This window comes from Micromonospora halotolerans (genome assembly GCF_032108445.1).
GTDB classification, from domain to species: domain Bacteria; phylum Actinomycetota; class Actinomycetes; order Mycobacteriales; family Micromonosporaceae; genus Micromonospora; species Micromonospora halotolerans.
Genome location: NZ_CP134876.1, coordinates 6,733,995 through 6,790,498 on the forward strand (window position 1 = coordinate 6,733,995; position 56,504 = coordinate 6,790,498).

A 56,504-nucleotide genomic window follows, 5' to 3' on the forward strand; every position below is an offset into this window, starting at 1 on the left:
CCGCGAGGGTGGTGGCGTTGCGCTGGGCGTAGTCGCGGTAGCAGTTGTTCATGAGCACGTGGGTGCGCTCGGCCTCGCCGGCCAGCTCGCGCAGCTTCGGCGCCCAGTCGCGCAGCTCCCGGTCGGAGTAGTCGTAGCCGAACTTCTCGTGGATGTCCTTGCTGGTCCACTTGTCGCTGTGCCCGTGGAAGCGCACCACCGCGAGCTCCGCGGTGGCCGCCAGCACCGGCGGTACGGACGACCTGTGCCCCTGCGGCATGTCCACGGAGACGAACGGCAGCCGGTGCTCGCGCAGGAAGCCGAGCGTCTCCTCGGCGTTGTCGCCGTCGAACCAGGAGGCGTGCCGGAACTCGAAGACCGGGCGCAGCGGCGCGCACCGCCGGGTCACCTCGAGCAGGTACTGCTTGTTGTCCCGCTTGATGGTGAACCAGGGCGGGAACTGGAACAGGATGGCGCCCAGCTTGCCGGCCTCGACCAGCGGGTCCAGGGCGGACAGGAACCGGGTCCACACCTCCTCGTACGCCTGCGGCGGCAGGTCGTCCGGGTAGAGGTTCTTCTTCTCCGTCTCCGGGCGCAGGTCCTTGTAGAGCGCGGAGACCCGGGTCGGGTGCCCGGTCAGCAGGCTGAACGCCTTGATGTTGAAGGTGAAGCCGGGCGGGGTGCGGTCCACCCACAGCTGCGCGGTCCGCTCGGCGGGCGGCGAGTAGTAGGTGGCGTCCACCTCGACCAGCGGGAACTGCCGCGCGTAGTAGGACAGCCGCTTCTCCGGCGTGTCGGCGTTCGCCGGGTACCAGCCGGAGTCGAGCAGGGTCCGGTCGGTCCAGGAGGCGGTGCCCACCTTGATGTCACCCATCTGGTGAGTCCACCGCTACCGGGACCGACCGGCAACTCCGGGCGACGTTCAGGCCGCCCGCCGCTCCCGGGTCTGCTTGCAGGACACGCAGGAGGTGGCGGACGGGAAGATCTCCAGCCGCTCCACCGGGATCGGCGCCGAGCAGCCTTCGCAGAAGCCGTACGTGCCCTCGTCGAGGCGGGTGAGCGCGTGCTCGAACTGGGCGCGCCGGTCGAGGATGGTGCGCAGCAGGGACTGGGCGGTGTCCCGCTCGGCGGTCTTGGTCCCGCTGTCGGCCTGGTCGTCGCCGGCGGTGTCGCCGACCTCGACCAGCCGGAGCACCTGGCTCTGCAGCACGGCCTGCTCGTACTCCGCGGTCAGCTCGTCGTACCGCGACGTCAGGGACTGCCGGATCTGGTCGACCTCCGCCTGGGAGCGGCCCGTGGCTGTCGTGTCGTGGACGAGCATCGCTGCCTGCCTTTCCTGGGGCCTCATAACGCCTCCGGGGCGCAAGCGCCCCGGAACGTGGTCCGATGGATGCACGGGCGAGATCACCCGTGCTCTGTGAGCCGGGCGATTACCCGCCCGCTCCGCCGGTCAAACCGGGGATTTCCGCGTTCTTCGTGGCCGTTCGTACCCGGCTGCGCCGCCCGGACCGTCCCCCTTCCCGCCGCCCCGGCCCCGGTCGTCCCGAAGCGGGCCGATCGCCCGGGTCAGCCGGCCTCGACGAGGGCGGGGTGCCGCGGGTCGTCGGCGCGGACCACCACGTCGGCGAAGGACGCCGGGGCGACCTCGTCGGCGTACCGGGCGAACGCCGGGAGGGTCCAGCGCAGCTCGGGGTCGGTCCGCCGGTCCAGCGCCGCCGGGGAGAGCACCAGGTGGACGGCGACGTCGAACGGCAGGCCGCCGCCGAGCAGCAGCGCGCCGCTCACCAGGACCACCCCGCCGGGCGGCAGGTCGACGTACGGGGCGCGGCTGGCCCGGTCGGCGGCGGCGTCCCAGAGCGACGGGAGCAGCCGGCCCGACCCGTCCGGCCCGGCCGGGTCGAGGACCTCCCGACGCAGGCCGGCCTCGTCGACCCACCCCTCGTAGTAGGCGTCCGGGTTGGTCCGGCCGTGTTCCAGGCGGACCGAGGCGGGCCGGAGGAAGTCGGCGGCCCGCACGTGCAGGACCGGGCGGCCGGCGGCGCGCAGCGGGTCCACCAGGGCCGCGGCCAGGGCGTCCGGCTCGGCGGCCGGCGGCCCGTCCACGGCCACCCGCAGCCGGCCGGGCACGGCGGCGCCGGCGAGCCGGTCGGCCAGCTCGGCGACGAGCAGCTCGGGCGTGATGGGGCGGACGCGCATCCGACCATCCTGCCCGGCGGGACGGGTCACCGTGCGATCGGCCGGGCGGTCGGGGCTCCGTCCCTGCGGAGCGGGAACGGTGCGATCGGCCGGGCGGTCGGGGCTCCGTCCGGAGGCGATCGGCACGTGACGGCCGGACCGGGGCGGTGTCAGCCGGTGCGGTCGATGGTGACCCGGGCGTCGTCGGCGAGCCGGTAGCCGACGCCGTAGACGGTGGTGACCAGCGGGACGTCCACCCCGACCTTGCCGCGCAGGCGGCGCACGTGCACGTCGACGGTGCGGACGCCGGCGTGCTCGTAGCCCCAGACGGCGTTGAGAAGTTGCAGGCGGGTGAACACCCGGCGGGGGTGGGCGACGAGGTGCAGCAGCAGGTCGAACTCCAGCCGGGTCAGCGGCAGCGGCTCGCCGTCGCGGAGCACGGACCGGGAGGCGGCCAGGATGTGCAGGGTCGGGATGGTCGGCGCGAGCGGGCGCCCCGGGGCGCGGTTGCCCGGCACCGGGTCCGGGCGGCGTTCCGCCGGGGCGGTGCCGGTGCTGATCACCGCGTCGCCGCGTTCAAGCAGCTCACGGGCCGCGTCGAGCAGCCGGCGGGCGGCCGGGGTGAGCGACTCCTCGCAGGCCAGCGGAATGTTCAAGGTGACCGTGAGCATGGGCGCCGAGGTGTTGGCGGGCCGGCGCTGGCCGCCGGGGGGACGACCCGGGACCGCGGGTTGGGACGTATGCCATCCGGCGCGCGACGAGGCGGGGCTGACCGACATGGTCCTCCTTGGCTGGTCCGGGTATCTCCCCACGGCCCGGGACGCCGCTTCATCGATGCTTCCCGGCGCCTGCGCGAGGGTCAAGGGGCGGCTGCGTTGCATGAATGTGACAATTGACGAACACATCGGAGCCGGATGCTCGCTCTGCGTACGAGGCCCGTTGATTACAGCAGAGCGACGAGGTGACCCGGTACGGGGGGTCCCTGCCCGGTTCACAATGGCCGGTGCCGGGCCGGCCGGCGCGGAAACGTGAACGCGGCGTACCCGGATCCCGGGTACGCCGCTCAGCGGCCGGCGGTGCCTCAGCGCTCGCGGTCCACCACGATCCGGGCCTCGTCGGCCAGCCGGTAGCCGATGCCGTACACGGTGGTCACCAGCGGTGTGTCGACGCCGAGCTTGGCGCGCAGCCGGCGCACGTGGACGTCGGCGGTGCGGGCCACCGCGTGTTCGTAGCCCCAGACGTTGGCGAGAAGTTGCCGCCGGGTGAACACCCGCCGGGGATGTTCGGCGAGGAAGAGCAGCAGGTCGTACTCGATCCGGGTGAGGGTGACCTCCACGCCGTCGTGGCGGATCCGGCGGGTGCCGGTGAGGATGCGTACCGTGCCGGGTTCCTCGGCACCGGCGGGCAGCGCGGGCGGCTCCGGCGGCGCGGTGGCGCGGCGCAGGTCGAGCACCGCGCGGGCGGCCTGGTGCTCCTCGGGCCGGAGCAGTCCCTCGCCGGAGGCGGCGAGCTCGTCCAGCACGTCGACCAGCCGCGCCAGGCCGGGCGTCAGCGCGCCGGCGCCCAGGTCGAGGGTGATGGTCAGGGTCGGGGTGGTACGCGGCCGGTGCGGCGCGACGCGGTCGGGGCGGCCCGGTCGGGCCGGACGGGAGGAGATGGCGACGACGGACATGGGAGCCTCCTGTGCGGGCGGTCGCCCCGCCCCACCGGGGGTGCGGCGGGGCGGTCAGCGGGGCGCCCGGCCGGCGGTCACCGGGGGCGCGGCGGGCGAGGGTCGGAGCGGCGGGGTGGGGCCGAGGGTGGGCAGGCCGGCGATGCGCCAGGCGGCGAAGCCGCCCGCCACGTCGGTGGCCTGGTGCAGGCCGAGGTCCTGGAGGGCGGCGGCGGCCAGCGAGGAGGTGCAGCCCTCCTGGCAGAGGACGATCACCGGCACGTCGTAGCCGACGGCCTGCGGCAGGCGGGCCGCGCAGCGCGGGTCGAAGCGCCATTCCAGGACGTTGCGCTCGACGGCGAGGGCGCCCGGCACGGTGCCGTGCGCGGCACGCTGGCCGGCGGGCCGGATGTCCACGAGCAGGGCCCCGCCGCGGACCGCCAGGTGGGCCTGCTCGGGGTCGAGCCGGCGCAGCCGCGCGCGGGCGGCGGCGAGGATCTCGTCGATGCTCCGGGAGCCGGGCGGTGGGACCGGACAGCTCCCGGTGCGGGTGGGGGTGTGCGCCATCGTGGCGTCCTTTCCAGCGGCGACGGTCGGGGCTCGGAGTGCGGGGCGGCTCACCAGGCGACCCCGGCCTCGGCCACCTCGGCGACCCGGAGCCGCCCGGCGTCGAGGTGGTAGCGGGTCATCCGGCGCAGCGCGGGCCGGTAGACGTGCACGCTGACCGCCGGCTGGTCGCTCCGGTTGCCGACCACGTGGACGTGCCGGGGGCCGAAGCGGCGGCCGGCGCCGGCGGCGAGCTGGCGCGGGCGCAGCCGGCCCCCGCCGACGGTCTCCTCGGTGAGGGTGCCGGCGACGACCAGGAAGGCGCCCGAGGAACCGCCGTGGTCGTGCAGGTCGGTGCCCTGCCCGGGCAGCCAGCTCAACGCCCACACCTCGTGCTCGGCGCCGGCGGCCAGTCGCGCGTACCACCGCTCGGCGCGGTCGAAGCGCAGCGCCACCGGCCAGCCGGTCGGGTCGGCCCAGCGGGCGGTGACGGCGAGCAGGTCGGACGGGTCGGGGCTGGTCATCGGCGGTGCGTCCTCACGGTACGGGGGCGGCGTGCCTCCTCAGCATAGTCTTTAAACCCTATGGGTTTAGTAGGTAATACCGAATCCTGGGACGGTGCGGTTCGCGGCTCGGGAGGTCAGCGAAGGACGGGCGGGCCGACCCGGTAGCCGGCGACCGACGGCCAACGCACGGTGAGCACCACCGACTCACGCTCGGCGTACCAGGAGTGGTCCACGCCCCGGCCCCAGACCACGTAGTCGCCGGGCGCGCGCAGCACGACGGTGCGATCCGGCAGCTCGATCCGGAACGCCCCGCTGATCAGCACCAGCAGGGCCGTGCGCCGCTCGCCGGTGGCCCACCGCGAGCGGGTCTCCCCCGCCGGGTGCACACCCCACTTCACCTCGACCTCGGTGCTGTGCCGGACGTCGCCGGGCGGCTTGAAGTGACCCAGCAGCCAGCCCGCGTCGGCCGCCCCGTCCACCGCCGCGTTGCCGACGTACACCCGCTCGTCCATCCGCGCCTCCCGTGCCGGCTCGGCAAGCTACCAGGCGCGCCCGGCGGGCTCGCACTAGCCTGGACCGATGCCCCAGGACCTCGACGCCGAGACGCTCGCCTTCGCCCACCGGATGTTCGACCTGGCCCGCGCCGGGGCGACCGACGAGCTGGCGGCGAACGTGGACGCCGGGCTGCCGGTCAACCTGACCAACGACAAGGGCGACACGCTGCTCATCCTGGCCGCGTACCACGCCCGTCCGGAGACCGTGGGCGCGCTGCTCGCCCGCGGCGCCGACCCCGCCCGGACCAACGACCGGGGGCAGACCGCGCTCGCCGCAGCGGTGTTCCGTCGCAACGCCGAGGCGGTCCGGGCGCTGCTCGACGCCGGCGCCGACCCCGAGCACGGCGACCCGTCGGCGGTCGAGACGGCCCGCTTCTTCGACCTTCCCGAGATGCTCACCCTCCTCGGCCGGGACTGACCGGCCCGGCCGAGCCGCCGGCGCGCCGGACGCGACCGGCGGCGGGGCGGTATACAGGTGCGGTGGAGGATCCCGTACCCGAGCAGATGCGCGCGGCGGCCGGCGCGCTGCTGGCGGCGCTCGACGAGCCGGCCCGGCAGCGGGCCCGGCACGACTTCGACGACGAGCCGGCCCGCCGGTGGCTGGAGTACCGGCCCCGGCCCCGCCCCGGCACCAGCCTCGCCGACCTGGACGTGACGGCCCGCAAGGCCGCCCACCGGCTGCTCGCCACCGCGCTCAGCCCCGCCGCGTACGCCCAGGCCATGGCCGTGGTGGCGCTCGAGGAGGTGCTCGACCGGGCGGAAGGCTGGCGGCGCGGCCGGCACAGCGGCGACTACTGGGTGGCCGTCTTCGGCGATCCCGGGCGCGACGACCGGTGGGCCTGGCGGTTCGAGGGGCACCACCTGTCGGTCAGCATGACCGTGGTCAACGACCAGGTCTCCCCCGCCCCGATCTTCCTGGGCGCCAACCCGGCCACCGTCCGGCATGCCGGCCGGCCGGTCTCCCGGCCGCTCGGGCCGGAGGAGGACCTGGCCCGGGAGCTGCTCGACGCGCTCGGGCCGACCGGCCGGGCCGCCGCGGTCGTCACCGACGAGGCGCCGGCCGACATCATCAGCGCCACCCGGGCCACGGCGCCCGGGCGGCTCGACCCGCTCGGCGTGCCCCGCGGCCGGCTCGCCCCGTCCGGCCGGGCGCTGCTCGACCGGCTCGTCGCGCTCTACCTCGACCGGCTCCCGCCGGAGCTGGCCACCCGCGAGGTGCGCCGGCTCGCCGGCGGCGAGCTGCACTTCGCCTGGGCCGGCCCGGTCGGCCCGGGTCAGCGGCACTACTACCGGATCCAGGGCGACGACCTGCTGATCGAGTACGACAACACCACCGAGGACGGCAACCACGCGCACACCGTGCTGCGCCGCCCGGCCAGCGACTTCGGCGCCGACGTGCTGGCCGACCACCACTCCGCCGCGCACTGACGGCGGCCGACTCAGGGCGGCCGCCGGCTCAGGGTCGGCGGGCCTCGATGAGGAAGCGCCGGGCATGCGCCACGAACGGGCCCTCGGCCCGGATGCGCTCGTGCAGGCGGCGCAGCTCGGCGCGGTACCGGTCGACGGTGAAGCCGGGCACCGTCCAGACCACCTTGCGCAGGAACCAGACCACCGCGCCGATGTCGTGGAAGACGGTCCGCAGGGTCGCCGTGCGCAGGTCCACCACGGTCAGTCCGGCGGCCTCCGCCGCGGCGACCGCCTGCTCGGGGTGGCGGTGCTCCGGCGGCGGCAGCGGCCCGAGGATCGCCTCGCTCAGCTCACGGACCGTGCCGGCGCCGATCTGCTGGGACAGGTAGCTGCCGCCGGGGCGCAGCACCCGGGCGACCTCGTCCCACCAGGTGTCGACCGGGTGCCGGCTCACGACGAGGTCGAACGTGGCGTCGCGGAACGGCAGTGGCGGCCGGTCGGCGACCTGGACCACGGTCGCCCCGACCCGGCGCAGGATGTGCCGGGCGACCGGCACGTTCGGCGGCCACGCCTCGGTGGCGACCAGCAGCGGCGGCGGCGCGGGGACCTCGGCCAGCACCTCTCCCCCGCCGGTGTCGATGTCCAGGGCGGCACGCGCGGTGGCCATCCGGGCCCCGACCAGGCGGGCGTACCCCCAGGGCGGGCGTTCCTCGGTGGCCCGCCCGGCCAGCCAGGAGAAGTCCCAGCCCTCGACCGGCGCGGCGGCTCCCTCGGCGATCAGGTCGTCGGCGTCCCGTTCGGTGTCCACCCGGCGAGCCTGGCGGCCGGGGGCGGCCGGCGGCAAGGCGTTTTCAGGCCTTCGGGCGGATGATCTCCACGGTGGCGCCGGGGATGTCCCGCAGCGCCTCGAAGCCGGCCGGCTCCGCGGCCCGGCGCCGGTCGAACTGGCGCATCAGCCGGGAGCCCAGCCACACCCCCACCGAGCCCACGGCCAGCGCGAGCAGCTCGACGGCCACCTCGACGCCGTTCGCGCCGCGCTGCGGCGCCTGGGCCCGGATCAGGCAGGTCAGCAGGAACAGCGCCGCCATCGCGGCGTTGACCAGGTTGAACGTGATGGCGGTCCGCCGGGTCCGGTCGGCCCGCACGTCCCACAGGTCGACCATCCCGGCGACCGTCGTGAGCGCGGCGGCCACCAGGGCGGCGACGGCCGTCCAGTAGCCCACCTCGCCGAGGAAGGCCGGGCCGCCGGCGACGTCGGCGAGGTCGAAGACCGCGGCGCTGACGAAGAGCCCGAAGGGGAACGTCACCAGCATCGGTTGGATCGGGTTGCCCTGCACCCGCAGCCGGCTCTCCATCGGTTCCTCCCCAGGTCCGAGCAGCTCACCAGTCCAGGGTGCTACCCGGGGCCCGTCGGGGCGAAACGAATGTCGCTCAGTTGTCCTGGGGTCGGGAGACGGTGAGCAGGAGCCGCTCGGCCACCTCACGCAGCGGTATGTCCAACGAGGACGCGGCGCTGCGGAGGACGTCCAGCGCCTCCGGTGCGGCGCAGCCGCGCTGCGTCATGATCACGCCGACGGCCTGCCCGACGACCCCGTCCGCCAGGGCCGCGGCGTCGAGCTGGTCGGCCCGGGCGGCCAGCCGCTCCCGGTCCCGGGTGGCGGCCAGCAGCAGCCCGGCGTGCTCGGCGAGGAGCATGGCGGTGAGCTGGTGCCGGGGGGTGAGCGCGCCGGCCGACTCGGCGTAGAGGTTGATCGCGCCGATCACCTGCTCGTCCACGTCCACCGGCGCGGCGATGACCCCGTGCACGCCCAGCCCGCGGGCCCGCTCCGCCCAGGCCGGCCAGCGCGACTCGCCGGCCAGGTCGGCCGCGGTGATCATCTCGCGCCGCCGGATGGCGGTCAGGGCCGGCGTGTCCGGGCCGTGCCGCAGGTCGTCCAGCTCGGCCCGCTCCGGGTCGGAGGCGGCCACCCCGGCGGGCTCACCGGCGCGCAGCGCGGTGAATCCGCAGCAGTCCACCCCGGGTACGGCGTCCCGGGCGATCCGGACCAGCCGGTCGAGCGCCTCGTCGAAGTCGGTGACCGCGATGAGGCCGGCGGTCAGCTCCCGCAGCAGCGCGGCGGTCTCCAGCACCCCGAGCGTGTCGGTCATGGGGTCCCGCGTGTCGAGGTTCACCGGGCCACGGCCTCCGCCACCTCCGCGCCCGTCCACGCGGTGTGCCCGTCCGGCGCCGTTGCCTGTCCCATGATTGCTCTCCCTGACTCGAAGCCCCGGCCTACTACCCTCCCAAACCAGGATCGAAACCGCGCAAAGGGGTCCCTTCCGGCGCGGTACCAGGCCGGAAGGGACCCCTCGCGGAGGGTCAGCGGGAGCCGGAGATGAGCCGCCGCCCCACCGAGGCGATCAGCCGGTCCAGCTCCGAGCCGAACGGGTTGTCGTGCACCAGGTACGTCCACGTGGCGGTCGGCCGCACCAGCTTGGCGGCGTCCGGCTCCCACCCGTCGGAGAACTCGGTCTCCTCGAAGGTGGCGATGGTCCGCGTCTCGATCTCGGGGATCAGCGCGTTGAACGCCGGCACCGCGCTGCGGTGGAACTCGTCCAGCGGGTCGAGCCGGCCCAGGGCCCGCAGGTGCACGCCCTCGCGGACCTCGGACAGCTCGGCCAGGTGCTCGGCCCAGAGCCGGTCCAGGTGGTAGAGGGCGATCTTGCGGGCCACCTCGGCGAGCAGGTCCTCGTCCATCTCGCCGGCCTTCTCCGGCACCCGCTCCAGCAGCATGAGCGCGGCGATGTCACTGGTCAGCAGCCGCTCCCGGCGCTCGGCCAGCGCCTTGCGCTGCTGCTCGATCACCTGGCTGTACCGCCAGGTGTTGCGGTGGATCTCGTGGTTGACGCCCTCGGCGACCCGCTGGGCGTGCTCCACGGCGTAGTCGACCTGCGGGTCGGTGACCAGGCCGTCGGCGTTCATCCGGGGCGACGCCGGGACGGTGTCGCCGGCGTGCCGCACGACCAGGTCGTCCTCCAGGCTGACGAAGAAGACCGAGCCACCCGGGTCGCCCTGCCGGCCGGCCCGGCCCCGGAGCTGGTCGTCGACGCGGCGGCTGTCGTGCCGGCCGCTGCCGATCACGTAGAGGCCGCCCAGCTCGGCGACCCGCTCCCGGTCGGCCTGGTCGCTGCCGCCGAGCCGGATGTCCACGCCCCGGCCGGCCATCTGCGTGGAGACGGTCACCGCGCCGTACGCGCCGGCCTCGGCGATGATCCCCGCCTCCTCGTCGTCGTTCTTGGCGTTGAGCACGACGCAGGACACCCCGGCGGCGTGCAGGCCGGCGGCGAGCCCCTCGGACTCCTTCACGTCGAGGGTGCCGACCAGCACCGGACGGCCGGCCTCGTGGCAGCGCCGGATCTCGTCGATCAGCGCCTCCTCCTTCTCGGCCCGGGTGGCGTAGATCCGGTCCGTCTCGTCCTCGCGGACGCACGGGGTGTTCGGCGGAATCACCGCCACCTCGAGGCCGAAGAACTCGCGGAGCTGGTCGCCGACGAGGACCGCGGTCGCGGTCATGCCGCAGACGGTCGGGTAGAGCGCGATGTAGGCCTGCACCGTGATGGTGCCGAGCACCTCGCCCTCGGCCGTGGCGTCCAGGCCCTCCTTGGCCTCGACCGCCGCCTGGAGCCCGTCCGGCCACCGGCGGCGCTGGGCCACCCGGCCACGCATCTCGTCGATCAGCTCGACCGACTTGTCCCGCACGATGTAGTCCACGTCGCGGTGCAGCAGGGCGTGCGCGTGCAGCGCCACGTTGACCGCGGAGAGCTGCCCGACGTGCTCCTCGTCGTAGAGGTCGATGCCGCCCAGCTTCGCCTCGACCGTGGCCAGGCCGACCGAGGTGAAGGCGACGCTGCGGCCGTCCTCGGCGATCGTGTAGTGCCTGTCCCTGCGCAGGCCGCGCACCAACGCGGCGGCCGCGTGCACCGGGTCCTGCTCGCCGGGGACCGCGCCGGCCAGGACCATCGGCACCCGGGCCTCGTCGATGAGGATCGAGTCGGCCTCGTCGACGATGGCGGTCTTCAGGGCCGGCTGGACCCGCTCGGACAGGTCAGTGACGAGCTGGTCGCGGAGGAAGTCGAAGCCGGCCTCGCTGACCGCGATGTAGGTGACGTCGCAGGCGTAGGCGGCGCGCCGCTCCTCGGGGGTGGACGCCTCGTTGACCCAGCCGACGGTGAGCCCGAGCAGGGCGTAGACCGGGCCCATCCACTCGGCGTCGCGGCGGGCCAGGTAGTCGTTGACGGTGAGCACGTGCACCGGGCCGTTGCCCATCCGGACGTGCCCGTAGGCCGCGATGGCCGCGGTCAGCGTCTTGCCCTCACCGGTGGCCATCTCCGCGACCTTGCCGGACAGCAGCGCCATGGCGCCGAGCAGCTGGACGTCGTACGGCCGCTGGTCGAGACCGCGGCGGGCCGCCTCGCGGCCGATCGCGCACAGCTCCTCGTAGCCGGCGGCTTGCCCGGCCGCCTCGGTCAGCTCCGCGTCGGAGAGCTTCTCCAGCTCGGCCTCGCGGGCCTCGATCGCCGGCAGCAGCTTCTCCAGCGGGGCCAGGTCGACGGTCGTTCCCGGGCGCTGGAGGAACCGCCGGAACCTGGTCTTCAGACGTTGCGACACACCCATGAGCGGCAACGGTACGCGAACGGGAGCCGATTGTGACACCCGTGCGGCGCGGTTGCCGGGGAGTGTCCGAATTGCGGGCTGTTTCCGCAGGTCAGGGCGCTTCGCGCGGTCAGCCGACGAGGAGCTGATGGGTGGCCAGCTCGCGGTAGAGCGGGCTGGTCGAGGTCAGCTCGTCGTGGGTGCCGACGGCGACCACCCGGCCGGCGTCCAGCACCACGATCTGGTCGGCGTCCACCACGGTGGAGAGGCGGTGCGCCACGATCAGCAGGGTACGGCGCACCGCGACGGCGTCGATGGCCCGCCGCAGCGCCGCCTCGTTGCGGGCGTCGAGGTTGCTGGTCGGCTCGTCGAGCAGCAGCACCGGCGGCCCGGCCAGCAGCGCCCGGGCGATCGCCAGCCGCTGCCGCTCGCCGCCGGAGAGCAGCACGCCGCCCTCGCCGACCTGCACTTCCAGCCCGTCGGCGGTCCGCTCGGCCAGGTGCCCGAGGTTGACCTCGTCGAGCACGGCGTGCAGCCGGTCGTCGGTGGCGTCCGGAGCGGTGATCAGCAGGTTGTCCCGGAGCGTGCCGGCGAGCACCGGGGCCTCCTGCTCGACGTAGCCGAGCCGGGCCCGCAGCGCGTCCCGGGACAGGTCGCGCACGTCGACCCCGTCCAGGCGCAGCGTGCCCCCGGTCACCTCGTAGAAGCGCTCGACCAGGGCGAGCAGGGTGGACTTGCCGGCGCCCGACGGGCCGACCAGGGCCGTGCGGGTGCCGGCCGGCACGGTGAAGCTCGCCTCGTGCAGCACCGGCGGGCCGCCCGGGTAGCCGAAGTCGACCCGGTCGAACTCCAGCGCCGCCGGGCCGGTCGCGCCGGGCCGGGCGGTGACCGGCGCCGGCCGCTCGTCCGCCCCCTCCCCCGGCACGGCGAGGATCTCCTCGATCCGGGCCAGCGCGCCGAGCCCCGTCTGCAGCTGGGTGTACGCGTGCACCGCCTGCCCCAACGGCAGCACCAGGAAGAACAGGAACATCACGAACGCCACGAGATCGCCCACGCCGATCGCGCCGGACGCCACCCGTGCCCCGCCCACGGCCAGCACCAGCAGGAAGGCGCCCTGGACGGTGACCGTGCTGGCCGGGCCCACCACCGCCTGCGCCCGGGCCACCCGCAGCCCGGCCTCGTACGCCTCGGTCGCGCTCGACACCACGGTCGCCGTCTCCCGCCGCTCGGCGCGGCTGGCCCGGATGGTCCGCGCCGCCGAGATGGCCCGCTCGACGGCGGAGGTCATCTCGCCGACCCGCTCCTGGGCCTGACGGGCCAGCCCGCGGACCCGCCGGGCGACCGTGAGGGCGAAGCCGACGCCGACCGCGACGGCCGCCAGGGTCACCCCGAACAGCAGCGGGTCGAGCAGCAGCATGGCGGTGCCGGCGCCGAGCACCATGACCGCCCCGGTGACGGTCTCGAAGAGGCCCGAGGTGACCACGGCCCGCAGCAGCGTGGTGTCCGCGCCGACCCGGGAGAGCAGGTCGCCCGTGCGGCGCCGGTCGTACTCGGCGATCGGCAGCCGCAGCACGTGCCCGGCGAGCCGCCGCCGGGTGCCCAGCACGAGGCCCTCGGCGGTGCGCTGGAGCAGGAAGTCGCGGAGCCCGCCGAGCAGCGCGCCGACCACCACGAGGGCCACCAGGACGGCGACCAGCCCGGTGGCCGGGCGGCCGGCGGTGATCCGGTCGAGCACGCCCCGGGTGAGCAGTGGCTGGGCCAGCGCCGCCCCGGCGCCGGTGAACGACAGCACGCCGACCGCCACGAGGGTGCCGCGGTGGGCGCGCAGGTAGGGCAGCAGGGCGGCGAGCCCCGGCGGGCGGCCGGCGTCGGTGGTCATGGCAGCACCGTAACCGGGCCGGCCCAGGCTCAGCCGGTGAGCACCACCTGCAGCTCGGAGCGGCGCCGCTGCGCCAGGTCGGTGAGCAGCGCCGGCGCCTCCTCCAGCGGCACCACCGCGGACACGAGGTGCTTGCGGACCAGGTCGCCGTACTGGCGCAGCAGCTCGACGGTCTCCGCGGAGAGCCGCTCCCGGTCCCAGGTCGGGGTCAGCCCGCGCGGCACCCGGCCGATCTGGGCGCAGCGCAGCGCCAGCCCGTTGTGGTGGAACTCCTCCCCGAGCCGGACCGCGTCCGCTCCGGCCTGGTAGAACGCCAGGTCGATCACGGTGCCCTGGGGCCGCAGCAGGCGCAGCGCGAGCTGGAGCGCCCAGTCCTGCCCCCGGCACTGGAAGACCACGTCCGCGCCCCGGTCGCCGGCGGCGTGGTTCCAGCGGGTCTTGAGCACCACGGCCGGGTCGTCCGCCGCCGGGTCGAGGGTCTCCAGGCCCAGCGCCTCGGCCACGTCCCGCCGGGCCGGGGTGGGGTCGAGGACCACCACGGAGGCGGCACCGTGCCGCCGGGCGAACAGCGCGGTGAGCAGCCCGACCACGCCGCTGCCGACCACCGCCACCCGCCGCCCGCGCACCCCGTCGCCGAGCGAGCGGACGTCGGTGCCGCAGAGGTCGGCGGCGGCGTGCAGCAGGCCGTTGGCGCAGATCGGGCCCATGTGCGCGACGTAGACGCCGAGCAGCGGGTCGAGGTCGTCGGGCAGCGGCACGAACCGTTCGGCGACCGGGTCGGCGACATATCCGCTGCGGTGGCCGTAGGTCATGGCGCCGACCGTGCCCACGGCGACGGCCGGGGTGCGGCTCTCCACCACCCGCCCGACCTGCATGTAGCCGAGCCGGGTGACCGGGTACGGCGTGCTGGCCTCGCCGGGCTGGAACAGCCCGAGGCCGGCGTTCCAGGTGACGTGCAGGTAGGGGTTGGTGCCCTTGACGTAGCTCAGCTCGGTGCCGGCGGACACCCCGCTGTAGAGGGTCTCCACCCGGAAGGTGCCCTCACGCAACTCGGCCGCGTCCTGCTCGACCAGCTCGACCCGGCCCGGTCCGCTGACCACCACCACCCGGTCACGCATCGACGGTCACCCCCGTCGGCCCGGCCGGCGGCGCGTCGGCGACCGCGGCGGTGAGCCGCGCGGCCGGCCCGGTGGGCAGCGCCACCGCCCGCCCGGTACGCGCCGACTCGGCCACGGCCAGGGCGAGCCGCTGGGTGCGCAGCGCCTCGGCGTACGGGACCCGGACGTCGTCGCCGATCCCCCGGACCGCGTCGACGAAGGCCCGGTCGACGGCCACCCGGGCGCCGTCCGGGTCGGCGGGCAGGGGCCGCTCGCCGTCGGCGTCGCAGACGGTCAGGCCGTCCTCGGCCAGGGACAGGGCCAGCCCGTCGGCCAGGATCTCCAGGCCGGCCCGGTGCTTCCAGCCGAGCACGCAGGCCGCCGCGAGGGTGCCCACCGCCCCGGAGGCGAAGCGCAGGGTGGCCGCCGTGACCGAGTCGATGTCCGCGCCGTCGACCGGCGGTGGGCTGCCGTCGCCGTACGCGGTCACCTCGGTCGCCTCGCCGACCAGCAGCCGGACCAGGTCCAGCACGTGCGCCGCCTGTTCGACGACCGGCCCGCCGGAGCGGTCCCGGCGGGCCCACCAGGCCACCGGCGGCACCTTGTCCAACCAGGCCCCGTTGACCATCCGCACCGGCCGGTCGGCGAGCAGTTGCCGGGCCTCCTCCACCACGTGCAGGTAGCGCCAGTGGTGGCCGACCGCGGTGAGCAGGCCGCGCCGCTCGACCAGCGCGGCGACCCGCTCCGCGGTCTCCAGGTCCACCGCCACCGGCTTCTCCACGAACATCGGCACGCCCGCGGCGATCACCGCCTCCTCGACCGGGCCGTGCGCGAACGGCGGCACGCAGACGTAGACCGCGTCCGGGCCGGCGGCGAGCAGGTCGTCCACGTCGCGGAAGGTCCGCGCGCCGTGCGCGCCGGCGAGCGTCGCCGCCGCTTCCGGGGCGACATCGGTCACCCCGAGCAGTTCCACGTCCTCGAAGCCGGTCAGCACCCGGGCGTGGCGTTGCGCCACTCCGCCGGCTCCGACGAGTCCCACCCGGCACACTCGCATGCTCTCCCGACCCTTCCACCGCGAAAAACGGACCGTCGAGACCACTCCCCGCGCGACCGCGGGGCCAAACGTGTACCGGATGCGCAATCAGACGTTCACCGGCCGGGAACCGCCCGGAACCAGCTTGGTGATCAGGTGTTCGGCATGATCCGGTTAGCACGGGCGGCGGATTGGGCAAACCAGGAGCCCGTGGATCCGCCACGACCTGGGAGCGTGCCTGTGCCGGATACAGCGTCGACCGTCTCACCCGTGGTGGAGGCCTGGGCCACCTACCGCACCACGTCCGCCGACGACTGGCCGGCGCGCCGCCTGCTGCGCGCCAAGGGCGCGAGCCGGGTCAGCGTGGTGCTGCCGGCCCGCAACGAGGAGGCGACCGTCGGGGCGATCGTCTCGACGATCCGCCAGCACCTGATGGACCGGGTGCCGCTGGTGGACGAGCTGATCGTGGTGGACTCGCGGTCCACCGACCGGACCGCGCAGGTGGCCCGGGCGGCCGGCGCCGAGGTGGTCAGCCAGGACGCCATGACGCGGGGGCTGCCCCGGCTCAGCGGCAAGGGGGACGCGCTCTGGGCCGGGCTGGCGGCGGCGGAGGGCGACGTGGTCGCCTTCGTCGACGCCGACCTGCGGGAGTTCCGGCCGCACTTCGTCACCGGGCTGGTCGGGCCGCTGCTCACCGACCCGTCGGTCGACTTCGTGAAGGGCTTCTACCACCGGCCCCTGGTCCGGACCACCGGGGTGGAGGCCGACGGCGGGGGCCGGGTGACCGAGCTGATGGCCCGGCCGCTGCTGAACCTGTTCTGGCCGGAGCTGGCCGGCTTCGTGCAGCCGCTCGCCGGCGAGTACGCGGGCCGCCGCGACGTGCTGGCGCAGGTGCCGTTCGTCTCCGGCTACGGCGTCGAGACGGCCATGCTCATCGACCTGCTGGAGCTGGTCGGACTGGACGCGTTGGCCCAGGTGGACCTGGGTGAGCGCAAGCACCGGCACCAGGACACCGCCGCGCTGGGCCGGATGTCGGCGCAGATCCTGCTGACCGCCTGGTCCCGGTTGCAGCGGCGCGGCTGGGCGGTGCCCGGCGTGGACCCGACCGCCCTGCTGACCCAGTTCCGGCGGGGCGGCTCGGAGGCACTGCCCCACCTGGACCGCGAGATCGTGGTCAGCGACGTCTCGATCGAGGAGCGGCCGCCGTTGGCGCAGCTGCGACACCGAGTGCCGCGGCGACGGGTCGCGGCGTGAACCCGTGAGCGCCGCCCGAGGAAGGGACGCCGCACGATGAGTCTCACTGTCTTGATGAACGCGGGTCCCTGGCTGTCCGTGCCGCCGCCCGGCTACGGCGGGATCGAGAACGTCGTCGCCACGCTGGTGCCGGAGCTGCGGCGGCTCGGCGTGCGGGTGGTGCTCGCCTCGGTGGAGACCAGCACGCTGCCGGTCGACGAGCGGATCTCCGTCTTCCCGGACGGGCAGTTCCACGCCCTGCAACGGCCGTACAACCAGGTCTGCGGGGTGGCCCAGGCGCACCTGCACGGAGTGGTCCGCGCGCTGCGCGCCCGCGACGACATCGACCTGGTGCACGACCACGTGGAGGCGGTCGGGCTGGCCACCATGGCGGCGATGGGCCGGGACGCCCCGCCGGCGCTGCACACCCTGCACTGGGACCTGGCCAAGCACCCGGAGCTGTACGGCAACCTCGACGGCGGCGGCCGGGTGCGGGTCAGCGGCGTCTCGGCCAGTCAGCTCGCCCGCGCGCCGCGGGCCCTCCAGGAGCACTCGGTCGGCCACGTGCACCTGTCCACCCCGCTGGCGGTGGGTGCGGACCGCCGGCCCCGGGTGGCGAAGGGTGAGCACGTGGTCATCCTGGGCCGGATCAACCCGGGCAAGGGGCAGGACCTGGGCGCCCGCCTGGCCCGGCGGGTCGGCTTCCCGCTGGTGCTGGCGGGCCCCGTGGGGCCGTACCACCGGCCCGAGGACCTGGCCGCGGCGGGCGACGAGGCCCGGCAGAACCCGGACGTCCGGTTCTTCTACGAGCACGTGGCCCCGCACGTGGACGGCGACCTGGTGCGGTGGGTGGGCACGGTCGCCGGTGCGGAGCGCGACGACCTGGTGGCGGGAGCGCGGGCGTCGCTGTTCCCGCTGCGCTGGGAGGAGCCCGGCGGCACCGCGGTGGTCGAGTCGCTCGCGCTCGGCACGCCGGTGGTGGCCACCGCCCGGGGCTGCCTGCCGGAGCTGATCGAGCACGGCCGCACCGGCCTGCTCACCGCCGACGAGGAGGAGCTGGGCGACCTGGTGCTGGCCGCCGGCCTGCTCGACGAGGACGAGTGCCGGCGCGAGGCGGCCACCCGGTTCACCCCGGAGGTGATGGCCCAGCGGTACGTGGAGCTGTACCAGCAGGTCCGCCGGCTGGCCGCCCGGTCGTTGCAGCTCGCCTGAGCCGACGGGCCCGGTCGCCGGGGGCGTTTGCCCCCGGTGGGCCCGGGAAAGCCGCCCGGTCCCTTGTCTGGCGAGGAGGCCGGCATGACGAACTCGATGGCCCACTCCCGTGCGCGGCGCAACCCGGCCGACGGCCGGGCGCCGGTACGCCGAGCCGCGGCGAGCGTCGGCGTGCTCTTCCTGGTGATCGGCGTGCTGGGCTTCATCCCCGGCATCACCACCCACTTCGGCGACCTCAAGTTCGCCGGCCACGACTCCGACGCGAAGCTGCTCGGGCTGTTCCAGGTCTCGGTGCTGCACAACATCGTGCACCTGCTGTTCGGGGTCGCCGGCCTGCTGCTGGCCCGGACGGTTCCCGGCGCGCGGGCGTTCCTGATCGGCGGCGGCGCGATCTACCTCGTGCTCTGGCTCTACGGCGTGGTGGTCGACCACGACAGCGGCGCGAACTTCATCCCGCTCAACGGCGCCGACAACTGGCTGCACTTCCTGCTCGGGGTCGGCATGATCGCCCTCGGGCTGCTCACCACCCGGGCCGCGAACCGGCGCTGACCAGGCCCGCGCAGGCCGGGTGTCCGGTTTCGCCCGGCCCGGGCGGGGGTATCTCCCAGGTCCCCGACGAGATGGAAACGAGGGCCTGGATGTCGACCCGGATCAGGTGCGAGGTCCGCGACGAGACGCCGGTCACCATCGTACGGCTGGCGGGCGCGCTCGACCTGGGCACGATGCGCTCGGTGCACACGGTCCTGGACCGGTGCCTCACCGCGCAGCCGGACGCTCTCGTGGTCGACCTGGAGAAGCTCGACGTCACGGACCCGCTCGCCCTGTCCGTCTTCGCCGCCGCGGCCCGCCGGGCCGCGGACTGGCCGGCCGTGCCGATGGTGCTGTCCGCCCCACCGCGGGAGACGGCCGCCTGGCTCGCCGAGACGACCGCCTGCCGGGTGGTGCCGGTCCGTCGCGACTGTGCGCAGGCGGCGGCGCTGGCCGGGGCGGTGGCGGCCCCGCGACTGCGTGCCCGGCTGGAGCCGGTGGCCGGCGCCTGCCGGCGGGCCCGCGAGCTGGTCACCGACGCGTGCGGCCGGTGGAACATCCCGGAGCTGGCCGGTCCGGCCTCGCTGGTCCTCAGCGAGCTGGTCGGCAACGTCGTCCGGCACGCCGGAACCCCCATGCAGGTGACGCTGACCCTGCGCCGGCCGTACCTGCGGGTGGCGGTCATGGACGGCAGCCCGGCCGACCCGCGGGCGGCCGACCCCGACCTGCGGGCCGAGGGCGGACGCGGGCTCATGCTGGTCCGCGAGCTGACCCAGCGCTGGGGCAGCACCCCGGCGGGCGCGGGCAAGGTGGTCTGGGCCATGCTACCGGCGAACTGACCGAATTCTCCGCTCTCGCCTGCTTTGATGGGCTGAGGGGACGGGTACGCGTGCCCGTCCTGTCTGTCGTCACACGGGGTGAGAAGCCATGCCGAATCAGGTAGTCAGGGAGCCACGAGACCGGGGACCTGCCGTCCTCGCGCCGGCCCGGTTCGGCGGCTACCCCGGCCCGGTCCAGGAGGCGATCAAGGGCAACTCCCTGTGGCGGCTGCTGCGCACCACCGACGCCAAGCTCATCGGCCTGCTCTACCTGATCACGGCCTTCGCGTGGTACATCGTCGGCGGGATCATGGCGATGCTCATGCGGGCGGAGCTGGGCCAGCCCGGGATGCAGTTCCTCTCCCCCGAGCAGTACAACCAGCTGTTCACCATGCACGGCACGATCATGCTGCTGCTGTTCGCGACGCCCATGGTGTTCGGCTTCGGCAACTACATCGTGCCGTTGCAGATCGGCGCGCCGGACGTGGCGTTTCCCCGGCTCAACGCCTTCGCGTACTGGCTCTACTTCTTCGGGGGCCTGATCGTCCTGGGCGGGTTCATCACCCCGCAGGGCGCCGCGGACTTCGGCTGGACCGCCTACACCCCGCTGAGCACCGCGCAGCACAGCCCGGGCGTCGGCGGGAACATGTGGGTGGTCGGCCTGGCGCTCTCCGGTCTGGGCACCATCCTCGGCGCCGTCAACCTGATCACCACGATCATCACCCTGCGCGCGCCCGGCATGACGCTGTTCCGGATGCCGATCTTCACCTGGAACCTGCTGCTCACCAGCGTCCTGGTGATCCTGGTCTTCCCGCTGCTGGCCGCCGCGCTGTTCGCGCTCGCCGCCGACCGGATCCTGCACGCGCACGTCTACGACCCGACCACCGCCGGGCCGATGCTCTGGCAGCACCTCTTCTGGTTCTTCGGCCATCCCGAGGTCTACATCGTCGCGCTGCCGTTCTTCGGCATCATCACCGAGATCATCCCGGTCTTCTCCCGGAAGCCGATCTTCGGCTACACCGGTCTGGTGCTCGCCACCATCGCGATCACCGTGCTGTCGATGACCGTCTGGGCGCACCACATGTTCGCCACCGGCCAGGTGCTGCTGCCGTTCTTCAGCATCCTCAGCTACCTCATCGCGGTGCCGACGGGCGTGAAGTTCTTCAACTGGATCGGCACCATGTGGAAGGGCCAGATCACCTTCGAGACGCCGATGCTGTTCGCCATCGGCTTCCTGGTCACGTTCCTCCTCGGCGGCCTCACCGGGGTGCTGCTGGCCAGCCCGCCGGCCGACTTCCACGTCACCGACACCTACTTCGTGGTGGCGCATTTCCACTACGTGCTCTTCGGCACCATCGTCTTCGCCGCGTTCGGCGGCCTCTACTTCTGGTTCCCGAAGATGACCGGGCGGCTGCTCGACGATCGCCTGGGCAAGATTCACTTCTGGACCATGTTCCTCGGCTTCCACGCCACCTTCCTGGTGCAGCACTGGCTCGGCGCCGAGGGGATGCCCCGCCGGTACGCCGACTACCTGCCCGGCGACGGCTTCACCACGCTCAACGTGATCTCCACCATCGGCTCCTTCGTGCTCGGCGCGTCCACCCTCTTCGTGATCTGGAACATCTGGAAGTCCTGGCGCTACGGCGCCATGGTGACCGTGGACGACCCGTGGGGCTTCGGCAACTCCCTCGAGTGGGCCACCACCTGCCCGCCCCCGCTGCGCAACTTCGACCGGATGCCGCGGATCCGCTCCGAGCGGCCGGCCTTCGACCTGAAGTACGGCCCGCTCGTCTCCGATCTCGGCCGTGACCTGCCGCAACGCACCACCAAGCCGCCGCAGCATTTCGGCGAGGAGCTGCACCACGTGCGGCACGTTCCGGAGTCGCCGGCCGCCGAGGGTGCGCACGGCGCCCGCGAGGCCGTCGAGTACCAACCCGCGCCGCAGTCCGGCGCCCGCCCGGTCGAGGTGCCGGAGCCGGAGGAGGTGCGGCGGCCCAGCTTCGAGGGTTCCGACGAGCCGGAGCAGACCCAGTTGGGTCCACAGCGCAGCACGCCGTCGAACCCCCGCTGGGAGCACCCCCGCGGGAACGGGGACACCACGGAGAACTGACCGGACACGGAAGGGCCGGCGCCCCTCGGGCGCCGGCCCTTCCTTTGGGGTACGCGTGGGCGGGCGACCTCCCTCGGACAGCGCCGCGCCGGCATCCCGAACGGGAGCCGGCGCGGTCCGGATCGGTCAGTCGGCGGCGGGCAGTCCGGCCGCGGCGAGCGAGCGGCGCACCGCGGGCTGCACCCGGGTCAGCCGCAGCGGGACCCCGGTGCGGGCGGCGGCGTCCCGGCCGGCCATCAGCGCGGCGATCCCGCCCGCGTCGAAGCCGCCCGCGCCCACGAGGTCGACCACCACCTCGCGGGGCTGCCCCGTGACCGCCTCCAGCATGGCCTTCCGGAGCCGGTCCGCGCCGTCCCGGTCGACCTCTCCCCCGACCTCGACGACCACCCGGTCGCCGTTCTGCTTCACTGAGATCCTCGCCCTGGCCGGCTCGGACTCGGCCGCGCCGTTCTGCCACGGTGGCGGGGCGTCGGCGAGCATCGCCTGGCGCAGCCAGGTCAGCGCCCGGGAGAGCAGCCGCGACACGTGCATCTGCGAGATGCCGAACCGGGCCGCGATCTCCGCCTGGGTCTGGTTGCCGTAGAAGCGCATGGCGAGGATCCGCCGCTCGCGCCACGGCAACCGGTGCAGCAGCCCGCTGACCGTGACCCGGTCGTCGACCGACTCCAGGGCGTTGTCCGACTCGCCGACCAGGTCGCCGAACTCGGCGGAACTCTCCCCGCCGACCGGCGCGTTGAGCGAGGCCGGGCTGTATCCGGCGGCCGACTCCAGCGCGGCGAGGATCTCCTCCTCCGGCGTCTCCAGCCGCACGGCCAGCTCGGCCACCGTTGGCGCCCGGGACAGCTCGCTGGTCAGCGCCGCCGTCGCCTGCCCGACCTCGAGGATCAGGTCGCGCAGCCGGCGCGGCACGTGCACACCCCAGGTGCGGTCCCGGAAGTGCCGTTTGATCTCACCGACGATGGTGATCGCCGCGTACGCGGTGAACGAGCCGCGCTCCGGGTCGTACCGGTCGACGGCGTTCACCAGGCCGAGGCGGGCCACCTGCTCCAGGTCCTCCAGCGGTTCCCCGCGACCCCGGTAGCGGCGGGCCAGCCGCCCGGCGAAGGGCAGCGCGAAGCGCACCAGGTCGTCCCGTGCCTCCTGCCGCCGCTCGGGTGGCAGGGCGGCGATCCGTGCCGCGTACGCCAGCGCCGCCGCATCGAGGTCCTCCAGGCCCCGCTCGGTCGGTGGTGGTGTGGGTGTGGTGGTCTGTCCGAACATCCGCGCCTCCCTCAGGAAGGTCCCCCGCCCGGATCGGAACCGGTCGTGCGCGTGGTCGGGCCACGCACCGGGCCGGAAGTTGGGTTACGTGACGGCACGCCGGAAGCGGCGGCCGCCCGCCGCACGGCGTCGTGGGCCGTTCCGCGGCGAGCGGTGTTCCCGCTCCGTAGGTACTCAATCACGGTCCGCAGGATCGCGAGGATGTTTCGCCAGGTTGCCCGGCGACCCGCCGGCGGCCGCGCTCAGGAGACCAGTAACCCCTGGTGGGCGCCCGCGTCGCGCAGTGCGCTGAGGGCCTCGGCCATCCGCAGCGGCGGCGGCACGGGCAGGTCGTACGGCTGGTTGCGCAACACCTCCGTGGCACGGCGGGTGGGCACAGCGGTGACCGGGTAGCCCCGCGCGGAGCCCCGGTCCAGGGCGCGCCGGCGGCGGCCGAACCCGGCCACCGCGAGCCACTGGGGCAGGCCCGCGAGGGCGGGCGAGCGGACCCCGGGCGGCTCGGGCAGCACGTCCACCGAGCTGAACGGCTCGCTGCCGGCGAGCCACCACTCCGCCCCCTGCACCCGGCGGCGGGTCGCGTTCTCGCACCAGTAGGGCACCAGGCCCGCCCGGAGCACCTGCCACGGGTCGAGCAGCCGGCCACACTCGACCACGAGGCGGTCGCCGGTCTTGCCGGCCCGGCGCAGCCAGCGCCGGTACAGGTCGGCGGTGGCCGCGCTCAACGCGTCCGGCTGCGGGACGACGACCCGGTGCAGCGGGTGCCCCTGCCGGCCGCCCCACTCCCGGGCGTCGTGCTCGAAACCGGACTCCACGCCGTTCTCGGCGAACGCCGCCGGGGACGTGACGTCCGGCGGGGTCCAGCGCGCCCCGTCGCCGCCCGCCGAGCGGAGCACCTGGCGCAGCGCGTGCGCGTCCGGGTGGAAGTCGACCGGGTCGAGGCCGCTGGCCGGGCAGCCGACCTGGAAGCTGTGGCCGCTCCCCTCGTCCCGCACCGGCCAGGTGCGCGCGTCGTGCAGCAGCAACACCGGCGCCCCGGGCTCCAGCCCCTCGGCCAGGAACCGGGCGTACGCCGCGGGCAGTGCCCGCCAGCGCACCGCGAACCTCACCGTGGCGGCCGCCGAGGCGCCCCGGCTGGCGGGGCAGTGCACCTGCCGGACGTGCACGCGGGCGTTGCCGGCGAGCATCCGGCCGGCCAGCGCGGCCCCGTGGTCGAGGGCGGCGTCCGGGCGGTCCACCGCGCCCCGGGCCCAGTGCGCGGCCACCTCGAACCCGGCCGGCAGCCACGGCACCCCGAGCGCCACCGCGAGGTGCGCCGCGGCGCCGTGCGGTGATCCGAGCATCGCGCCGGGCCAGCGGCGGGTCGGGTACTGGTCGACGAACCAGGCGGCCACCCGCTCGGCGTCCAGGTCGGCGACCTGGGCGGGGGTGAGCGCAGCCCGGCCGGCGGCCCGCGCCGCGGCGGCCCGCCGCACCGGCTCCGGGGCCCCGGTGAAGCGCGACAGCGGCCCGGTGTGGCCCAGGTCGCCGCAGTCGTCGCCGCGCAGCGCCCGGGCCGTCACGGCGACCAGGAGCCGGGCGGCGCTGCCCGCCGCCACCACCCGCTCGCCGGTCAGGCCGGCCCCGGACGCCGGCCCCACCGGCACCTTCCGACCCGGCCCCACCTTGCCTCGTTCGCTCACCACGCGGCCCGGCTTCCCGTCCCTATGGGGTCTAAACGGGGCATCCCCCCACGGGTCGGACCAATCAGCGGGCGGGCGGCGGCACCGCGCGCAGCACGCACCGGAGCCCTTCCGCCCTGCCCCGCCGTCCGGGGCGGAACGGGGGCGAAAGCAGCGTGGCCGGGCGGCGGCACGACAACGGCCGGCACCGCCCCGGTGGGGGCAGCGCCGGCCGGAAGGTGGTCCGGTCCCCGCTAGACCAGGTCCTCCGCCTCCACGGCTGTGCCGGTCTCCAGCACCCGCTCCCGCACCCGCCGAGCGGCGTCCCCGTCGGCGAACAGGCCGCGCAGGTCGGCCAGGGCCGGCTCGGGCGGGTCCAGGGCCACCGCCGGGTCGACCACGGCCTCCAGCACGCTGGGCCGGTCCGCGGCGAGCACCTCGTCCCAGGCGGGCCCGATCAGGTCGGGGCGGTCCACCCGCACCCCGTGCAGGCCGAGCAGCCGGGCCCAGCCGGCGTACGGCACGTCGGGGCGCCGGTCGGCGAACGCGCCGGGTGGTCGCCCGCCGCCCATTCCGGACTGGTCGCGGTTGTTCAGCACCAGCACCACGAGCCGGGGATCCCGCCACTCCTGCCAGTGGTGCGCGACGGTGATCAGCTCGGCGAGCCCGTTGAGCTGCATGGCGCCGTCGCCGAGCAGCGCGATCACCGGCTCGTCGGGCCGGGCGAGCTTGGCCGCGACCGCGTACGGCAGCGCGCAGCCCATCGAGCCGAGCGTGCCGCAGAGCTGGGCCCGGACGCCCGGTGGCAGTTGCAGGTGCCGGGCGTACCAGTAGATGACCGAACCGACGTCCACCGCGACGGAGCCGTCGCGCGGCAGCCGGGCGGAGAGTTCCTGCAGCACGAGCTGCGGGTTGATGGGCTCGGCCGGGGCGGCGGCCCGCTCGGCCGCGGCGTCCCGCCACCGGTCCACCGAACTCTCCACCACGCTCCGCCACTGCGGGTTGGGCCGGTGCGGCACCCGGGCCAGCAGCGCGCGCAGGGTCTCCGCGGCGTCGCCGACCAGCGGCACGTCCACCGGGTAGCGGGTGCCGATCCGCCGGCCGTCGATGTCGATCTGGATGGTGCGGACCTGGCCCGGCATCGGGAACCAGTCGGTCCACGGGTCGTTGGTGCCGACCATGAGCAGCGTGTCGCAGCCGCCCATGAGCTGCGCGGCGGCGGTGGTGCCGACCTCACCGAGCACCCCGGTGTGGAAGGGCAGCCGCTCGTCCAGCACCGGCTTGCCCAGCAGCGAGGTCGCCACGCCCGCGCTGAGCCGGTCGGCGAGGGCCACGATCTCGTCGGCCGCGCCGTGCGCGCCCTGGCCCACGAGGATCGCCAACCGCTGACCGGTGCCGAGCAGCGCGGCGGCCGCGTCCAGGTCGGCGTCGTGCGGCAGCACGCGGGCCAGCGGCTCCCCCGGGGTCGCCGACATGACGCCGGCGGTCTGCGGCAGCAGGTCGGGAACCGCGGCGAGCTGCAACGCGTGCGGCAGCACCACGCAGGTCGGACTGCGGGTCGCCGCCGCCGTGCGGAACGCCTGGTCCAGCAGGACCGGCACCTGGTCGGGGCTGCGGCCGTAACGGACGAACTGGTTGCAGACGTCGCCGAAGAGCCGGCTCAGCCCGATCTCCTCGTGCGCCCCGCCGAGCGGCCCGGTGACGTCCTCGCCGACGATCGCCACCACCGGCTTGCTGTCCAGCTTGGCGTCGTAGAGGCCGTTGAGCAGGTGCACCGCGGCCGGACCCTGGGTGGCCAGGCACACCCCGATCTCGCCGGTGAACTTGGCGTGGCCGGTGGCCATGAACGCGGCGGTCTCCTCGTGCCGGGCGGGGATGAAGTCCGGGTCCCCGCCCGCGGCGTCGAGCGCGGCGACCAGCGGGGCGATGGCCGCCCCCGGGTAGCCGAACGCCCGGGGCACCCGCCAGGCGCGCAGCCGCTCGACGACGAGGTCCGCCACGCTGCGGTCAGCCATTGCCCCGCCCGGGCGTGCTCGCGTCGACGTAGCGCAGCACCGCGCCGACGCCGTCGGTGAGTTCCGGCGCCTCCTCGGGCGCGAGCACGGTGAGCTCGGCGTCGGTGCCGACGAGGGCGCGCAGCAGCGCGGCGTCGGCGCGTACCTTCTGCGGGTCGCCCACGGACATGTCCCGCAGCTGTCCCGGGTCGGTGGCGATCTCGGTGGGCTCCGGACCGATCCACAGCTCGCCGTTGGCGGACGCGTCGTCGACGATCAGCATGGTGTCGACCTGGTTGCGTTGCAGGGCGGAGACCACCGCGTCGAGCCCCGCGCCGACGTCTTCCTGCACCCCGAAGCGTTCGAGCGCGGTGGCGATCCGCTGGTCGGCGGCCTCGGCGATGGTCTGCACGGTGATGTCGTCCATGAGGGTGTCGTCGGCGCCGATGGGGTCGCGGGCGCCGGCGTCGGTGCGCACCAGCATGTCCTGCCAGCGCTCCGGCAGCTGGGCCGCGATCATTCCGGTGGCCCGGACGTCCCCGGCCACCACCACGACGTCCGCACCGACCCGGTCGGCCAGCTCAGCGGTGGCCGCGGCGACGTCACCGGCGTTGTGGTGCCACGCCTCCATGGCGGCCCGCTGGTAGCGGGACTGCGACCAGCCGCCCGGCTGCACCCGGCGCAGCTGCCTGCTCTCGCGGCCCTTCACCGTGGCCCGGCGCGGCACCCCGCCGGCGCTGACCGCGACCGCGTCGGCGCCGGTACGGTCCGCCAGCACCCGCACCCAGGCGATCTGCTCGCCGCGCTGGGCGACCAGCGGCATGGTGTGCGGCAGCGCGGACCAGGTGGCCAGGTCGCGCAGTGGCGGCGCGGAGAGGTATTCGGTGAGCACCACCCGCCCGCGGGTGGCGAAGACCGCGATGCCGTAGTCGCCGGGCATCGGTTGGTGCCGGCGGACCACCTCCTCGACGGCCTCGATCGTCACCGGGTCGGCGCCCTGCCCGATCAGGTCCCCCTTGAGCGCACGCCAGCGCAGGTCGACCTGCGGACGTGCGTCGTGGGTGTCCCGCGAGGCGTCCAGGTACACCGAGCACCAGGGCCCGGGACGGTCGTAGAGCGGGCGCAGGAAGGACAGCTGCATGCTCGACCCCTTTCCAGCTCGGCCGCACGCATACCCGCACGACCCGGGATGTCACCTTCCGGACCGGGCCCGTGACCGCCGTTCATTCACGTCGTTCAACCCGGGGAATCGATACCATGAGTGAACACGACAGGACTCTCGGTGGTGAACATGAACACGGAGCTGCACATCCGCCGCCCCGTCCACCCGACGGAACGGATCGTCACCGGCCGGTTGGTCCGTCTCCTGGAGGGCTACGCCCGCGAGGTGCGGGTGGGGCAGCCGGTGCTGGTCGGGGTGCTGACGGCGGCGGGCGTGGTGGGGCTCCTGCTCCGCGTGGTGCGGGCGCTGTTCAGCAGCGGCGGCGGAGGCGCGCGGCGCAGCTTCAAGGAGCTGAAGAAGGGGCCGGAGTTCCTGGTCACCCCGGTCCGGGTGCGCGACGCCGCCGACCGGCTGGTCGAGGTGGAGCTGCACGGCCACCTGCCGCAGAGCGCCCTGCACCCCGGCGACCTCGTGCAACTGACCCTGCGCCCGCAGCGCGACGCCGACCTCCCGCCGCGGATCGAGCGGATCGTCAACCTGACCACCGGCCAGCTGCTGACCCCGCGTACGGCGACGCTCTGGTCGCACCTGGGGCCGGCGCTGCTGCTCCAGGCGGTGCTCGGCGTGCTGCTGCTGGCGGGCGTCGCCGCCTGCTCGGCGCTCGGCTGAGGTTTCCGCCCCCGCCCGCCGGGGCACCGGCTCGGCCATGTTCCCCGGATTCACCCTCGAGCACATCGACGTGGGCCCGGTGCGCCTGCGGGTCCGGCACGGCGGCTCGGGGCCGCCGGTGGTGCTGCTGCACGGGCACCCACGCACCCACGCCACCTGGCACCGGGTCGCGCCGCTGCTCGCGACCCGGCACACCGTGATCTGCCCGGACCTGCGCGGGTACGGCGGCTCGTCGAAGCCGCCCAGCGACCCGGCGCACACGGCCTACTCGAAGCGGGCGATGGCCGGGGACGTGGTGGCGCTGCTCGACGCGCTCGGCCACCCCCGGGCGGCGGTCGTCGGCCACGACCGGGGCTGTTACGTGGCCATGCGGACCGCCCTGGACCACCCGGACCGGGTGACCCGGCTCGGCGTGCTGGACGGCGTGCCGATCGGCGAGGCACTCGCGCGCTGCGACGCCCGGTTCGCGGCCCGCTGGTGGCACTGGTTCTTCCTGGGCCAGCTCGCGAAGCCGGCCGAGCGCGTGATCAACGCCGACCCGGACGCCTGGTACGGCGGCTCGCCGGAGGTGATGGGCGCGGAGGCGTACGCCGACTACCGCCGGGCCATCCACGACCCGGCCACGGTGCACGCGATGTGCGAGGACTACCGGGCGGGACTCGGCCCGGACCGGGCGGCGGACGACGCCGACCGGGCCGCCGGCCGGCGGATCGGCTGCCCGGTCCTCTTCGCCTGGTCCGAGCGGGACGACATGGTCGACCTGTACGGCGACCCGGCGGCGATCTGGCGCGACTGGGCCGACGACGTGCGCGCGGCGTCGATCCCCTCCGGCCACCACATGGCCGAGGAGGCCCCGGCGGAGCTGGCCGCCCTGCTCGGCGACTTCCTGGCGGGGGGACCCGCGGCGGTCAGCCGACCGGGGTGAGCGGGCACTCGGCGGCGACCGGCGCGGCGAGGAGACCGCGGCGCCGGGCCCAGCGCTCGAAGAGCACGGTGGCGAACGGCGGCACCGCACAGGCCAGCGCGACGGCGGTGTGCCACAGCGACCAGCGCCGCTGCCGGGCCACGACCAGCACGAGCAGCCCGTACGCCACGAAGAGCGCCCCGTGGATCGGGCCGAACACGTGCACGCCGGTCTCGTTGCGCGGCGGCCCGTACTTGACGGCCATCCCGGCCAGCAGGGCGGCCCACGAGCAGGCCTCGGCGATGGCCGCCGCCACGAACAGCCGGGTGGTGATCTCGCGCATCCGGCCATGCTAGCCACCCGGGCCGGTCGGACCGGCCGCGACACTGTGCGACGCGACAGGGATCACCGGCCGGACAGCTGGGTAGTAAGGGATCCCCCGGCCCTTCCCCGCGCCACGGTGGCGTGCGAGGTTAGGGGGACCAACGGTGACAGGGTGGTGACCATGGGCGAGGACGTCGGCGTGCGCACCTTCAGCCGGGAGGACCGGGCCCGCTACCGCGACAAGGTGCGGCGTTGCCTGGACGTGTTCGCCGAGATGCTGCGGGAGTCCCGCTTCGACGTGGAGCGGCCCATGACCGGGTTGGAGATCGAGCTCAACCTGGTCGACGAAGAATCCCAGCCGGCCATGCGCAACGCCGACGTGCTGGAGGCGATCGCCGATCCCAGCTTCCAGACGGAGCTGGGCCAGTTCAACGTGGAGATCAACGTCGCGCCGCGCCGGTTGACCGGCACCGGCACGGCCCAGTTCGAGGAGCACGTCCGCGCCAGCCTCAACGCCGCCGAGGAGAAGGCCCGCGCGGTCGGCGCGCACATGGTGATGATCGGCATCCTGCCGACCCTGCGCCCGGAGCACCTGACCGCCGAGACCCTCTCGGCCAACCCGCGGTACGCGCTGCTCAACGAGCAGATCTTCGCCGCCCGGGGCGAGGACCTGCGGATCTCGATCAGCGGGGTGGAGCGGCTGGCCACCACCGCGGATACCATCACCCCCGAGGCCGCCTGCACCAGCACCCAGTTCCACCTCCAGGTCAGCCCGGCCCAGTTCGCCGACTACTGGAACGCCGCGCAGGCGATCGCCGGCGTCCAGGTCGCGCTGGGCGCGAACTCGCCGCTGCTGTTCGGCCGGGAACTGTGGCGGGAGACCCGGGTGCCGCTGTTCCAGCAGGCCACCGACACCCGCGCCGAGGAGATCAAGGCCCAGGGCGTACGCCCCCGGGTGTGGTTCGGGGAACGCTGGATCACCAGCGTGTTCGACCTCTTCGAGGAGAACGTGCGCTACTTCCCGGCGTTGCTGCCGGTCTGCGACCCCGAGGACCCGGCGGAGACCCTGGCCGCCGGCGGCGTGCCGAAGCTCGCCGAGCTGCGGCTGCACAACGGCACGATCTACCGGTGGAACCGCCCGGTCTACGACGTGCTGAAGGGCCGCCCGCACCTGCGGGTCGAGAACCGGGTGCTGCCCGCCGGGCCGACCGTGCTGGACACCGTCGCCAACGGCGCCTTCTACTTCGGCCTGGTCCGCGCCCTCGCCGAGTCCGACCGGCCACTCTGGTCGCAGATGTCGTTCAGCGCGGCCGAGGAGAACTTCACCAACTGCGCCCGGCACGGCATCGACGCCCAGGTGTTCTGGCCGGGCCTGGGCTACCTGCCGGTGACCGAGCTGGTGTTGCGCCGGCTGCTGCCGCTGGCCCACCACGGGCTGGACCGGTGGGGCCTCGACCCCGGGGAGCGGGACCGGCTGCTCGGCATCGTCGAGCAGCGCTGCCTGACCGGCCGCAACGGCGCGACCTGGCAGGTGGAGACGCTGCACCGGCTGGAGTCCGCCGACCACCTGGACCGGCCGGAGGCGCTGCGCGAGGTGGTCCGCCACTACGTCGACCTCATGCACAGCAACCGGCCGGTCCACGAGTGGCCGATCCCCTGACCGCTCCGGATCAGAGCGGGGACGGGTCGTCGCGCAGCCGGCTGTAGAGCCAGCCGTCACGCCAGGCGCCGGCCCGGAACTCGCAGGCGCGGATGACCCCTTCCAACTGGAAGCCGGCCTTCTCCAGCGACCGCTGCTCGGCGGGGTTCTCCGCGTGGGTGCCGGCCTGGATCCGCTGCGCCGGGGTGTGCGCGAACAGGTAGTCGCAGAGCAGTGCCTGGGCCCGCCAGCCGATGCCCCGGCCGCGCCACTCGGGCAGCAGGGCGATGCCGATCTCCCAGTACGGCGCGCGTCCGCCGTAGATCCCCGACCGGTAGCTCACCAGGCCGGCGGCAGCCGCCTCGGGCTCGACCTGGACGATGAGCCGGCCGTCCCCCTCGCCCAGGAAGCTGTCCTCGGCGTACCGGCGGGCGGGCACGCCCGGGTCCCGGAAGCCGGCCCAGTCCAGCCCGATCAGGCCCGGCTCGGTGAGGAACCGGCGGAACATGGCCAGGTCCGGCTCGGCGACCGGGCGCAACCGGACGGTGCTGTCACCCGCCTGGTGCGCGATGCCGGCGAGCCCCGCCGGCGACTCGGCTTCGTCCACAACGGGCACGCTAGCGGCGGCCGGCGCGTCCCGCAGCCCGGGCCCCGGGGCCGGCGTTCGCCGGAGAGAGCGCGGGAGAAGCCCGCCCGTGGCGATCATGGCGACGGCCACCGATCCGCGCTTCGTGATCCTTGCCGGCACTGGCCGGGCTTCCGGGCTGCTCAGAGCGCCACGATCGCGGCGGACTCCGGGGGCAGCTCGATGCCGTCGCGCATCACGGTGACCCCCTCGGACGTGGCGAGCAGCACGCGGCGCACCACGCCGGGCAGGTTGATGCGCTGCGCCTTGCCGGCCAGGTTCGCCACCACGAGGCAGCCGCCCCGCCGCATCAGCAGGAACTGGTCGCCGTGGCGGACGTCGACCTGGCCGAGCCGGGGGTCGGACAGGTCGGGACGCTGCTTGCGCAGGGCGATGAGCCGCCGGTAGAAGTCGTACATCTCCCGGTGTTCGGGCTTGTCCAGCTCGGCCCAGTCGAGCCGGGAGCGGACGAAGGTCTGCGGGTCCTGCGGGTCGGGCACGTCCCCCGGCGGCCAGCCGTGCGCGGCGAACTCCCGCCGGCGCCCGGTCGCGACCGCGGTGGCCAGCTCGGGCTCGGGGTGACTGGTGAAGAACTGCCACGGCGTGCTGGCCGCCCACTCCTCCCCCATGAACAGCATCGGGGTGAAGGGCGCGGTCATCAGCAGGGTGGCGCCGACGCGCAGCAGCCCGGCGGAGAGCGTCTGGGAGATCCGGTCCCCGGTGGCCCGGTTGCCGATCTGGTCGTGGTTCTGCAGGTACGCCACGAACCGGTGCCCCGGCGTGCGCTGCCGGTCGACGGGCCGGCCGTGGCTGCGGTTGCGGAAGCTCGACCAGGTGCCGGCGTGGAAGAACGCGCCGGTCAGCACGTCGGTCAGGCATTCGAGGGAGCCGAAGTCACCGTAGTAGCCCTGCCGTTCCCCGGTGAGCAGGGTGTGCAGCGCGTGGTGGGCGTCGTCGTTCCACTGGGCGTGCAGCCCGTACCCGCCGGCCTCCCGAGGGGTGATCAGCTTCGGGTCGTTCAGGTCGCTCTCGGCGATCAGCGACAGCGGCCGGCCCAGGTGGGTGGAGAGCGCCTCCACCTCGGCGGCCACCTCCTCCAGGACGTGGGTGGCCCGGGAGTCGGGCATGGCGTGCACGGCGTCCAGCCGAAGCCCGTCCACGTGGTAGTCGCGCAGCCACATGAGCACGCTGTCGACGATGTAGCGGCGTACCCCGTCGGAGTGCGGCCCGTCCAGGTTGACCGTGCGGCCCCAGGTGTTGCTCTGCTCGGTGAGGTACGGCGCGAAGCGCGGCGCGTAGGCCCCGGAGGGCCCGAAATGGTTGTAGACGACGTCGAGGATCACCCCCAGCCCCTTGGCGTGCGCCGCGTCGACGAAACGCTTGAGCCCGTCCGGCCCGCCGTACGGCTCGTGCGGCGCGTACCAGCAGACCCCGTCGTAGCCCCAGTTGTGCTCGCCGTTGAAGGCGTTGACCGGGAGCAGCTCGACCAGGTCGACGCCGAGGTCGACCAGGTGGTCGAGGCGGCCGATCGCCGCGTCGAAGGTGCCCTCCGGGGTGAAGGTGCCGATGTGCAGCTCGTAGAGGACGCTGCCGGGCAGCTGCCGCCCGGTCCAGTCCTGGTCGGTCCAGCGGTACGCGGCATGGTCGTAGCGGCGGCTCGGCCCGTGCACGCCCTGCGGCTGCCAGGCCGACCGGGGGTCGGGCAGGACCTGCTCGTCGTCGTCGAGCAGGAACGCGTAGTCGGTGCCCGGCCCGGCGCCGGGCACCTCGACCCGCCACCAGCCGCCCGGCCCGGGGCGCATGTCGTGGTCGGCGACGCCGGGCAGGCGCAGCCGCACCCGGGCGGCTTCGGGCGCCCACACCGTGAACTCGGTCATGCGGCTGCCTCCACGGAAACGGTGGGAACGAGGAGGGCGACGGGATAGCTGCTCAGCAGATCGTGCATCAGCAGCTCAGACCCACTGTAGACCCGACCGGTGAACACGTCGGTAACACTGTTGCCGGAAATCGCCAGCGTCGTGTCGCGCCAACCGCCGGCGCGGGCCAGCCGCAGCGGCAGGCGGGTGGCCACGGCGATGGCGCCGCCCCGGTCGAAGGCCACCGCGTGCGCGCCGGCCGGCCCGTGCGCCGGCACCGGCCGGTAGCCGGTGAACAGCTCCGGGCGGTCCCGGCGCAGCCGCAGGGTCCGCGAGACCACGAGCAGCTTGGCCGCGCCGTCGGCGGCCACCGCGGGCCGCCAGCCGGCGTCGAGCCGGGCCAGCAGCTCCCGGCGTACGGCGAAGTCGACCGGGCGGCGGTTGTCCGGGTCGACCAGGGAGTTCTCCCACAGCTCGGTGCCCTGGTAGGTGTCCGGCACCCCGGGCATGGCGAGCTGGACGAGCTTCTGCCCGAGCGAGTTCGACCAGCCGGCCGGGGCGATCTCGTCGGCGAACGCGGTGAGCTGGGCGTGCAGCTCCGGGTCGTCGTACATGCGGTCGACGAGGGCGTGCAGATCGTGCTCGAACGCCGGGTCGGGGTCGGCCCAGCTGGTCGACACGGACGCCTCCCGGGCGGCCTTCTCCGCGTACCCGTGCAGGCGCTCGCGCTCGATGGGCCAGGCGCCGACGGCGGTCTGCCAGAGCAGGTGGGCGAAGGCGGGATCGGCCAGCGGCGCGCGGGACATCCAGTCGGCCACCCGCTCGGCCCAGCGGCCGGGCAGCTCGGACAGGACGGCGAGCCGGGCCCGGACGTCCTCGCCCCGTTTGGTGTCGTGGGTGGAGAGGGTGGTCATGCCGGCCGGCCAGCGCACCTGCCGGGCGGCGGCGGCGCGGTGGAACTCGGCGGGCGGCACGCCGAAGTGGGCGGGGCTGCCGCCCACTTCGTTGAGCGCGACGAACCGGCTCCACCGGTAGTAGGCGGTGTCCTCCACACCCTTGGCCATGACCGCGCCGGAGAACTGCGGGAAGCGGGCGGCCAGCTCGTGGTCGGGGTCGCGGAGCCGGGCGGTGACCGCGTCCAGCACGCCGGTCAGGTCGGGGCGGCGGCGGCCGGCCTCGGCGCGGGCGGCGGCGAGGTGCCGGGCGCCCTCCGGCGGGTAGCCGCGGTAGACCGGGAAGGCGGCGGCCAGCTCGGCGAGGGCCGACCGGACCTGCTCGCGGGGCAGCTCCGGGACGAGCGCGGCGAGCCGGCTCAGCTCGGCGGCGAGCAGCCGGGTGGCGGCCGCCAGCTTGGTGTCGTGGGTGAGGTCCTGCCACGAGGTGTGCCGGCCGGTGAGCCGCCCGTCGAGCGCCGTGAAGTCCGCCTCGGCGTCGGGGTCGACGAAGAGCCCGCCCGCCGCGGCCAGGGAGTCGTAGCCGGTGGTGCCGTCGACGGGCCAGTCCGGCAGCTCCTCGCCGTACTCCAGGATCTTCTCCACGACCAGCCAGGCACCGGGCGCGGCGGCGCGCAGCCGGGCCAGGTAGCCGGCGGGGTCGCGCAGGCCGTCCGGGTGGTCGACCCGGATGCCGTCGAGGTCGCCGGCGGTGGCCCAGCGCAGGATCTCGGCGTGGGTGGCGCGGAAGACCTCCGGGTCCTCCACCCGCAGTCCGGCCAGGTCGGACACGGCGAAGAACCGGCGGTACGTCAGCTCGCTGTCGCCGCGCCGCCAGTCGACCAGCTCGTAGTGCTGCCGGTCGTGCACCTCGCGGGGCGTCCCGTCGCCGGTGCCGTCGGCGATCGGGAAGCGGTGCTCGTGGTAGCGCAGCTCCCCCTCGACGACCTTGAGGTCGTCCAGGGCGTCGGGGGTGTCGGCGAGCACCGGCAGCAGCAGCCGGCCCCGGTCCCAGTCGATGTCGAACCAGTCCGCGTACGCCGAGGCCCGGCTCCGGCGCAGCACGTCCCACCAGGCCGGGTTGGCGGCCGGCCGGGCCACCCCGGCGTGGTTGGGCACGATGTCCACGACCAGGCCGAGCCCGGCCGCGCGCAGCGCCCGGACGAGGCGCTGGCGGCCGCCCTCGCCGCCGAGTTCCGGGTTGACCGCCCGGTGGTCGACCACGTCGTAGCCGTGCTGGGAGCCGGGGGTGGCGGTGAGCAGGGGCGCGCTGTAGAGGTGGGTGACGCCCAGGTCGGCCAGGTAGCCGGCGAGGCCGGCGGTGGCGTCGAGGTCGAAGCCGGGACGGACCTGGACACGGTAGGTCGACCCCACCCGCGTCGTCGTCGCCGTCGTGTCGTGGGGGTGGGGGGTGTCGGGCATGGTCAGGTCGTCCTCTCCAGGACCAGCAGCGAGCGGTCGGGAACGCAGACACTCCCGCCCGCCTCGACCGTCAGTGTCTTTTCCGGATCCGGGTCCGCGGTGCTGATGACCAGTTCCCACCGCTGCCCGAACTCGGCCGGCGGCAGGGTGAAGTCCAGGGGTGCGTCGTGCGCGTTGAACAGCAGCAGGAACGAGTCGTCCCGGTGGCGCTGGCCGTACTGGCCGCGTTCCGGGATGCCCTCGCCGTTGACGAACAGGGCCACCGAGCGGCCGAAGTCGTTGCCCCAGTCCTCGCCGGTCATCTCCCGGCCGTCGGGCGTGTACCAGGCCAGGTCGGGCAGGGCGGAGCCGGCGGCCCGGCCGCCGACCGGCAGCCCGGTGAAGAAGCGGCGCCGCTGGAACACCCGGTGCCGCTTGCGGAACTCGGTGAGCCGCTGGACGAAGGCGACCAGGTCCTCGTCGGCCCGCGTCCAATCCACCCAGGCCAGCTCGCTGTCCTGGCAGTAGGCGTTGTTGTTGCCGTGCTGGGTGCGGCCCAGCTCGTCGCCGTGGCCGAGCATCGGCACACCCTGGGACAGGATGAGCGTGGCCAGGAAGTTGCGCCGCTGGCGGGCGCGCAGGGCGAGCACGCCGGGGTCGTCGGTGTCGCCCTCGACGCCGCAGTTCCAGGAGCGGTTGTGGCTCTCCCCGTCCCGGTTCTCCTCCCCGTTGGCCTCGTTGTGCTTGTCGTTGTAGGAGACCAGGTCGTTCAGGGTGAACCCGTCGTGGCAGGTGACGAAGTTGATGCTGTGGAAGGGGCGGCGCCCGTCGTCCTGGTAGAGGTCGGCGGAGCCGGAGATCCGGGAGGCGAACTCGGCCAGGGTGGCGGGCTCGCCGCGCCAGAAGTCCCGCACGGTGTCCCGGTACTTGCCGTTCCACTCGGTCCACTGCGGCGGGAAGTTGCCCACCTGGTAGCCGCCGGGGCCGACGTCCCACGGCTCGGCGATCAGCTTGACCCGGCCGACCACCGGGTCCTGCTGCACCACCTCGAAGAAGGTGGAGAGGCGGTCCACCTCGTAGAACTCCCGCGCCAGGGTGGCCGCCAGGTCGAAGCGGAAGCCGTCGACGTGCATCTCGGTGACCCAGTAGCGCAGCGAATCCATGATCAGCTGGAGCGAGTGCGGGCTGCGCACGTTGAGGCTGTTGCCGGTGCCGGTGTAGTCGACGAAGTAGCGCCGGTCGTCCTCGGAGAGCCGGTAGTAGCTCGGGGTGTCGATGCCCTTGAAGCTCAGCGACGGCCCGAGGTGGTTGCCCTCGGCGGTGTGGTTGTAGACCACGTCGAGGATGACCTCGATGCCGGCCGCGTGCAGCGCCTTGACCATGCCGCGGAACTCCTGCACCTGCTGGCCGAGCCGGCCCAGCGCCGAGTAGCCGTGGTGCGGGGCGAAGAAGCCGATGGTGTTGTAGCCCCAGTAGTTGCGGAGCCCCAGGTCGGCCAGGCGGTGGTCGTGCACGAACTCGTGCACCGGCATCAGCTCGACCGCGGTCACCCCGAGCCGTTGGAAGTAGTCGATCATCACGGGTGAGGCGATCGCCGCGTACGTGCCGCGCAGCTCCTCGGGGATGTCCGGGTGGCGCATGGTCAGCCCGCGCACGTGCGCCTCGTAGATCACCGAGTGGTGGTAGGGCGTGCGCGGCGGCCGGTCGTTGCCCCAGTCGAAGTAGGGGTTCACCACGACCGACTTCGGCATGAACGGCGCCGAGTCGGTCTCGTTGCGCCGGTCCGGGTCGCCGCCCACCTCGTAGTCGTAAACGGCCGGGTCCCAGCTGATCTCCCCGTCGACCGCCTTGGCGTACGGGTCCAGGAGCAGCTTGTGCGGGTTGCACCGCAGGCCGTTGGCCGGGTCCCACGGCCCGTGCACCCGGTAGCCGTAGCGCTGGCCGGGCTCGACGCCCGGGAGGTAGGCGTGCCAGACGTACGCGTCGACCTCGCGCAGCTCGACGCGGCGCTCGGCGCCGGTGTCCCACTCGTCGAACAGGCAGAGCTCGATCTTCTCCGCCACCTCGGAGAAGATCGCGAAGTTGGTGCCCATCCCGTCGTAGGTGGCACCGAGGGGGTAGCTCTCGCCCGGCCAGACCTGCATGTCGCTCCTTCGGCCATGATCATGAGCGCACCGGACGGGCGGACCGCCGGTGCGCACGCCGCTTATGCCCCGCCACACGCTCCGCCAATCCACCCGTTCGGACCGTAACCGATTTCCACCCACCTGAGGCCGCCTGGACCTTCGGGTGTTGTCCGTCACGATCGCCCTTTTCGAGATGCGGGTTCGCGCCGGATGGCTTTTCCTGGATCGCGGACGCGCGTGCCCGCGCGGGTCCACCCGGCCGTTCGGCCGCCCCACCACGCTCCCCACGCCGCCACCGACGTCGGCGCGTACCAGCATGCATGGACGGAGATCGATGTGACCACCCTGCGGGTCGGCGCGCAGCCCGCCACCGCGACGGACCGGACCCACCGGCCCACCCTCACCTCCCGCCCGACCCTCCCCCCGCAGCCCGGCGTGCCGGCCCGGAAGCAGCGCATCCTCATGCTGTCGTGGGAGTACCCGCCGGTGCTCGTCGGTGGCCTCGGCCGCCACGTGCACGCGCTCTCCGTCGCCCTGGCCGCCGCCGGCCACGAGGTCACCGTCGTCACCCGGCACGCCGACGGCGCGCCGCTGGAGGAGTACGCCGACGGCGTGCGGATCGTCCGCGCCGCCGAGGACCCGGTCACCTTCCCGCTCGCCACCGGATCGCTGCTGGCCTGGACCATGGCGTTCAACCACACCCTCACCCGGGTGGCGCTGCGCGCCGCCGAGTCCGGCGCGTACGACGTCATCCACGCCCACGACTGGCTGGTCGCGCACACCGCCATGACCCTGCGCGAACACCTGGACGTGCCCCTGGTCAGCACCATCCACGCCACCGAGGCCGGCCGGCACCAGGGCTGGCTGCCCGAGGAGATGAACCGCACCATCCACGGCGTCGAGCACTGGCTGGCCAGCGAGTCGGGCCGGGTGATCGTCTGCTCCGGCTACATGCGCGACGAGGTGGGCGCGCTGTTCGGAGTGGAGCCCGCCCGGGTCGACGTGGTGCCCAACGGGGTCGAGCCGCACCGCTGGCGGGTGCCCGGCTCGGCGGTCGCCGCCGCCCGCGCCCGGTTCGCCGGCGACGGCCCCCTGGTCACCTTCGCCGGCCGGCTGGTCTACGAGAAGGGCGTGCAGCACCTGCTCGCCGGCCTGCCCCGGCTGCGCGACCGGCACCCCGGGCTGCGCGCCGTGATCGTCGGCGACGGCCCGTACCGGGCGACCCTGGAGGACGAGGTGCACCGGCTCGGGCTCGGCGGCACGGTGAGCATGCCGGGCTTCCTCGGTGGCACCGACCTGCCCGCCGTGATGGCCGCCTCGGACTGCTTCGCGGTGCCGAGCATCTACGAGCCGTTCGGCATGGTGGCCCTGGAGGGGGCCGCCGCCGGCGCGCCGCTCGCGGTGGCCCGCACCGGCGGGCTGGCCGAGATCGTCGAACCGGGCGTCACCGGGCTGACCTTCGCCCCGCAGGACCCGGACGGGCTCGCCGAGGCGGTGCACGCGCTGCTCTCCGACCGGGACCGGGCGCGACTGCTCGCCCGGCGCGCCCGCGCCATGGTCCACGAGCAGTACGGCTGGTCGGCCATCGCGTCCCGCACGGCCTCCGCGTACGCCGCGGCCATCGCCGGCGATCCCGCGTTCACCGCCGCCCGGACCGAGCAGCGGATGACCGCCGGCCGTGCCCTGCCCGCCCTGCCGGAAGGCAACCTGCTGGCCGCCGCCGGCCTGCGCTGACCCGAACCACGACGGCCGCCGGCCCCCCGCACCGGGCCGGCGGCCGTTATGGACGTCTCCCCAGGGCTGCCGCGTCGGCCCTAGGATCGCGATCATGCGCGAGGTGGGGCTGACGGTTCGGCTGGCGGGCCTGGCGGATGTTCCCTCGTTGGTGGAATTGCGGCTGGCCAACGCCGAGGCCCACCTCGCCCTCGATCCTGACGTCTACCGCGTTCCGCGGCGCGAGGCGGTGGTGCGCCACTTCACGGCCGTGCTGGGCGACGAGGCGGGACGGGACGCGATTCTCGTCGCCGAGGATCGGGACGGCCGGGTCGTCGGGATGATCGAGGTGCTGCGGCAGTCCGAGCCGCCGGAGCATCAGATCCTGCGTCCTGAGCCGTCGGCGCAGGTGCACACGGTCGTGCTGCCCGATGCGAGAGGGCTCGGGGTGGGAGCAGCGTTGCTGGACGCGGCCGAACGGTGGGCGACCGACCGAGGGATCACGTACCTGTCCGCCGGCATCCACCACCGCAATGTCGGTGCGGTGCGCTTCTACGGTCGGCACGGCTACACCGACGCCGGTTTCTCCCTGGGCAGGCGTCTGGGCGTCCGGTGACCAGTGGTACGCCCGACCGCGCGTCGGCTGCGGAAGATCAGTTGGATCGTCGGCCCAGCACCTGCGCCGCGTCGCCGAGGAAGCGGTCCTCCGCCGCGGCGGCGGCTGGTGACACGTCCCGCAGGGTCGGGAAGTCGTGGACCAGTCCGGGCTCACGCCGGTGCGTCACCGCCACGCCGGCGGCCCGCAGGCGCGCGACGTAGGCCTCACCCTCGTCGCGCAGGGGATCGTGCTCGGCGGTCACGACGAGGGCCGGCGGCAGACCTCGCAGGTCCGCGACGAGTGGATTGGTCAGCGGCGAGTCGCGGGTGTCGGGGTCGGGCAGCCACATGGCGACCCATCGACGAAGGGTGCCGGCATCGAGCAGCCAGCCGCGCCCCTTGTCCTCGACGCTCGGACACCGGAGCGTGGGATCGGCGTTCGGGCAGACCAGCAGCTGCGCCACCAGGGGGACCTCGTCGCGCAGCCGCAGCGCCGTCAGGATCGCGATGAGACCACCGGCCGAGTCCCCGGCCACCGCCACCGGTGTCCCGTCGCCGGCCACCCGCCGGACCACCCCCACCGCGTCGTCGACCGCCGCCGGCCAGGGATGTTCCGGCGCGCGTCGGTAGTCGACCGCGACCACCGACGCCGCCGTGGCCACGGCGAGCCGCCGCGCCTGCGCGTCGTGCGTGTCGAGGTCTCCCAGCACGAACCCGCCACCGTGGAGGTAGACGACCGCCGGGTCCGCGCCCGGCGCGTACACCCGCACCGGGACACCGGCCATCGTCGTGTCGACGGTCGGGACGTCCGGTCCCGGCGTACGCGCCGCGGCCCGGGCGCGGGACGCCTCACGCGAGGTCGTCACGTCCGGTTCGCCGACGGCGGGCTGGGCCCTCGCGGTCCGCAGGAACGCGGCCAGCTGGTCGTCAGCGATGAAGTCCTCCGGCACGCAATCATGCTAGTGGGCCGGCCGGCTCCGGCTGGGCGGAAGCCGCGCGCCGACGGCCAGCGCCGGGGGTGCCGCCGTGGAATGATTCCGCGATGGCCAGCTATGACATCGCGCTCGTCCTGCTCGTCGACCCCTCTGGCGCCGTTCTCCTGCAGCATCGCGACGAGCACGCGCCCGTCTCCCCGAACCAGTGGGGTCTGCCCGGCGGGCACATCGAGCCGGGCGAGACGCCGGAGCAGGCCGCCCGCCGGGAACTGCTGGAGGAGACCGGCCTGACCGCGGGCGAGCTGCATCCCTTCTGGAGCGGTCCGCGCCCGGACGAGGAGGGCTTCCCGCACACGGTCAACGTCCACGTCTTCCGCGGCGCGACCGACGCCCGTCAGGAGGACGTGGTGCTCGGCGAGGGACGCGCCATGGTCTTCGTCCCCCGCGACGAGGTGCTCGACCGGGACCTGGCGGTTTCCTCCGCGCTGGTCCTCCCGCTGCACCTCGGGGTCGGCCCGACGGCTCGACCCGCATGATCGTCTGGTCGTGATCGTTCGTCCGGGCTGGTCGCGGCGGGTGCGGATCGGACAGACTCGCGTGAACCTGTCGCACGAGGTTCGAGGAGACGCGGTGCGGGTGCTTCTGGTGGAGGACGACCTGCGAGTCGCGTCCGCGCTCGCCGCCGCGCTGCGCCGCCGGGGCAACTACGTCATCACGGCCACGACCGCGTCGGAGGCGGCCGAGGCCGGGCCGGTCGACCTCCTGCTGCTCGACCTCAACCTGCCGGACCGGGACGGCCTGTCGCTGTGCCGGGAGATCCGCCGGCACAACGAGGACATCGCGATCATCGCGGTGACCGCCCGCGGCGACGAGCGGGACCGGGTGGCGGGGCTGCGGGCCGGCGCCGACGACTACGTGGTGAAGCCGTTCTCCATGGCGGAGCTGCAGGCCCGGATCGAGGCGGTGATGCGCCGCGCGTCCCGCGCCTCCCGGGCCGAGGCGGCGCTGGAGGTCGGCGACCTGCGCCTGGACCTGAACGCGCGGCGGGTCTGGCTCGCCGGCCGGGAGGTGGTCCTGACCCGCAAGGAGTTCGCGCTGCTCATGGCGCTGGCCCGGCAGGCGGGGACGGTGGTGCCCCGGGAGCGGCTGCTCATGGACGTCTGGCAGACCACCTGGGGCGCCGGCCACACCCTCGACGTCCACGTCGCCGCCCTGCGGGGCAAGCTCGACGACGCCGGCCTGGTGGAGACCGTGCGCGGGGTGGGCTACCGGCTCCGGGCGGCCTGAGCCGCCGATCCTCAGATCCACCTCAAGAAATCGGCCGTTGTCGACCAAGGACGGGCGGAGAAGCGTGTGCTGTCCGGACCGAGTCATCCCACCTGTTCGGGAGCCTCCATGAGAGACAGACGGACGACGGCCCTCCTCTCCGCCCTGCTCGCCGCCAGCCTCGCGGCGTTCGCCGGGCCCGTGCCCGCACAGGCCGAACCGGCCGAACCGAACCAGGTCCAGGGCCTGACGGTCGTGCAGGGCGACGGCTACGCCACCCTGGCCTGGACACCGGTCGACGGCGCCACCGACTACCAGATCGAGCGCACCCCGGTCGCCGCCGACGACACGGCGACCGGACCCGCGGTGATCACTGGCGTCTGGCGGCCGAACCGCCAGATCAACAACTCCTCCCCCACCTTCGCCGACGCGGGCTTCAACCCGGGCGCCCGGGTTCAGTGGCGGGTCCGCGCCCGCCTCGACGCCACCGCCCAGCCGTACTCGGCGCCGGTCACCGGCACCACCAGGCCCCCGTGGGGTGACCCCGCCGTGCCGGGCCAGAACCTGCGGACCCAGTGGGAGACCACCCTCGCGGCGCAGTACACCAGCGACGTCAACGAGTACGCGTACACCGCGGCGGTCGACGAGCTGAGCGACCGGGTCCGGGTGACCGAGATCGGCCGGACCGCGCTGGGTCGCCCGATCAACATGTTCGTCATCGGCTACCCGGCCCCGCCGGCCACCCCGGCGGCGGTGGCGGCGACCTCACCGCTGATGGTCAACTGCAACGTGCACGGCAACGAGCCCAATGACCGGGAAGCGTGCTTGATCCTGGCGCGCCAGCTCGCCTTCAGCGACGACCCCCGCACGCTGGACCTGCTGTCGCACACGACCGTGCTGATCGTGCCCACGATCAACGGGGACGGCCGGGCGGCCAACACCCGGGGCAACTCCACCGGCCAGGACCTCAACCGGGACTACTCGCTGATCCGCCAGCCGGAGACCTTCGCGCTGGTGCGCATGCTGCGCGACTACCGCCCGGTGGCCGGCTACGACGGGCACGAGTTCGGCAACTCCAGCGCCGGCGACCTGCCGATGCTGCCGCCTCGGCACCAGAACGTCGCCCAGCCGATCTTCGACGAGTCGCAGCACATGATCGAGGGTCACATGTACACGCAGGGCGCGAAGGACGGCTGGTGGCCCTGCCCGTACGGGTGCAACGGCGGCGGGAACGTGGGGCTCAGCGAGGAGACCATCCTGCGCAACACGCTGGGGCTCAAGAACGTGGTGAACTCCCTGCTGGAGCTGCGCAGCGCCGGCGGCGCCACCCGGCCGGACGAGGGCAACACGGCGAACAACCGGCGGCGCAAGGCGTACTCGGCGCTCTGGACGTTCCAGCAGTTCCTCGACTACCACCGGGCCAACCTCAAGGAGATCACCTCGGCGCGGACCGACGGGATCACCTTCCAGGTGTCGAACACCGGCCGGATCGTCTTCCGCGGCTCCCGGCCGATCCCCGCGCACCCGGCGCCGCACCCGGGCGAGGCACCGCCGCCGCTGGACGCCCCGCGCGAGGACCAGATCCTCACCGAGGCGCCGTGCGCCTACCGGCTCACCGAGGAGCAGTACCACGGGGAGCGCACCGACGGCCCGGCCGGCCAGCGGACCACCGTGGCGCAGCGGCTCGCCGCGCACGGCTGGAAGGTGGTCAAGGCCGCCGACGGGTACGTGGTGCCGCTGGCCCAGCCCGAGCGGGGACTGATCCCGCTGCTGCTCGACGGGCAGGCCGTGGAGAAGCTGGTCGCCGCCGAGCGGGTGTACCCGACGGTGACCGGCCGGCACGACGGCCCGCTGGTGGTCTCCGGCTTCACCTGCCTGCGGGACGCCACGGTGACCGGCCCGGTCCGGGTCCGGCCCGGCGCCACGCTGGTCGCCACCGGCTCGTCGATCACCGGCCCGGTGGACGCCACCGGCGCGGCCGGCGTGTTCCTGACCGACAGCACGGTCACCGGCCCGGTCCGGATCGCGCAGGGCACCGGAGCCGTGGTGGTCGTCGACGCCACGGTCGAGGGTCCGGTCGACGTGTCCGGCAACCGGGGCGACGCGCCGCTGCTGGCCGCCAACACGGTCACCGGCCCGCTGCGCTGCGACGGCAACAGCCCGGCCCCGGTCGACCTGGAGCTGGGCAACTCGACGCGGGGGCCGAAGTCCGGCCAGTGCGCGAGCCTCTGACCCGCTGATCGTCGTACCGGCAGGTCCGGCCTCCGGGCCTGCCGGTACGACCCGACCGACGGGAGAACGCCGTGGACCGGCCCGTCATCCCCCCGCGATCCCGATCTCTCCCCCGGCTCCGGCGGCCGGCCCGCCGGCCACGGGCCGGTGCGCTCGCCGCGGTCGCGCTGTCCCTGGTGCTCACCGGCACGGGCTGCTCCGGCGCCGGCACCGCTGCGCCGGCCGCGACCGGCGGCGCCGCACCGAAGGGAGCGCCCGCCGTGAGCGGCCCGCTGTGCGACCTGCTGCCCTCCGGCAGCGACCCGGGCAACCCGGCGGCGCTGACCGGTCAGCCGGCCGACGCGGCTCTGCGGTGGCTGCCCGTCCTCACCACGTTCGAGGCGGCGGTGCGGGCGGCCGGCATGTCCGCCGACCTGCACGACGGCTCCGGGGTGACCATCCTGGCCCCGACCGACGACGCGTTCGCGGCCAAGTTCTCCGAGGACGACCTGGACCACCTGCTCCTGGCCGACCGGGACAAGCTCCGCGGCCTGCTCCGCGAACACCTCGTCGCCGGGTCGCTGTCGCTGTCCGACCTGGTGGCCGCCGGTAGCGTCACCACGCTCGCCCGCACCACGGTGACGGTCACCGGGGGCGGAGGGACCGCCCGCCTGGCCGGCCAGGCCGACACCGTGTGCGCCGACTACCAGGTCGCCAACGCGCGGATCCACCTCATCAACCACGTGCTCGGCAGCCTGCCCACCACGGGCGGCGAGGGCGGGCACCGCGCCCACTGACCGCACGGACCGGGTCTTGACCCGGGAAACCGCCGGTCCTACGTTCCGATCGATCTCGCTAGATCTCCCACCGAGTGAAACGAGGCATCCCGATGCGCCTGTCGAAGCGTCCGCCCGGGACGGTCCACACGAGAAGAACGGCCGGCGTCGCCGCGCTGCTCCTGCTGGCCGGTCTGACACCGTTGCTGGGAGGCGCGCCGGCCGGCGCCGCCCCCACGGCCCCCAGCTGCAGCAACGACCCCGCCGCCCGGCTGTCCACCGTGCCCAGCCCCGAGTCCGCGCTGGGCTTCCCGCTCGGCACTGGCCAGGAGCGGGTCGTCACCAACGACGAGGTCCGTGGCTACCTGAAGGCCGTCGACTCCGCCTCCGACCGCGTGGTCACCGGCGTCATGGCGACGAGCGTGCTCGGCCAACCGCTGCCGTACGCCATCGTCTCCAACGAGCGGCACGTCCGGCCGGGTGCGCTGAAGCAGATCGCCGACGACATCCGCGACCTGCGGGACCCGCGGCGGACCAGGGCGAAGAAGGCCGCCGAGACCGCGTCCGACCGCCCGGCCATCGTCTGGGTGGCCGGGAACGTGCACGGCGGGGAGAAGAGCGGAACGGACGCCGCGCTCAAGACCCTGTACGAGCTGGCCTCCGGGCTGTCCTGCGCGGTCGCGGAGCGCAACGACAACCTGGTGACCGTCATCGTGCCGACCCAGAACCCCGACGGCCGCGACGCCAGCCGCCGGCAGAACGAGTACGGCTTCGACATGAACCGGGACTGGTTCGCCCGCACCCAGCAGGAGACCGACGGGAAGATCGAACTCCTGCGGCAGTACCCGCCGCAGGTCTTCGTCGACGCGCACGAGATGGGCGGCCGGCAGTACTTCTTCCCGCCCAACGCGGACCCGATCCACCACGAGATCGCCAGCGAGAACGTCGACTGGATCAACCGGATCGGCGAGGCCAACAAGGCCGGCTTCGGCTTCAACGGCGCCTGCGGCGGCGCCGTCACCACCGAGTGCTACTTCAACTACGCGACGTACGACCTGTTCTTCATGGGCTACGGCGACACCGTCCCGGCCGCCGGCTTCGGCGCCGCCGGCATGACCTTCGAGAAGGGCAGCGCGTCGGCGGTGGCCGACCGGGTCCAGCAGCAGTTCCACACCCAGTGGTCCACCCTCGGGTGGGCCGCCGCGAACAAGCACGAGGTGCTGACCAGCTACTACAAGATCTGGACGGACGCGCTCGCCGAGGGCAGGGCCGGGACGCTGGAGCCGAACGAGGTGGTCCAGCCGACCAACAGCGTCCAGTTCCCGGTGCCGGACATCAGGATCCGCTCGTACTTCCTGCTCCCGGACCGGCAGCTCGGCGACGTGCGCCAGCTGGTCGAGCGGCTGCGCCGGATGGACGTCGAGGTCTACGAGGTGACCAGGCCGACGACGGTGCCCACCGCCCGGGTCTTCGGCGGGCGCACCGCGACCGACGTCACGGTGCCGGTCGGCGCGTACTGGATCCCGATGGACCAGCCGCAGAAGCACTGGATCCAGGCGATCATGGGCGAGGACCCGTACGTCCCGTTCCCCTACTTCTACGACGTGTCCTCCTGGAGCAACCCGCTGCTCATGGGCGTGAACGCCATCTACACCGGCGACGACGTCCGGCCGCAGGCCCGGCCGGTCCGGCAGATCACCGGCGGCACGTCCGCGGCGGCCGAGGCGAAGGGGTCGTACGCGTACCCGCTGGACTCGGCGGCGGCGGCCGAACTCACCTTCCAGCTGCTCGGCCGGGGCGTGCCGCTCGTCCGTGACCTCGACACCAGCGCGGTCGGCTTCCCCGCGAAGAGCCTGACCCGGGAGATCGACCAACTGGCCCGGTCGCTCGGGGTGACGCTGCGCCCGAGCCGCGCGGCGGCCAGCGGGAGCCCGGTGGACCTGCCGGACGTCGGGCTGTTCGAGGGTACCGGCATCTCGACCACCTCCGGCTCGCACGGCGAGGCCCGCTACGTGCTCGGCAGGCGGTGGGGGCTCGAACTCACGCCGGTGACCACCGCCGACATCAACGACAACACCCCGGCGTTCACCGGGCGCACCGTGCTGCTCGTGCCGGACGGCAGCAGCGCGACCGGCGGGCTCACCGCCGCCGGGCAGGCCAACCTGCGGAACTGGATCGCCCAGGGCCACACCTACGTCGGCCTGCGCAACGAGGGCACCCGGATGGCCCGGGCCGCCGGCCTCACCTCCACCACCGAGAAGACGAAGCCGGCGGACTACCGGATGATCGGGTCGCACCTGCGGGTCGACGTCGACGGCAGCAGCCCGGTCGCGCTGGGACGCCCGGCCGAGGACTTCGAGTTCAACAACAGCGACTCGATTCTGAACCCGAGCAGCACCGGCACCAACGTCCTCAGCTACCCGTCCGACGACACCTTCTGGGCGAACGGCTACACCATGCGCAGCGACGTGTTGAAGGGCACGGTCGCCCTGGTGGACGAGCCCACCGGCGGCGGTCGGGCGGTGCTGTTCGCGTTCAACCCGCTCTTCCGGGCGTACAACGAGAACGGGTTGCACCTGGTGGCCAACGCCCTGCTCTATCCGTCGGGTGCGGCGGCGGACCGCGCCACCCCGCGGCGTACGACCGGTGTCGAGCCCGCCCGGGCGGCCGCGGCGGCCCAGCCGGTCGCGGACAACCTGGGCGGCGAGTGGCGCCCGATCACCGTCGAGGTGGCGGCGGGTGACCGCGGTCGCGCCGAGGCGGTCGTCGCCCGGTACACCGACACCGCCCGGGTCTCCGCGGCGGACGGATCGGCGTACCTGGTGATCCCGAATCCGGCCGGCCTGCAGGCCGACGAGCACCCGTTCCTGCGTGACCTGGTGGGCGCCCTCCGGGACGCACAGATCCCGGTCCGCTCCCTGGTGGGCTGACGCCCCGTACCGACAGGAAGGCCGCCGACCCGCACGGGGTCGGCGGCCTTCGCCGTCAGGACCGGGCTCAGCGCTCCGCGGCGGGGAGGTAGTCCCGCTCGGCGTAGCCGGTGTAGATCTGCCGCGGGCGGCCGATCTTGGTCTCCGGGTCGTTGATCATCTCGCGCCACTGGGCGATCCAGCCGGGGAGCCGGCCCAGGGCGAAGAGCACCGTGAACATCTTGGTCGGGAAGCCCATGGCCTTGTAGATCAGGCCGGTGTAGAAGTCCACGTTCGGGTACAGCCGGCGGGAGACGAAGAAGTCGTCGGCGAGGGCGATCTCCTCCAGCTGCACCGCGAGGTCGAGCAGCGGGTCCGGCTTGGCCATCCGGCCGAGCACGTCCTGGGCGGCCTTCTTCACGATGGCGGCGCGCGGGTCGTAGTTCTTGTAGACCCGGTGGCCGAAGCCCATGAGCTTCACGCCGTCCTGCTTGTCCTTGACCTTCTGCACGAAGGACCGGACGTCGCCGCCGTCGGCCTGGATCTTCTGGAGCATCTCCAGCACGGCCTGGTTGGCGCCGCCGTGCAGCGGGCCGAACAGCGCGTTCACGCCGGCCGAGACCGAGGCGAACAGGTTGGCGTTGCTGGAGCCGACCAGCCGGACGGTCGAGGTGGAGCAGTTCTGCTCGTGGTCGGCGTGCAGGATGAAGAGCATGTCCAGCACGCGGGCCATCACCGGGTCGACCTCGTACGGCTCGGCCGGCACGCCGAAGGTCATCCGCAGGAAGTTCTCGACGTAGCCCAGCGAGTTGTCCGGGTAGAGCAGCGGCTGGCCGATCGACTTCTTGTACGCGTACGAGGCGATGGTGGGGACCTTCGCCATCAGCCGCACCGTGGACATCTCTACGTGGTCGGAGTCGAACGGGTCCAGGCTGTCCTGGTAGAAGGTCGAGATCGCGCTCACGGCCGAGGAGAGCACGGCCATCGGGTGCGCGTCGCGCGGGAAGCCGTCGAAGAAGCGGCGCATCTCCTCGTGCAGCAGCGAGTGCCGGCGGATCCGCTCGCTGAACTCGGTGAGCTGCGTCTGGCTCGGCAGCTCGCCGTAGATCAGCAGGTAGGAGACCTCCAGGAAGGAGGACTTCTCGGCCAGCTGCTCGATCGGGTAGCCGCGGTACCGCAGGATGCCCGCGTCACCGTCGATGTAGGTGATCGCGGACGAGCAGGACGCCGTGTTCACGAAACCGGGGTCGTACGTCGTCATCCCGGTTTCCTTCAGCAGCTTGCCCACCCCGATTCCGGCGGGCCCCTCGACCGCGGACTGCACCGGCATCGACAGCTGCCCACCGGGGTGGTCGAGCTTGACTTCCGTCATCTGTTCCTCGCTTCGCCGGCAAGATCTTCGTTGAGTTGCCTTCGCTTTTACCGTAATCACGGTGGGGAGGACACCGCTCGTCATGGTTCGGTGGTGAGGTATGCGTCACCCGATTCCCGACTTGCCGGCTCGGAAACCCGGTGGAAGCGCGACCACCCCGAGCTGGGAGGCTACCCGGCGATCCCGCGGATGATCACGAGAGGGTGAGCCGCCGCAGCGACCCGTCGGTGCCCACCCGGTAGAGGTCGAGGCGGTTGGCACCGGCGGCGAAGAGCCGGTCGTCGGGCAGCAGCGCGGCGAAGCGCCGGCCGGCGGAGTCCGGCGGGACCACCGGGACGACGGCCCCGACCGTGCCGTTCACCGCCACGGCGAGCCGCGTGCCGTCCGGCACCGAGGCGGGCACGGTCCCCCAGACCAGCGCGGGCAGCTCGCCGCGCGCCGGGTCGACGTCGCGGAACGCGGCGAGGTTGGCCACGGTCGCCGTACCCTCGGACGGTGTCGCGCCGACCGTGGTGCCCACCAGCGGGTCGGGGGCGGCCGGCGCGGGCGGGGACGGGACCCCGCCGGGGAACGTCAGCGGCTGTCCGGGCGTGTCGTAGAAACGCTTGTCGGCGTTGTCGCGCGGGGCCTGGCTCGCCGGGCGGCCGTCCATCCGCCAGGGGACCCGGATGTGGGTCTCGTCGGCGATCGTCGGCAGCAGGTCCACGTGCTGCCAGTTCCGGTCGTCGACCCGGCCGGTCCGCTGGCCCGGTTCCTTCAGGAACATCGGCACCCAGGCGACCTGGTCGGGGGCGTGGTTGATGGCGTCCAGCCCCCGGCCCTGCCAGTCCTTGCGGAAGCTCACGCCGTGGTCGGCGGTGACCACCACGAGCGCCTGGTCGTAGAGGCCGGTGGCGCGCAGGGTGCGCAGGGTCTCGCCGATCAGCCGGTCGGTGTAGCCGAGCTGGGCGAGGTGCCGGGCCCGGGCCAGGTCCACCCACCCGGTCCCGTCGCTGTGCAGGTCCTCGGGGGCGACGTAGCGCGCCCCGGACGGCAGGTGGACCCAGGGCGAGTGCGGCATGAGCAGGTGCAGGAAGTGCAGCGTGGGCCGGTCGGCGGGGCGCAGCCCGGCGAGGAAGGTGGTGAACCGTGCCGGCTGGTTGTCGTCGAGCGTGTCCCAGCGGAACTTCGGGTCGTTGGGCACCGGCTCGGCCGCGTCCAGCCCCGCCTCGGCCCGGGTCTGCTCCCGGTAGGAGTCCTCCGGGTCGATCCGGCTGTCCACCGGGGCGGTGACCTGGCGCAGCAGCTTGCCGCTCTCCCGGACCAGCACCCCGAGCCCCTGCTCCGGGCTGGTCGGCTGTTCGCACCGGCTGGGCGGGCAGAGCCGGGTGATGCTCTCCTCGGCCTTGATGTCGTACAGGCCGCCGAGCGCGGTGAACAGGTTGTCCGGGTACCGCGAGTAGTGCGGGGCGATCGGCTCGGCCGGGTAGCGCCCGGTCAGCATGGCCGGCAGCGCGTAGGGCGTCCATCCGCTGACGCCGGTGGCGTTGCGGTACCAGGTCGAGCCGGCGGCCAGTTCGGCGAAGTGCGGATACCGGGCGGCGTCGATCCGGTGGTCCGGGCCCAGCAGGGAGACCAGCGGCAGCTCGTCCAGGACGATCATGACCACCGGCGGGTGGGCGCCCGCACCGGCCACCCCGGCGGCGCCGCCGTGCCCGCGGGGCAGCACCACGGCCGAGGCCGGCGAGGCGAACACGAACAGACCGACGAAGACCAGCGGCCCGACCGCGGCCACCCGCAGCACCCGGGCGATGGCCCGCCACCGCCGGTGGGCGGCCGCCGCGGCGGCGCCGGCCGCGACCGCCGCCAGCAGCAGGGGTACGCCCCGCAGCGGCGTGACGTGCCGGCCGACCTGGACCGCGAGCGCGGCCAGCAGCAGCCCCACGACCAGGGTGTGCAGGGCCGCGCGGGCCGGCCGCGGGGCGATCAGGCCGAGCGCGCCGAGCAGGGCGAACGGCACGGTCGGTGCGATCGCGATCAGCGCCACCAGGAGCAGCACGTCGGTCCGGGTGGCGCGGTGGAACAGGAAGAAGTCCGGGCTGCGACCGAGCACGTCCAGCAGCGGCTGGGTGACCACCAGCCCGACCAGCGCCGCCGCCTCCAGCAGCCGGCCCGCCTCGCCGCGCCAGCCGCCCCGGACGCGGGTGCGGTCCGGCGCCGCCGGCGGGGCCTTCGGTGGCGCGAGCGTGTCCTCAGCCACCCACCACCACCTGGTAGAGGGTGCGGGTGCCCGACGGCAGCTCGGTGCGGCCGACGACCCGCCCGCGTGCCGCGAGCAGCGACTCGAACACCTCCCGGCGGTAGTCCGGGAAGAGCCCGTCCGGCTTGTTGGCCAGCAGCCGGCGGGCCATCGGGTCGTCCGGGTGCACGAACTCGACCACCAGGCTGCCGCCGGTCACGGTCAGCGCGGCGAGCTGGTCCAGCACCTCCGGCAGCGGCACGTTCCGGCCGATCGCCAGGTGGTGCACCAGGGCCAGGGCGAGCACCACGTCGGCCCGGGCGCGGTCGGTGAAGGCGGCCCGCTCGACGCCCCGCCAGCCACCGCCGGGCGAGGGGTCGGCCAGGTCCATCACCAGGGGCAGGATCCGCCCCTCCCCCTCCTCGCGCAGCGCGCGGTAGAGGGCGTCCACCACCGCCGGATCCTGCTCGACGGCGACCACGTGATCGGCGTGCCGGGCGGCGATCCGGGCGTAGCGGCCGTCGTTGGCGCCCAGGTCGAGCACCCGGCCCGGCCCGGTGGCGGCCACCGCCCGGTCGACGAACTGCTCCTTGGCCTGCCGGTCCGGCATCGAGTACGCGCACGTGCGCTGGTAGTCCGACCAGTGGGTCTCCCCCGGCCGGTGGTCCAGCCGGCGCACCAGCTTCGTCAGCCCGCGCACGGTGGCCAGGGCCAGCTCCCGCGAGTAGCCGGCGGACCGGAGCTGGGCGCGCACCGTGCTGGTGCTGGCCTCGGCGTTGCGGTCCTGCATCGCGCCGTGCAGGTGCACGTGGGTGAGCACGCCGGCCCGCCAGCGCCGGGCCCCGCCGAAGAGCCGGCGCATCTGGTCCGGCTCGATCCCGTCGATCCGGGCCCGTAGGAAGGGCTGGAAGTCCAGCCCGAGGTGGGCCTGGACCAGCAGCGGGTAGAGCAGCGTCTGGCAGAACTGCCGGTAGCCGGCCCAGGGCTCGCCGTCGCGGGCCGCCTCGAACGAGCCGACGTCGATGAAGACCGGCCGGGCGCCCCGCCACTGCACGTTGTAGGCGGAGCCGTCCTTCGTGGTGAAGCCGGCGGTCAGCGCGGCACGCAGCACCTCCAGGTGCAGCAGGGCGGCGTCGCGGAGCATCCCGTACGACCACTCGTAGGGATGCGACACGAACGGGATCCGCTCGTGGCGCAGCACCGCGGCCCACGGCACGTCGACCGGGGTGGGGAACAGCTCCTCCGTGCCGCAGACCTGGCGGTTGGCGAGCAGGTCGCGGAAGAAGTCGCTGGCCGCCAGGGCGCGCCAGTCGCGGGCGGACCGCTCGTCCAGCCCGCGCAGCACCTCGCCGGCGCGGTGGAAGACCCGGTTGCCGGGGTCACGGAAGGAGCCGGGTTCGGCGCGCAGGCCGGCGTCGGGGAGCGCCACGCCGGTCAGCCCTGGTCGGTGGGCTGCCGGCGGAACCGGGCCACGAGGCGTCTCCAGTAGAGCTTGGCGGCGACCGCCACGCCGGCCACCCCGCCGACCACCGCCTGCACGATGAGGCTGCCGGATCCCGCGTCCAGGTAGGCCAGGTGCGTCACGGCTGCTTCCTTCCCCTCGCCAGTCATCGGAGTCCGGACCGATATGTGAGCTTTACTGCCCTACGCCGGACTTGCCCCACCGTACGCCCCTGGTCCTGATTGCGCGGGCCACACCGGCGACTCGTCCCCCGTCCGATCCGTTCAAGACGGGCCGGTCCTCCGGGCCCTACGGTGGCCGCATGACACCGCAGTTCGATCTCATCGGCATGGTCGTCACCGACATGGGACGCACCCTGGACTTCTACCGCCGGCTCGGGCTACCGGTCCCGCCCGGCGCCGAACACGAGCCGCACGTGGAGGTGACCCTCGACAACGGCGTCCGGCTGGCCTGGGACACCGTCGAGACGATCCGCAGCTTCGACCCGGATTACGCCCCGGCAACCGGCGGGCCCCGTGCCAGCCTGGCCTTCCGCTGCGCCGACCCGGCCGAGGTGGACCGCTGGTACGCCGAGCTGACCGCCGCCGGCCACCACGGCCACCTGGCGCCGTGGGACGCCTTCTGGGGCCAGCGGTACGCGGTCCTGCACGACCCGGACGGCAACGGCGTCGACCTGTTCGCCCCGCTCAAGTCCGACTGAACCACCACCGCCGCACCCTTCCGCGGATCGTGGACAGTTACCGTTCGAGCGGAACGGGAACTATCCAGGATCTCGGTGTGCGGGCGTGGCGGGCGTCAGGCTGCGGGCGGCAGCAGGCGGGTCGGTGGGACGCCCGCCAACTCCTTCACCTCGCGGGTGAGGTGGGCCTGGTCGGCGTACCCGGCCAGGGCGGCGACCTCGGCCAGCGGGGTCCCGGCGCCGGCCAGGTCGAGGGCCCGGCGCATGCGCAGGATGCGGGCGAGGGTCTTCGGGCCGTACCCGAAGAGGAGCCGGCTGCGCCGGTGCAGGGCCCGCGCGCCGAGGCCGACCTCGGCGGCGGTCGCGGCGATGGTCGCGCCGGCCGCCAGCCGGGCGGCGACCTCGCGGCCGAGCGGGTCCGGGCCACCGGCGGCCCGCAACCGGGCCAGGGCGACCTCCTCCAGCAGGGCGGCGACCGACGGCCGGCGGAACGCCGACGCGGCGGGACCGCCACCGGCGCGGGCGGGGGTCACGCCGGCGCCTCGCGCATCCTCCGCCGCGACGCGGTCGGCCAGGTCGGCGGCGGCCCGCCCCCACAGGTCGGCGAGCGGCACCCGCTGGTCCCGCAGCTCGTCGGCGGGCACCCCGAACACGGCGGGTCCGGTGCCCGGCGGCAGCCGCAGCCCGACCCACCGCTCCCCCGGAATGCTCCGCGACAGGTGCGCGGTGCGGTCCGGCCCGGCGACGAGCAGCCCGGAACGGCTGGACCAGAGCAGGTCCAGGCACCCGTCCGGCAGCACCCGAACCGGCCCGTCGCCGCGCGCGACGCTCGCCCACCGCACGGCGCCGGGGAGCCCCGGCGCCGGTCCCTCCCGGTACATCCCTCCACCCTGCCACGCCGTCGCCGGATCCCCGTTCCGGATCTTGGCGAGTTCCCGTCCCGGGGCGGACGGGAACTCGCCAGGTTCTGTCCATGCCGGCAAGCCTCCGGCCGGCCGCTGACCCGGCCCCGTGCGCCGCCTATGCGTCGGCTGTGGATCCCGGCAGCCGCACCGTGAACACGGTCCGGCCCGGTCGGCTCGCCACCGCGACCTCGCCGTGGTGGGCCTCCACCACGGCGGCCACGATGGCCAGGCCGAGGCCGGTGCTGCCGTGCGCCCGGGAGCGGGAGCTGTCGCCGCGGGCGAACCGCTCGAACACCTCGGGTTGCAGCTCTTCGGGGATGCCGGGGCCGTCGTCGCTGACGCTCAGCTCGACGTCGCCGGCCACCGGCGCGAGGCGGGTGGTCACCGTGGTGCCGGGCGGGGTGTGCACGCGGGCGTTGGCGAGCAGGTTGGCCAGCACCTGGTGCAGCCGGTGGGCGTCGCCGGTGACGCTCACCGGCTCGTCGGGCAGGTCGAGCTGCCAGCGGTGCTCGGGGCCGGCCGCGTGCGCGTCGCTGACCGCGTTGACCACCATGGCGGTGAGGTCGACCGGCTCGGTCGCGAGCGGGCGGCCGGAGTCGAGGCGGGCGAGCAGCAGCAGGTCGTCGACGAGGCTGGTCATTCGGGTGCTCTCCGACTCCACCCGGCGCAGGGCGTGTGCCACGTCCGGCGGCACCTCGTCCCGCCCACGCCGGGCCACCTCGGCGTAGCCGCGGATGGCGGCGAGGGGGGTACGCAGCTCGTGGCTGGCGTCGGCGACGAACTGGCGTACCCGCGTCTCGCTGGCCTGCCGCGCGGCGAGCGCGGCGGCGACGTGGCCGAGCATCCGGTTGAGCGCGCCGCCGACCTGCCCGACCTCGGTGCGCGGGTCGGTGTCCGCCGCCGGCACCCGCACCGACAGGGCGACCTCGCCCCGGTCCAGCGGCAGCTCGGTGACCCGGCTGGCGGTGGCGGCGACCCGGTTCAGCGGGCGCAGCGCGGCCCGGACGATCAGCGCGCCGAGGCCGCCCGCGATGACCAGCCCGGCGGTGACGAGCCCGGCCTGGGCGACCAGCACCCACATGACCGTGTCCTGGATCCCGGCGAGTGGGATGGCGACGGCCCCCACCTCGCCGTTCGACGACCGATGGGCCACCGCGCGATAGTCACCCCGGTCACCGACCTCGACGGTGCGGGGCCGCCCGTCGAGCGGTAGCGCGGCGAGCGCGGCGATGTCGGCTGCCGGCACCGTCTGCGCCTCTCCGGACTCGGTCCGGGCCGTGGCGCCGGTGGCTCCGCAGGCGGTACGCAGGGCGATCGAGCCGGGCGGGAAGCCGCGCGGCGGCTCCAGTGTCGACAGGTCGCACGGGTCCGTCCGACGCGGGTCACCGGGCGGACGCAGCCACGGCGGGCCGCCGCCGGCGCGCCCGTCGGCGATGGCGAGTTGGTTGTCCACCTGGCCGACCAGGAAGTGCCGCAGGGCGATCGTGGTCAGGCCGCCGATGCCGATGCTGACCAGGGCCAGCAGCGCCACCACGGAGAGCACCAGGCGC

The 56,504-nt window shown here is 74.3% G+C and carries 49 protein-coding genes (2 of these 49 cut by a window edge); 18 read left to right on the plus strand and 31 right to left on the minus strand.

Translation table 11 applies throughout. The annotated features are described in order from the left end of the window. From RMN56_RS31620 to RMN56_RS31655, 8 genes are all read right to left on the minus strand, one after another. A protein-coding gene (locus RMN56_RS31620; protein WP_313721524.1) for a DUF72 domain-containing protein crosses the window boundary here: on the minus strand, positions 1-853 show its 5' portion. 20 nt of this gene lie to the left of the window's left edge; 853 of the gene's 873 nt are visible here — the first part of the coding sequence; its start codon is at positions 851-853; its stop codon lies off the left edge, out of view. 48 nt (positions 854-901) lie between these two features. Then, positions 902-1,300, minus strand: a complete 399-nt coding sequence (locus tag RMN56_RS31625) for a TraR/DksA family transcriptional regulator (RefSeq protein WP_313721525.1) — start codon at positions 1,298-1,300, stop codon at positions 902-904. 245 nt (positions 1,301-1,545) lie between these two features. Further along, complete coding sequence (locus RMN56_RS31630; RefSeq protein ID WP_313721526.1) at positions 1,546-2,175, minus strand: nucleoside/nucleotide kinase family protein; 630 nt, start codon at positions 2,173-2,175, stop codon at positions 1,546-1,548. A 149-nt stretch (positions 2,176-2,324) separates the two neighbouring features. Then, the gene (locus RMN56_RS31635; RefSeq protein WP_313721527.1) at positions 2,325-2,933 is read right to left on the minus strand and encodes a winged helix-turn-helix domain-containing protein; all 609 of its coding nucleotides are present in this window, start codon (positions 2,931-2,933) and stop codon (positions 2,325-2,327) included. A gap of 302 nt (positions 2,934-3,235) precedes the next feature. Continuing rightward, positions 3,236-3,826 (minus strand): winged helix-turn-helix domain-containing protein, encoded by a 591-nt coding sequence (locus tag RMN56_RS31640; RefSeq protein ID WP_376787250.1) that lies wholly within the window; start codon positions 3,824-3,826, stop codon positions 3,236-3,238. 54 nt (positions 3,827-3,880) lie between these two features. Then, positions 3,881-4,372, minus strand: a complete 492-nt coding sequence (locus RMN56_RS31645; protein WP_313721528.1) for a rhodanese-like domain-containing protein — start codon at positions 4,370-4,372, stop codon at positions 3,881-3,883. 50 nt (positions 4,373-4,422) lie between these two features. Further along, positions 4,423-4,875, minus strand: coding sequence for a cysteine dioxygenase (locus tag RMN56_RS31650; protein WP_313721530.1), 453 nt, complete (start codon positions 4,873-4,875; stop codon positions 4,423-4,425). A 116-nt stretch (positions 4,876-4,991) separates the two neighbouring features. Beyond that, positions 4,992-5,369 (minus strand): cupin domain-containing protein, encoded by a 378-nt coding sequence (locus RMN56_RS31655; RefSeq protein ID WP_313721531.1) that lies wholly within the window; start codon positions 5,367-5,369, stop codon positions 4,992-4,994. Between the two features lie 67 nt (positions 5,370-5,436). Between RMN56_RS31655 and RMN56_RS31660 the strand changes: the two genes are divergently transcribed. Next, positions 5,437-5,829: an ankyrin repeat domain-containing protein gene (locus tag RMN56_RS31660; protein ID WP_313721532.1), complete on the plus strand. Its 393-nt coding sequence runs from the start codon at positions 5,437-5,439 to the stop codon at positions 5,827-5,829. Between the two features lie 86 nt (positions 5,830-5,915). Beyond that, on the plus strand, positions 5,916-6,839 hold the full coding sequence (locus tag RMN56_RS31665) for a DUF3500 domain-containing protein (RefSeq protein ID WP_376787347.1): 924 nt from the start codon (positions 5,916-5,918) through the stop codon (positions 6,837-6,839). Positions 6,840-6,867: 28 nt separating this feature from the next. Here RMN56_RS31665 and RMN56_RS31670 read toward each other — a convergent pair whose 3' ends face one another. The 7 genes from RMN56_RS31670 to RMN56_RS31700 form a co-directional block, all read right to left on the minus strand. After that, entirely contained in the window at positions 6,868-7,626 is a 759-nt protein-coding gene (locus RMN56_RS31670) for a class I SAM-dependent methyltransferase (RefSeq protein ID WP_313721534.1), read from the minus strand. Between the two features lie 43 nt (positions 7,627-7,669). Beyond that, positions 7,670-8,173 carry a DUF2231 domain-containing protein gene (locus RMN56_RS31675; RefSeq protein ID WP_313721535.1) on the minus strand — a complete coding sequence of 168 codons (504 nt, stop codon included), beginning with the start codon at positions 8,171-8,173 and terminating at the stop codon, positions 7,670-7,672. 76 nt (positions 8,174-8,249) lie between these two features. After that, positions 8,250-8,990, minus strand: coding sequence for a GAF and ANTAR domain-containing protein (locus RMN56_RS31680; RefSeq protein WP_313721536.1), 741 nt, complete (start codon positions 8,988-8,990; stop codon positions 8,250-8,252). Positions 8,991-9,177: 187 nt separating this feature from the next. Further along, on the minus strand, positions 9,178-11,472 hold the full coding sequence (gene secA2 / locus RMN56_RS31685; RefSeq protein ID WP_313721537.1) for an accessory Sec system translocase SecA2: 2,295 nt from the start codon (positions 11,470-11,472) through the stop codon (positions 9,178-9,180). Between the two features lie 109 nt (positions 11,473-11,581). Beyond that, entirely contained in the window at positions 11,582-13,330 is a 1,749-nt protein-coding gene (locus RMN56_RS31690; RefSeq protein WP_313721538.1) for an ABC transporter ATP-binding protein, read from the minus strand. 29 nt (positions 13,331-13,359) lie between these two features. Next, on the minus strand, positions 13,360-14,448 hold the full coding sequence (locus tag RMN56_RS31695; protein WP_313721539.1) for a zinc-binding dehydrogenase: 1,089 nt from the start codon (positions 14,446-14,448) through the stop codon (positions 13,360-13,362). After that, on the minus strand, positions 14,441-15,481 hold the full coding sequence (locus RMN56_RS31700; RefSeq protein WP_313721540.1) for a Gfo/Idh/MocA family protein: 1,041 nt from the start codon (positions 15,479-15,481) through the stop codon (positions 14,441-14,443). The genes RMN56_RS31695 and RMN56_RS31700 overlap by 8 nt, the downstream gene beginning before the upstream one ends. A 252-nt stretch (positions 15,482-15,733) precedes the next feature. Here RMN56_RS31700 and RMN56_RS31705 point away from each other — a divergent pair, with 252 nt between their 5' ends. From RMN56_RS31705 to ctaD, 5 genes are all read left to right on the plus strand, one after another. Beyond that, positions 15,734-16,714, plus strand: coding sequence for a glucosyl-3-phosphoglycerate synthase (locus tag RMN56_RS31705; protein WP_313724909.1), 981 nt, complete (start codon positions 15,734-15,736; stop codon positions 16,712-16,714). A 36-nt stretch (positions 16,715-16,750) separates the two neighbouring features. Further along, positions 16,751-17,905 (plus strand): glycosyltransferase, encoded by a 1,155-nt coding sequence (locus RMN56_RS31710; protein ID WP_313721541.1) that lies wholly within the window; start codon positions 16,751-16,753, stop codon positions 17,903-17,905. Between the two features lie 84 nt (positions 17,906-17,989). Continuing rightward, positions 17,990-18,454 carry a DUF4383 domain-containing protein gene (locus RMN56_RS31715; RefSeq protein WP_313721542.1) on the plus strand — a complete coding sequence of 155 codons (465 nt, stop codon included), beginning with the start codon at positions 17,990-17,992 and terminating at the stop codon, positions 18,452-18,454. An 89-nt stretch (positions 18,455-18,543) separates the two neighbouring features. Then, positions 18,544-19,272 carry an ATP-binding protein gene (locus RMN56_RS31720; RefSeq protein ID WP_313721543.1) on the plus strand — a complete coding sequence of 243 codons (729 nt, stop codon included), beginning with the start codon at positions 18,544-18,546 and terminating at the stop codon, positions 19,270-19,272. Positions 19,273-19,360: 88 nt separating this feature from the next. Beyond that, on the plus strand, positions 19,361-21,361 hold the full coding sequence (ctaD, locus tag RMN56_RS31725; protein WP_313721544.1) for an aa3-type cytochrome oxidase subunit I: 2,001 nt from the start codon (positions 19,361-19,363) through the stop codon (positions 21,359-21,361). 126 nt (positions 21,362-21,487) lie between these two features. Here the strand turns inward: ctaD and RMN56_RS31730 are convergent, their stop codons facing one another. The 4 genes from RMN56_RS31730 to RMN56_RS31745 form a co-directional block, all read right to left on the minus strand. Further along, positions 21,488-22,621, minus strand: a complete 1,134-nt coding sequence (locus RMN56_RS31730) for a SigB/SigF/SigG family RNA polymerase sigma factor (protein WP_313721545.1) — start codon at positions 22,619-22,621, stop codon at positions 21,488-21,490. 242 nt (positions 22,622-22,863) lie between these two features. After that, on the minus strand, positions 22,864-24,258 hold the full coding sequence (locus RMN56_RS31735) for a hypothetical protein (RefSeq protein WP_313724910.1): 1,395 nt from the start codon (positions 24,256-24,258) through the stop codon (positions 22,864-22,866). Between the two features lie 275 nt (positions 24,259-24,533). Then, on the minus strand, positions 24,534-26,294 hold the full coding sequence (locus tag RMN56_RS31740) for a thiamine pyrophosphate-binding protein (RefSeq protein WP_313721546.1): 1,761 nt from the start codon (positions 26,292-26,294) through the stop codon (positions 24,534-24,536). Next, positions 26,287-27,414 (minus strand): baeRF2 domain-containing protein, encoded by a 1,128-nt coding sequence (locus RMN56_RS31745; protein ID WP_313721547.1) that lies wholly within the window; start codon positions 27,412-27,414, stop codon positions 26,287-26,289. Before RMN56_RS31745 ends, RMN56_RS31740 begins: the two co-directional genes overlap by 8 nt. Positions 27,415-27,555: 141 nt before the next feature. On the opposite strand from RMN56_RS31745, the gene RMN56_RS31750 reads away from it, so the two are divergent. Together RMN56_RS31750 and RMN56_RS31755 are read left to right on the plus strand one after the other, a co-directional pair. Continuing rightward, a complete protein-coding gene (locus RMN56_RS31750) occupies positions 27,556-28,104 on the plus strand; it encodes a hypothetical protein (RefSeq protein ID WP_313724911.1) in 549 nt (182 codons plus the stop codon). Between the two features lie 37 nt (positions 28,105-28,141). Next, entirely contained in the window at positions 28,142-29,029 is an 888-nt protein-coding gene (locus tag RMN56_RS31755; protein WP_313721548.1) for an alpha/beta fold hydrolase, read from the plus strand. On the opposite strand, the gene RMN56_RS31760 is transcribed toward RMN56_RS31755, so the two are convergent. After that, complete coding sequence (locus RMN56_RS31760) at positions 29,013-29,351, minus strand: DUF3817 domain-containing protein (protein WP_313721549.1); 339 nt, start codon at positions 29,349-29,351, stop codon at positions 29,013-29,015. The genes RMN56_RS31755 and RMN56_RS31760 overlap by 17 nt on opposite strands. A 162-nt stretch (positions 29,352-29,513) precedes the next feature. Between RMN56_RS31760 and RMN56_RS31765 the strand changes: the two genes are divergently transcribed. Further along, on the plus strand, positions 29,514-30,992 hold the full coding sequence (locus RMN56_RS31765) for a glutamate-cysteine ligase family protein (protein WP_313721550.1): 1,479 nt from the start codon (positions 29,514-29,516) through the stop codon (positions 30,990-30,992). A 10-nt stretch (positions 30,993-31,002) separates the two neighbouring features. On the opposite strand, the gene RMN56_RS31770 is transcribed toward RMN56_RS31765, so the two are convergent. The 4 genes from RMN56_RS31770 to glgX all read right to left on the minus strand — a co-directional run bounded on the left by RMN56_RS31770 (position 31,003) and on the right by glgX (position 37,929). Further along, positions 31,003-31,578 carry a GNAT family N-acetyltransferase gene (locus RMN56_RS31770; protein WP_313721551.1) on the minus strand — a complete coding sequence of 192 codons (576 nt, stop codon included), beginning with the start codon at positions 31,576-31,578 and terminating at the stop codon, positions 31,003-31,005. 161 nt (positions 31,579-31,739) lie between these two features. Beyond that, a complete protein-coding gene (treZ, locus tag RMN56_RS31775) occupies positions 31,740-33,473 on the minus strand; it encodes a malto-oligosyltrehalose trehalohydrolase (protein WP_313721552.1) in 1,734 nt (577 codons plus the stop codon). Further along, the gene (gene treY / locus RMN56_RS31780; RefSeq protein ID WP_313721553.1) at positions 33,470-35,806 is read right to left on the minus strand and encodes a malto-oligosyltrehalose synthase; all 2,337 of its coding nucleotides are present in this window, start codon (positions 35,804-35,806) and stop codon (positions 33,470-33,472) included. Before treY ends, treZ begins: the two co-directional genes overlap by 4 nt. A 2-nt stretch (positions 35,807-35,808) precedes the next feature. After that, positions 35,809-37,929 (minus strand): glycogen debranching protein GlgX, encoded by a 2,121-nt coding sequence (gene glgX, locus RMN56_RS31785; protein WP_313721554.1) that lies wholly within the window; start codon positions 37,927-37,929, stop codon positions 35,809-35,811. Between the two features lie 318 nt (positions 37,930-38,247). On the opposite strand from glgX, the gene RMN56_RS31790 reads away from it, so the two are divergent. Beyond that, on the plus strand, positions 38,248-39,645 hold the full coding sequence (locus RMN56_RS31790) for a glycosyltransferase family 4 protein (protein WP_313721555.1): 1,398 nt from the start codon (positions 38,248-38,250) through the stop codon (positions 39,643-39,645). 94 nt (positions 39,646-39,739) lie between these two features. Further along, positions 39,740-40,240, plus strand: coding sequence for a GNAT family N-acetyltransferase (locus tag RMN56_RS31795; protein ID WP_313721557.1), 501 nt, complete (start codon positions 39,740-39,742; stop codon positions 40,238-40,240). A 37-nt stretch (positions 40,241-40,277) separates the two neighbouring features. On the opposite strand, the gene RMN56_RS31800 is transcribed toward RMN56_RS31795, so the two are convergent. Further along, complete coding sequence (locus RMN56_RS31800; protein WP_313721559.1) at positions 40,278-41,171, minus strand: alpha/beta hydrolase; 894 nt, start codon at positions 41,169-41,171, stop codon at positions 40,278-40,280. Between the two features lie 92 nt (positions 41,172-41,263). Between RMN56_RS31800 and RMN56_RS31805 the strand changes: the two genes are divergently transcribed. The 5 genes from RMN56_RS31805 to RMN56_RS31825 all read left to right on the plus strand — a co-directional run bounded on the left by RMN56_RS31805 (position 41,264) and on the right by RMN56_RS31825 (position 48,339). After that, a complete protein-coding gene (locus tag RMN56_RS31805; RefSeq protein WP_313721560.1) occupies positions 41,264-41,692 on the plus strand; it encodes an NUDIX hydrolase in 429 nt (142 codons plus the stop codon). A gap of 94 nt (positions 41,693-41,786) precedes the next feature. Then, positions 41,787-42,443 carry a response regulator transcription factor gene (locus RMN56_RS31810; protein WP_313721561.1) on the plus strand — a complete coding sequence of 219 codons (657 nt, stop codon included), beginning with the start codon at positions 41,787-41,789 and terminating at the stop codon, positions 42,441-42,443. A 108-nt stretch (positions 42,444-42,551) separates the two neighbouring features. Further along, on the plus strand, positions 42,552-44,654 hold the full coding sequence (locus RMN56_RS31815) for a M14 family zinc carboxypeptidase (RefSeq protein ID WP_313721562.1): 2,103 nt from the start codon (positions 42,552-42,554) through the stop codon (positions 44,652-44,654). Between the two features lie 260 nt (positions 44,655-44,914). Then, positions 44,915-45,430: a fasciclin domain-containing protein gene (locus RMN56_RS31820; protein WP_313721563.1), complete on the plus strand. Its 516-nt coding sequence runs from the start codon at positions 44,915-44,917 to the stop codon at positions 45,428-45,430. A 92-nt stretch (positions 45,431-45,522) separates the two neighbouring features. Continuing rightward, positions 45,523-48,339, plus strand: a complete 2,817-nt coding sequence (locus RMN56_RS31825) for a M14 family zinc carboxypeptidase (RefSeq protein ID WP_313721565.1) — start codon at positions 45,523-45,525, stop codon at positions 48,337-48,339. A 67-nt stretch (positions 48,340-48,406) separates the two neighbouring features. On the opposite strand, the gene RMN56_RS31830 is transcribed toward RMN56_RS31825, so the two are convergent. From RMN56_RS31830 to RMN56_RS31845, 4 genes are all read right to left on the minus strand, one after another. Then, positions 48,407-49,690: a citrate synthase gene (locus RMN56_RS31830; RefSeq protein ID WP_313721566.1), complete on the minus strand. Its 1,284-nt coding sequence runs from the start codon at positions 49,688-49,690 to the stop codon at positions 48,407-48,409. A 193-nt stretch (positions 49,691-49,883) separates the two neighbouring features. After that, positions 49,884-51,929 carry a sulfatase-like hydrolase/transferase gene (locus tag RMN56_RS31835; protein ID WP_313721567.1) on the minus strand — a complete coding sequence of 682 codons (2,046 nt, stop codon included), beginning with the start codon at positions 51,927-51,929 and terminating at the stop codon, positions 49,884-49,886. Further along, complete coding sequence (locus RMN56_RS31840) at positions 51,922-53,337, minus strand: methyltransferase domain-containing protein (RefSeq protein ID WP_376787251.1); 1,416 nt, start codon at positions 53,335-53,337, stop codon at positions 51,922-51,924. Before RMN56_RS31840 ends, RMN56_RS31835 begins: the two co-directional genes overlap by 8 nt. Positions 53,338-53,342: 5 nt before the next feature. Beyond that, the gene (locus tag RMN56_RS31845; protein WP_167364301.1) at positions 53,343-53,492 is read right to left on the minus strand and encodes a hypothetical protein; all 150 of its coding nucleotides are present in this window, start codon (positions 53,490-53,492) and stop codon (positions 53,343-53,345) included. 179 nt (positions 53,493-53,671) lie between these two features. Here RMN56_RS31845 and RMN56_RS31850 point away from each other — a divergent pair, with 179 nt between their 5' ends. After that, the gene (locus RMN56_RS31850) at positions 53,672-54,070 is read left to right on the plus strand and encodes a VOC family protein (protein ID WP_313721569.1); all 399 of its coding nucleotides are present in this window, start codon (positions 53,672-53,674) and stop codon (positions 54,068-54,070) included. 95 nt (positions 54,071-54,165) lie between these two features. Here RMN56_RS31850 and RMN56_RS31855 read toward each other — a convergent pair whose 3' ends face one another. Continuing rightward, positions 54,166-54,930: a helix-turn-helix transcriptional regulator gene (locus tag RMN56_RS31855; RefSeq protein ID WP_313721570.1), complete on the minus strand. Its 765-nt coding sequence runs from the start codon at positions 54,928-54,930 to the stop codon at positions 54,166-54,168. 139 nt (positions 54,931-55,069) lie between these two features. Next, positions 55,070-56,504 carry the 3' portion of a sensor histidine kinase gene (locus tag RMN56_RS31860; protein WP_313721572.1) on the minus strand. 71 nt of this gene lie beyond the right edge of the window, so only the last 1,435 of its 1,506 coding nucleotides appear in the window; the start codon falls outside the window, past its right edge — the gene reads right to left on this strand; its stop codon occupies positions 55,070-55,072.

What these genes read in the sequence shown, in the direction of transcription:
- treY (WP_313721553.1), bottom strand. Translation starts at nt 35,806, where the DNA reads ATGCCCGACACCCCCCACCCCCACGACACGACGGCGACGACGACGCGG.
- RMN56_RS31825 (WP_313721565.1), top strand. Translation starts at nt 45,523, where the DNA reads ATGCGCCTGTCGAAGCGTCCGCCCGGGACGGTCCACACGAGAAGAACG.
- RMN56_RS31745 (WP_313721547.1), bottom strand. Translation starts at nt 27,414, where the DNA reads ATGCAGCTGTCCTTCCTGCGCCCGCTCTACGACCGTCCCGGGCCCTGG.
- RMN56_RS31630 (WP_313721526.1), bottom strand. Translation starts at nt 2,175, where the DNA reads ATGCGCGTCCGCCCCATCACGCCCGAGCTGCTCGTCGCCGAGCTGGCC.
- ctaD (WP_313721544.1), top strand. Translation starts at nt 19,361, where the DNA reads ATGCCGAATCAGGTAGTCAGGGAGCCACGAGACCGGGGACCTGCCGTC.
- RMN56_RS31660 (WP_313721532.1), top strand. Translation starts at nt 5,437, where the DNA reads ATGCCCCAGGACCTCGACGCCGAGACGCTCGCCTTCGCCCACCGGATG.
- RMN56_RS31855 (WP_313721570.1), bottom strand. Translation starts at nt 54,930, where the DNA reads ATGTACCGGGAGGGACCGGCGCCGGGGCTCCCCGGCGCCGTGCGGTGG.
- RMN56_RS31765 (WP_313721550.1), top strand. Translation starts at nt 29,514, where the DNA reads ATGGGCGAGGACGTCGGCGTGCGCACCTTCAGCCGGGAGGACCGGGCC.
- treZ (WP_313721552.1), bottom strand. Translation starts at nt 33,473, where the DNA reads ATGACCGAGTTCACGGTGTGGGCGCCCGAAGCCGCCCGGGTGCGGCTG.
- RMN56_RS31650 (WP_313721530.1), bottom strand. Translation starts at nt 4,875, where the DNA reads ATGACCAGCCCCGACCCGTCCGACCTGCTCGCCGTCACCGCCCGCTGG.
- RMN56_RS31625 (WP_313721525.1), bottom strand. Translation starts at nt 1,300, where the DNA reads ATGCTCGTCCACGACACGACAGCCACGGGCCGCTCCCAGGCGGAGGTC.
- RMN56_RS31730 (WP_313721545.1), bottom strand. Translation starts at nt 22,621, where the DNA reads ATGTTCGGACAGACCACCACACCCACACCACCACCGACCGAGCGGGGC.
- glgX (WP_313721554.1), bottom strand. Translation starts at nt 37,929, where the DNA reads ATGCAGGTCTGGCCGGGCGAGAGCTACCCCCTCGGTGCCACCTACGAC.
- RMN56_RS31740 (WP_313721546.1), bottom strand. Translation starts at nt 26,294, where the DNA reads ATGGCTGACCGCAGCGTGGCGGACCTCGTCGTCGAGCGGCTGCGCGCC.
- RMN56_RS31715 (WP_313721542.1), top strand. Translation starts at nt 17,990, where the DNA reads ATGACGAACTCGATGGCCCACTCCCGTGCGCGGCGCAACCCGGCCGAC.
- RMN56_RS31665 (WP_376787347.1), top strand. Translation starts at nt 5,916, where the DNA reads ATGCGCGCGGCGGCCGGCGCGCTGCTGGCGGCGCTCGACGAGCCGGCC.
- RMN56_RS31700 (WP_313721540.1), bottom strand. Translation starts at nt 15,481, where the DNA reads ATGCGAGTGTGCCGGGTGGGACTCGTCGGAGCCGGCGGAGTGGCGCAA.
- RMN56_RS31720 (WP_313721543.1), top strand. Translation starts at nt 18,544, where the DNA reads ATGTCGACCCGGATCAGGTGCGAGGTCCGCGACGAGACGCCGGTCACC.
- RMN56_RS31695 (WP_313721539.1), bottom strand. Translation starts at nt 14,448, where the DNA reads ATGCGTGACCGGGTGGTGGTGGTCAGCGGACCGGGCCGGGTCGAGCTG.
- RMN56_RS31645 (WP_313721528.1), bottom strand. Translation starts at nt 4,372, where the DNA reads ATGGCGCACACCCCCACCCGCACCGGGAGCTGTCCGGTCCCACCGCCC.
- RMN56_RS31710 (WP_313721541.1), top strand. Translation starts at nt 16,751, where the DNA reads ATGAGTCTCACTGTCTTGATGAACGCGGGTCCCTGGCTGTCCGTGCCG.
- RMN56_RS31805 (WP_313721560.1), top strand. Translation starts at nt 41,264, where the DNA reads ATGGCCAGCTATGACATCGCGCTCGTCCTGCTCGTCGACCCCTCTGGC.
- RMN56_RS31655 (WP_313721531.1), bottom strand. Translation starts at nt 5,369, where the DNA reads ATGGACGAGCGGGTGTACGTCGGCAACGCGGCGGTGGACGGGGCGGCC.
- RMN56_RS31690 (WP_313721538.1), bottom strand. Translation starts at nt 13,330, where the DNA reads ATGACCACCGACGCCGGCCGCCCGCCGGGGCTCGCCGCCCTGCTGCCC.
- RMN56_RS31635 (WP_313721527.1), bottom strand. Translation starts at nt 2,933, where the DNA reads ATGTCGGTCAGCCCCGCCTCGTCGCGCGCCGGATGGCATACGTCCCAA.
- RMN56_RS31830 (WP_313721566.1), bottom strand. Translation starts at nt 49,690, where the DNA reads ATGACGGAAGTCAAGCTCGACCACCCCGGTGGGCAGCTGTCGATGCCG.
- secA2 (WP_313721537.1), bottom strand. Translation starts at nt 11,472, where the DNA reads ATGGGTGTGTCGCAACGTCTGAAGACCAGGTTCCGGCGGTTCCTCCAG.
- RMN56_RS31850 (WP_313721569.1), top strand. Translation starts at nt 53,672, where the DNA reads ATGACACCGCAGTTCGATCTCATCGGCATGGTCGTCACCGACATGGGA.
- RMN56_RS31760 (WP_313721549.1), bottom strand. Translation starts at nt 29,351, where the DNA reads ATGCGCGAGATCACCACCCGGCTGTTCGTGGCGGCGGCCATCGCCGAG.
- RMN56_RS31640 (WP_376787250.1), bottom strand. Translation starts at nt 3,826, where the DNA reads ATGTCCGTCGTCGCCATCTCCTCCCGTCCGGCCCGACCGGGCCGCCCC.
- RMN56_RS31815 (WP_313721562.1), top strand. Translation starts at nt 42,552, where the DNA reads ATGAGAGACAGACGGACGACGGCCCTCCTCTCCGCCCTGCTCGCCGCC.
- RMN56_RS31755 (WP_313721548.1), top strand. Translation starts at nt 28,142, where the DNA reads ATGTTCCCCGGATTCACCCTCGAGCACATCGACGTGGGCCCGGTGCGC.
- RMN56_RS31795 (WP_313721557.1), top strand. Translation starts at nt 39,740, where the DNA reads ATGCGCGAGGTGGGGCTGACGGTTCGGCTGGCGGGCCTGGCGGATGTT.
- RMN56_RS31675 (WP_313721535.1), bottom strand. Translation starts at nt 8,173, where the DNA reads ATGGAGAGCCGGCTGCGGGTGCAGGGCAACCCGATCCAACCGATGCTG.